Source organism: Pseudomonas sp. G2-4, assembly GCF_030064125.1.
Classification (GTDB): Bacteria; Pseudomonadota; Gammaproteobacteria; order Pseudomonadales; family Pseudomonadaceae; genus Aquipseudomonas.
Window position 1 is genome coordinate 228761 of the sequence record NZ_CP125957.1, and the last position, 56161, is coordinate 284921.

At 57.4% G+C, this 56161-nt stretch carries 53 protein-coding genes, 1 tRNA gene and 1 pseudogene (2 of these 55 cut by a window edge); 30 read left to right on the forward strand and 25 right to left on the reverse strand.

Features of this window, described 5'->3' with window-relative positions:
* On the forward strand, window positions 1-511 hold the 3' end of the coding sequence (locus QNH97_RS01010; RefSeq protein ID WP_283555202.1) for an ATP-binding protein. It extends 803 nt beyond the left edge of the window; only the last 511 of its 1314 coding nucleotides appear in the window; its start codon lies beyond the left edge, outside the window; the stop codon is at window positions 509-511.
* Between the two features lie 123 nt (window positions 512-634).
* Here the strand turns inward: QNH97_RS01010 and rimK are convergent, their stop codons facing one another.
* Together rimK and rimB are read right to left on the reverse strand one after the other, a co-directional pair.
* Window positions 635-1540: a 30S ribosomal protein S6--L-glutamate ligase gene (rimK, locus tag QNH97_RS01015; protein ID WP_003196697.1), complete on the reverse strand. Its 906-nt coding sequence runs from the start codon at window positions 1538-1540 to the stop codon at window positions 635-637.
* Window positions 1537-2019 (reverse strand): retropepsin-like aspartic endopeptidase RimB, encoded by a 483-nt coding sequence (gene rimB, locus QNH97_RS01020; RefSeq protein ID WP_502944475.1) that lies wholly within the window; start codon window positions 2017-2019, stop codon window positions 1537-1539. Before rimB ends, rimK begins: the two co-directional genes overlap by 4 nt.
* Window positions 2020-2252: 233 nt before the next feature.
* Between rimB and QNH97_RS01025 the strand changes: the two genes are divergently transcribed.
* From QNH97_RS01025 to QNH97_RS01035, 3 genes are all read left to right on the forward strand, one after another.
* Entirely contained in the window at window positions 2253-2657 is a 405-nt protein-coding gene (locus QNH97_RS01025; RefSeq protein WP_283555203.1) for an RNA-binding S4 domain-containing protein, read from the forward strand.
* Between the two features lie 236 nt (window positions 2658-2893).
* Window positions 2894-3796, forward strand: coding sequence for an Hsp33 family molecular chaperone HslO (hslO, locus tag QNH97_RS01030; RefSeq protein WP_283555204.1), 903 nt, complete (start codon window positions 2894-2896; stop codon window positions 3794-3796).
* Between the two features lie 178 nt (window positions 3797-3974).
* Window positions 3975-5519: a phosphoenolpyruvate carboxykinase gene (locus QNH97_RS01035; protein WP_283555205.1), complete on the forward strand. Its 1545-nt coding sequence runs from the start codon at window positions 3975-3977 to the stop codon at window positions 5517-5519.
* Between the two features lie 67 nt (window positions 5520-5586).
* Here the strand turns inward: QNH97_RS01035 and QNH97_RS01040 are convergent, their stop codons facing one another.
* Window positions 5587-5940, reverse strand: a complete 354-nt coding sequence (locus QNH97_RS01040) for a DUF1493 family protein (protein ID WP_283555206.1) — start codon at window positions 5938-5940, stop codon at window positions 5587-5589.
* Window positions 5941-6124: 184 nt separating this feature from the next.
* Between QNH97_RS01040 and QNH97_RS01045 the strand changes: the two genes are divergently transcribed.
* The 3 genes from QNH97_RS01045 to QNH97_RS01055 all read left to right on the forward strand — a co-directional run bounded on the left by QNH97_RS01045 (window position 6125) and on the right by QNH97_RS01055 (window position 9857).
* Window positions 6125-8053: a RecQ family ATP-dependent DNA helicase gene (locus QNH97_RS01045; RefSeq protein WP_283555207.1), complete on the forward strand. Its 1929-nt coding sequence runs from the start codon at window positions 6125-6127 to the stop codon at window positions 8051-8053.
* A 107-nt stretch (window positions 8054-8160) separates the two neighbouring features.
* Complete coding sequence (locus QNH97_RS01050) at window positions 8161-9387, forward strand: 3-hydroxyacyl-CoA dehydrogenase (protein WP_283555208.1); 1227 nt, start codon at window positions 8161-8163, stop codon at window positions 9385-9387.
* Between the two features lie 50 nt (window positions 9388-9437).
* Window positions 9438-9857: an acyl-CoA thioesterase gene (locus tag QNH97_RS01055; protein WP_283555209.1), complete on the forward strand. Its 420-nt coding sequence runs from the start codon at window positions 9438-9440 to the stop codon at window positions 9855-9857.
* Between the two features lie 85 nt (window positions 9858-9942).
* On the opposite strand, the gene QNH97_RS01060 is transcribed toward QNH97_RS01055, so the two are convergent.
* The 4 genes from QNH97_RS01060 to QNH97_RS01075 form a co-directional block, all read right to left on the reverse strand.
* Window positions 9943-10419 carry a glycine zipper domain-containing protein gene (locus tag QNH97_RS01060; protein ID WP_283555210.1) on the reverse strand — a complete coding sequence of 159 codons (477 nt, stop codon included), beginning with the start codon at window positions 10417-10419 and terminating at the stop codon, window positions 9943-9945.
* Between the two features lie 233 nt (window positions 10420-10652).
* Window positions 10653-13001, reverse strand: coding sequence for an FdhF/YdeP family oxidoreductase (locus QNH97_RS01065; protein ID WP_283555211.1), 2349 nt, complete (start codon window positions 12999-13001; stop codon window positions 10653-10655).
* Entirely contained in the window at window positions 12998-13837 is an 840-nt protein-coding gene (gene fdhD / locus QNH97_RS01070; RefSeq protein WP_283555212.1) for a formate dehydrogenase accessory sulfurtransferase FdhD, read from the reverse strand. The genes QNH97_RS01065 and fdhD overlap by 4 nt, the downstream gene beginning before the upstream one ends.
* Before the next feature lie 93 nt (window positions 13838-13930).
* Window positions 13931-14818 (reverse strand): LysR family transcriptional regulator, encoded by an 888-nt coding sequence (locus QNH97_RS01075; RefSeq protein ID WP_283555213.1) that lies wholly within the window; start codon window positions 14816-14818, stop codon window positions 13931-13933.
* 133 nt (window positions 14819-14951) lie between these two features.
* Between QNH97_RS01075 and lysM the strand changes: the two genes are divergently transcribed.
* Complete coding sequence (lysM, locus tag QNH97_RS01080) at window positions 14952-15392, forward strand: peptidoglycan-binding protein LysM (protein ID WP_283555214.1); 441 nt, start codon at window positions 14952-14954, stop codon at window positions 15390-15392.
* Window positions 15393-15505: 113 nt separating this feature from the next.
* On the opposite strand, the gene yrfG is transcribed toward lysM, so the two are convergent.
* Complete coding sequence (gene yrfG / locus QNH97_RS01085) at window positions 15506-16168, reverse strand: GMP/IMP nucleotidase (RefSeq protein WP_283555215.1); 663 nt, start codon at window positions 16166-16168, stop codon at window positions 15506-15508.
* 88 nt (window positions 16169-16256) lie between these two features.
* On the opposite strand from yrfG, the gene nudE reads away from it, so the two are divergent.
* Both nudE and cysQ read left to right on the forward strand, forming a co-directional pair.
* Window positions 16257-16823: an ADP compounds hydrolase NudE gene (gene nudE / locus QNH97_RS01090; protein ID WP_283555216.1), complete on the forward strand. Its 567-nt coding sequence runs from the start codon at window positions 16257-16259 to the stop codon at window positions 16821-16823.
* Entirely contained in the window at window positions 16820-17647 is an 828-nt protein-coding gene (cysQ, locus tag QNH97_RS01095) for a 3'(2'),5'-bisphosphate nucleotidase CysQ (RefSeq protein ID WP_283555217.1), read from the forward strand. The genes nudE and cysQ overlap by 4 nt, the downstream gene beginning before the upstream one ends.
* 126 nt (window positions 17648-17773) lie before the next feature.
* On the opposite strand, the gene QNH97_RS01100 is transcribed toward cysQ, so the two are convergent.
* The 7 genes from QNH97_RS01100 to rfbB all read right to left on the reverse strand — a co-directional run bounded on the left by QNH97_RS01100 (window position 17774) and on the right by rfbB (window position 24915).
* Entirely contained in the window at window positions 17774-18229 is a 456-nt protein-coding gene (locus QNH97_RS01100) for a YiiD C-terminal domain-containing protein (protein WP_283555218.1), read from the reverse strand.
* Between the two features lie 37 nt (window positions 18230-18266).
* The gene (locus QNH97_RS01105; protein ID WP_283555219.1) at window positions 18267-19658 is read right to left on the reverse strand and encodes a sigma-54-dependent transcriptional regulator; all 1392 of its coding nucleotides are present in this window, start codon (window positions 19656-19658) and stop codon (window positions 18267-18269) included.
* A complete protein-coding gene (locus QNH97_RS01110) occupies window positions 19655-21463 on the reverse strand; it encodes a sensor histidine kinase (RefSeq protein ID WP_283555220.1) in 1809 nt (602 codons plus the stop codon). The genes QNH97_RS01105 and QNH97_RS01110 overlap by 4 nt, the downstream gene beginning before the upstream one ends.
* Before the next feature lie 77 nt (window positions 21464-21540).
* On the reverse strand, window positions 21541-22422 hold the full coding sequence (gene rfbD / locus QNH97_RS01115) for a dTDP-4-dehydrorhamnose reductase (protein ID WP_283555221.1): 882 nt from the start codon (window positions 22420-22422) through the stop codon (window positions 21541-21543).
* Window positions 22419-22964, reverse strand: coding sequence for a dTDP-4-dehydrorhamnose 3,5-epimerase (rfbC, locus tag QNH97_RS01120; RefSeq protein ID WP_283555222.1), 546 nt, complete (start codon window positions 22962-22964; stop codon window positions 22419-22421). Before rfbC ends, rfbD begins: the two co-directional genes overlap by 4 nt.
* Window positions 22961-23836 (reverse strand): glucose-1-phosphate thymidylyltransferase RfbA, encoded by an 876-nt coding sequence (gene rfbA, locus QNH97_RS01125; RefSeq protein WP_283555223.1) that lies wholly within the window; start codon window positions 23834-23836, stop codon window positions 22961-22963. Before rfbA ends, rfbC begins: the two co-directional genes overlap by 4 nt.
* On the reverse strand, window positions 23833-24915 hold the full coding sequence (gene rfbB, locus QNH97_RS01130; protein WP_283555224.1) for a dTDP-glucose 4,6-dehydratase: 1083 nt from the start codon (window positions 24913-24915) through the stop codon (window positions 23833-23835). The genes rfbA and rfbB overlap by 4 nt, the downstream gene beginning before the upstream one ends.
* 208 nt (window positions 24916-25123) lie before the next feature.
* Between rfbB and QNH97_RS01135 the strand changes: the two genes are divergently transcribed.
* The 9 genes from QNH97_RS01135 to QNH97_RS01175 all read left to right on the forward strand — a co-directional run bounded on the left by QNH97_RS01135 (window position 25124) and on the right by QNH97_RS01175 (window position 34780).
* Window positions 25124-28036: an aminotransferase gene (locus QNH97_RS01135; protein WP_283555225.1), complete on the forward strand. Its 2913-nt coding sequence runs from the start codon at window positions 25124-25126 to the stop codon at window positions 28034-28036.
* A gap of 250 nt (window positions 28037-28286) precedes the next feature.
* The gene (gene aguB, locus QNH97_RS01140) at window positions 28287-29165 is read left to right on the forward strand and encodes an N-carbamoylputrescine amidase (RefSeq protein ID WP_283555226.1); all 879 of its coding nucleotides are present in this window, start codon (window positions 28287-28289) and stop codon (window positions 29163-29165) included.
* A 3-nt stretch (window positions 29166-29168) separates the two neighbouring features.
* Window positions 29169-30275, forward strand: coding sequence for an agmatine deiminase (gene aguA, locus QNH97_RS01145; RefSeq protein ID WP_283555227.1), 1107 nt, complete (start codon window positions 29169-29171; stop codon window positions 30273-30275).
* A 242-nt stretch (window positions 30276-30517) separates the two neighbouring features.
* Window positions 30518-30718, forward strand: coding sequence for a hypothetical protein (locus QNH97_RS01150; RefSeq protein WP_025211311.1), 201 nt, complete (start codon window positions 30518-30520; stop codon window positions 30716-30718).
* A gap of 336 nt (window positions 30719-31054) precedes the next feature.
* Window positions 31055-32341 carry an OprD family porin gene (locus QNH97_RS01155; RefSeq protein WP_283555228.1) on the forward strand — a complete coding sequence of 429 codons (1287 nt, stop codon included), beginning with the start codon at window positions 31055-31057 and terminating at the stop codon, window positions 32339-32341.
* A gap of 235 nt (window positions 32342-32576) precedes the next feature.
* Window positions 32577-33323 carry a 2OG-Fe dioxygenase family protein gene (locus QNH97_RS01160; RefSeq protein ID WP_283555229.1) on the forward strand — a complete coding sequence of 249 codons (747 nt, stop codon included), beginning with the start codon at window positions 32577-32579 and terminating at the stop codon, window positions 33321-33323.
* Between the two features lie 13 nt (window positions 33324-33336).
* Window positions 33337-33774, forward strand: coding sequence for a GNAT family N-acetyltransferase (locus QNH97_RS01165; protein WP_283555230.1), 438 nt, complete (start codon window positions 33337-33339; stop codon window positions 33772-33774).
* On the forward strand, window positions 33771-34484 hold the full coding sequence (locus tag QNH97_RS01170; protein WP_265032686.1) for an AzlC family ABC transporter permease: 714 nt from the start codon (window positions 33771-33773) through the stop codon (window positions 34482-34484). Before QNH97_RS01165 ends, QNH97_RS01170 begins: the two co-directional genes overlap by 4 nt.
* The gene (locus tag QNH97_RS01175) at window positions 34463-34780 is read left to right on the forward strand and encodes an AzlD domain-containing protein (RefSeq protein WP_025211316.1); all 318 of its coding nucleotides are present in this window, start codon (window positions 34463-34465) and stop codon (window positions 34778-34780) included. Before QNH97_RS01170 ends, QNH97_RS01175 begins: the two co-directional genes overlap by 22 nt.
* On the opposite strand, the gene QNH97_RS01180 is transcribed toward QNH97_RS01175, so the two are convergent.
* Entirely contained in the window at window positions 34697-35623 is a 927-nt protein-coding gene (locus tag QNH97_RS01180) for a LysR family transcriptional regulator (protein ID WP_283555231.1), read from the reverse strand. The genes QNH97_RS01175 and QNH97_RS01180 overlap by 84 nt on opposite strands.
* 450 nt (window positions 35624-36073) lie before the next feature.
* On the opposite strand from QNH97_RS01180, the gene QNH97_RS01185 reads away from it, so the two are divergent.
* From QNH97_RS01185 to QNH97_RS01200, 4 genes are all read left to right on the forward strand, one after another.
* Window positions 36074-36364: a type II toxin-antitoxin system RelB/DinJ family antitoxin gene (locus QNH97_RS01185; RefSeq protein ID WP_283555232.1), complete on the forward strand. Its 291-nt coding sequence runs from the start codon at window positions 36074-36076 to the stop codon at window positions 36362-36364.
* Window positions 36330-36644 carry a type II toxin-antitoxin system YafQ family toxin gene (locus QNH97_RS01190; protein WP_283555233.1) on the forward strand — a complete coding sequence of 105 codons (315 nt, stop codon included), beginning with the start codon at window positions 36330-36332 and terminating at the stop codon, window positions 36642-36644. Before QNH97_RS01185 ends, QNH97_RS01190 begins: the two co-directional genes overlap by 35 nt.
* A gap of 119 nt (window positions 36645-36763) precedes the next feature.
* Window positions 36764-37174 carry an MbcA/ParS/Xre antitoxin family protein gene (locus tag QNH97_RS01195; protein WP_283555234.1) on the forward strand — a complete coding sequence of 137 codons (411 nt, stop codon included), beginning with the start codon at window positions 36764-36766 and terminating at the stop codon, window positions 37172-37174.
* Window positions 37174-37851 (forward strand): RES family NAD+ phosphorylase, encoded by a 678-nt coding sequence (locus QNH97_RS01200; protein ID WP_283555235.1) that lies wholly within the window; start codon window positions 37174-37176, stop codon window positions 37849-37851. The genes QNH97_RS01195 and QNH97_RS01200 overlap by 1 nt, the downstream gene beginning before the upstream one ends.
* A 54-nt stretch (window positions 37852-37905) precedes the next feature.
* On the opposite strand, the gene QNH97_RS01205 is transcribed toward QNH97_RS01200, so the two are convergent.
* Complete coding sequence (locus QNH97_RS01205) at window positions 37906-39513, reverse strand: methyl-accepting chemotaxis protein (RefSeq protein ID WP_283555236.1); 1608 nt, start codon at window positions 39511-39513, stop codon at window positions 37906-37908.
* 347 nt (window positions 39514-39860) lie between these two features.
* On the opposite strand from QNH97_RS01205, the gene QNH97_RS01210 reads away from it, so the two are divergent.
* From QNH97_RS01210 to QNH97_RS01220, 3 genes are read left to right on the forward strand one after another with little or no spacing between them, the layout of a single operon-like run.
* Window positions 39861-40007, forward strand: a complete 147-nt coding sequence (locus QNH97_RS01210) for a type II toxin-antitoxin system HicA family toxin (RefSeq protein WP_283557582.1) — start codon at window positions 39861-39863, stop codon at window positions 40005-40007.
* Entirely contained in the window at window positions 40004-40336 is a 333-nt protein-coding gene (locus QNH97_RS01215; protein WP_283555237.1) for a type II toxin-antitoxin system HicB family antitoxin, read from the forward strand. The genes QNH97_RS01210 and QNH97_RS01215 overlap by 4 nt, the downstream gene beginning before the upstream one ends.
* Window positions 40337-40383: 47 nt before the next feature.
* Window positions 40384-40920: a dihydrofolate reductase family protein gene (locus tag QNH97_RS01220; RefSeq protein WP_283555238.1), complete on the forward strand. Its 537-nt coding sequence runs from the start codon at window positions 40384-40386 to the stop codon at window positions 40918-40920.
* Between the two features lie 173 nt (window positions 40921-41093).
* On the opposite strand, the pseudogene QNH97_RS01225 reads toward QNH97_RS01220, so the two are convergent.
* Window positions 41094-41204, reverse strand: a pseudogene (locus QNH97_RS01225) (DUF3077 domain-containing protein); the annotation flags it as partial.
* Window positions 41205-42003: 799 nt separating this feature from the next.
* On the reverse strand, window positions 42004-43161 hold the full coding sequence (locus tag QNH97_RS01230; RefSeq protein ID WP_283555239.1) for an ATP-binding protein: 1158 nt from the start codon (window positions 43159-43161) through the stop codon (window positions 42004-42006).
* 579 nt (window positions 43162-43740) lie between these two features.
* On the opposite strand from QNH97_RS01230, the gene QNH97_RS01235 reads away from it, so the two are divergent.
* The 4 genes from QNH97_RS01235 to QNH97_RS01250 all read left to right on the forward strand — a co-directional run bounded on the left by QNH97_RS01235 (window position 43741) and on the right by QNH97_RS01250 (window position 48011).
* On the forward strand, window positions 43741-44421 hold the full coding sequence (locus QNH97_RS01235; RefSeq protein ID WP_073637911.1) for a hypothetical protein: 681 nt from the start codon (window positions 43741-43743) through the stop codon (window positions 44419-44421).
* A gap of 115 nt (window positions 44422-44536) precedes the next feature.
* Window positions 44537-45733, forward strand: a complete 1197-nt coding sequence (locus QNH97_RS01240) for a hypothetical protein (RefSeq protein ID WP_283555240.1) — start codon at window positions 44537-44539, stop codon at window positions 45731-45733.
* Window positions 45730-46185 (forward strand): three component ABC system middle component, encoded by a 456-nt coding sequence (locus tag QNH97_RS01245; protein WP_283555241.1) that lies wholly within the window; start codon window positions 45730-45732, stop codon window positions 46183-46185. Before QNH97_RS01240 ends, QNH97_RS01245 begins: the two co-directional genes overlap by 4 nt.
* On the forward strand, window positions 46182-48011 hold the full coding sequence (locus QNH97_RS01250) for a DUF3732 domain-containing protein (protein WP_283555242.1): 1830 nt from the start codon (window positions 46182-46184) through the stop codon (window positions 48009-48011). Before QNH97_RS01245 ends, QNH97_RS01250 begins: the two co-directional genes overlap by 4 nt.
* 328 nt (window positions 48012-48339) lie before the next feature.
* On the opposite strand, the gene QNH97_RS01255 is transcribed toward QNH97_RS01250, so the two are convergent.
* The 6 genes from QNH97_RS01255 to QNH97_RS01285 all read right to left on the reverse strand — a co-directional run.
* Window positions 48340-50091 carry a retron Ec67 family RNA-directed DNA polymerase/endonuclease gene (locus QNH97_RS01255; protein WP_283555243.1) on the reverse strand — a complete coding sequence of 584 codons (1752 nt, stop codon included), beginning with the start codon at window positions 50089-50091 and terminating at the stop codon, window positions 48340-48342.
* Window positions 50092-50645: 554 nt separating this feature from the next.
* Window positions 50646-51626, reverse strand: coding sequence for an integrase domain-containing protein (locus QNH97_RS01265; RefSeq protein WP_283555244.1), 981 nt, complete (start codon window positions 51624-51626; stop codon window positions 50646-50648).
* A 905-nt stretch (window positions 51627-52531) separates the two neighbouring features.
* Complete coding sequence (locus tag QNH97_RS01270; RefSeq protein WP_283555245.1) at window positions 52532-53860, reverse strand: tyrosine-type recombinase/integrase; 1329 nt, start codon at window positions 53858-53860, stop codon at window positions 52532-52534.
* A 165-nt stretch (window positions 53861-54025) separates the two neighbouring features.
* A tRNA-Thr gene (locus QNH97_RS01275) sits at window positions 54026-54101 on the reverse strand.
* Between the two features lie 485 nt (window positions 54102-54586).
* Complete coding sequence (locus QNH97_RS01280) at window positions 54587-55819, reverse strand: methyltransferase (protein WP_283555246.1); 1233 nt, start codon at window positions 55817-55819, stop codon at window positions 54587-54589.
* Window positions 55800-56161, reverse strand: partial view of an ABC transporter permease gene (locus tag QNH97_RS01285; RefSeq protein ID WP_283555247.1) — the 3' portion only. 328 nt of this gene lie beyond the right edge of the window; the window shows 362 of its 690 coding nt (coding positions 329-690); its start codon lies beyond the right edge, outside the window — the gene reads right to left on this strand; its stop codon occupies window positions 55800-55802. The genes QNH97_RS01280 and QNH97_RS01285 overlap by 20 nt, the downstream gene beginning before the upstream one ends.

The window sequence follows — 56161 nt, forward strand, 5'->3', positions numbered from 1 at the left end:
CGACCAGTTCCTGGCGTTCATTCGCGACGGCCGTGACGAATCGGTGGAGGAGGTGGACCTCAGCGAATTGGTTCGGGAGGTGGTTGCGCCCTATAACCAGAACGACGAAAAAGTGCACCTGCGCCTGGAGCCGATCCAACCTTTCCCGTTGCGTCGGGTGTCGATGAAGCGCTTGTTGAACAACCTGATCGGCAATGCCCTGAACCACGCCGGTACTGGCGTCGAGGTGGCCGCCTATGTCTCCGGCGACACCAGCGCGCCTTATGTGGTGCTGAGCGTCATGGACCGTGGCGCCGGCATCGATCCGTCGGAGCTGGAAGCCATTTTCAACCCCTTCACCCGAGGCGACCGTGCCCGTGGCGGGAAGGGCACGGGGCTGGGCCTGGCCATCGTCAAGCGCATCGCCTCGATGCACGGTGGCAACGTCGAACTGCGCAACCGCGCGGGTGGAGGGCTGGAAGCACGGGTGCGGTTGCCGTTGGGGCTGATGTTGCCAAGGGATGCGGTGTAATCGATCTGATTGCAGGAACCTGTGGGAGCGAGCTTGCTCGCGAAAGCGGTGTATCAGTGACGAATAAGTTGACTGACACACCGTCATCGCGAGCAAGCTCGCTCCCACAGGTTTTGTGCTGGGTTAACCTTTACCCTTGGTCCGGGTCATGTTCGGCCCGCCATTCTTTTCCAGGTGTTCGATGATGATCCCTGCCACATTCTTGCTTGTGGTGGTCTCGATCCCTTCCAGGCCTGGCGAGGAGTTGACTTCCATCACCAGTGGGCCGTGATTGGAGCGCAGGATATCCACACCGGCCACGGCCAGGCCCATGACTTTTGCGGCGCGCAGGGCGGTCATGCGTTCTTCCGGGGTGATCTTGATCAGGCTGGCACTGCCGCCGCGATGGAGGTTGGAGCGAAACTCACCGGGCTTGGCCTGCCGTTTCATCGAGGCGATCACCTTGTCGCCGACCACGAAGCAGCGAATGTCCGCGCCACCGGCTTCCTTGATGTATTCCTGAACCATGATGTTCTGCTTCAGGCCCATGAACGCTTCGATCACCGACTCTGCCGCCGTCGCCGTTTCACACAACACCACGCCGATGCCCTGAGTGCCTTCCAGCACCTTGATCACCAGGGGCGCGCCATTGACCATGGCGATCAGATCGGGAATGTCGTCCGGGGAGTGGGCAAAACCGGTCACCGGCAAGCCGATCCCACGCCGCGATAGCAACTGCAGCGAGCGCAGCTTGTCCCGGGAGCGGGCAATGGCCACGGACTCGTTGAGGGGAAAGACCCCCATCATTTCGAACTGACGCAACACCGCGCAGCCATAGAACGTCACCGATGCGCCGATGCGCGGGATCACCGCGTCGAACCCTTCCAGCGGCTTGCCACGGTAGTGGATCTGCGGCTTGTGGCTGGCGATGTTCATGTAGGCGCGCAAGGTGTCGATCACCACCATTTCATGGCCACGTTCGGTGCCGGCTTCAACCAGGCGACGAGTGGAATACAGACGCGGATTACGCGACAGCACAGCGATCTTCATGCAACACCTGTGGCAGAGGTAGTGGACACCGGGTACGCCGGTTTGTCTTGAACGTATTTGATACCCGGATTGACCACCAACTGGCCGTCGATCAAGGCTTTGGAACCCAATAAGAGGCGATAGCGCATGGATTTGCGGCAGGCCAGCGTGAATTCGACCCGCCAGATCCGGTCACCCAGTGCCAGCGTGGTGCTGATCACGTAGCGGACCTGAGCGTGGCCGTTGGAGCTTTTTATCGTCTTGCGCGCCACCAGCGGGGCTTCGCAGCGGCGATGACGCAACTGCACCACCGTGCCCAGGTGCGCGGTGAAACGCACCCACTTTTCACCGTCGCGCTCGAACGGCTCGATGTCGGTGGCGTGCAGGCTGGACGTGCTGGCACCGGTGTCGATTTTTGCCCGCAGGCCCGCGACTCCCAGATCCGGGAGCGCCACCCACTCGCGCAGACCGACAACGGTCAAATGGTCAAAAGTTTTCAAATAAAAACAACCTGCGATCAGTGCATCGGATCGTTGAGTCCGCGAATCGCGGTATTCACGCAGAATAATCACAAAATGGCGACAGTTATCTACACACCTGTTTCCGCTCGTAACCAATACCGACCCATGCCCGTGAAAGCGCCCCGGCGGGCATTCTATCTGTCGGGCCGAATTCGTGTTCCCGACAAAAACGGTAGTACAGTTCTGACCATCGGCAGGAAAGAGGAATTGCAGTGGCACAAAAACAGGAAGAAGACGACAAGGTCCGTCTCGATAAATGGTTGTGGGCGGCGCGATTCTATAAGACGCGGGCCCTGGCCAAGGCCGCCATCGAAAGTGGCAAGGTCCATCATCGGGGCGAGCGCTGCAAGCCGGGCAAGGAACCCCGCATTGGCGACGAATTTGTCATCCGGACCGGGTTCGATGAGAAAACCGTGGTGGTAGAAGCGCTGTCGATCGTGCGGCGCGGAGCCCCTGAAGCGCAGGCCCTGTATCGCGAAACCGAAGCCAGCATCGCCAAGCGCGAAGCCACCGCCGCGCAACGCAAGGCGGGTGCCCTGAGTGTCAGCACCGACGGCAAGCCAAGCAAGAAGCAGCGCCGGGATCTGTTCAAGTTTCATGGCAGCAATAGCGAGTAAAAAGGCTGGCACAAACCCCGTGGCGAGGGAGCTTGCTCCCGCTGGGCTGCGCAGCGGCCCCAAAATCTTAGGGTCGCTGCGCAACCGAGCGGGAGCAAGCTCCCTCGCCACGCTGACAATTGAGATTGAGTCATCGGTCTCTTCCGGTCAGACAAACCCTCGCCTTGCTTGGAACCCACCGGCAATGCCCATAAAATGCCTACCATCAATTGTCATCACCTCAGATACCAGATCCTATGACTGATTTACCGGATAACGACTACACCCAGCGCTTCATCTTCGATGACAGCGACGCCCGTGGCGAGCTGGTGGCGTTGGAACGTAGCTATGCCGAAGTCCTCGCCAAGCACCCCTACCCAGAGCCGGTCGCGCAAATGCTCGGCGAACTGATGGCGGCGGCGGCGCTGCTGGTCGGCACCTTGAAGTTCGATGGCTTGCTGATTCTCCAGGCCCGCTCCGATGGCCCGGTGCCGTTGCTGATGATCGAGTGCTCCAGTGACCGCGAGATCCGTGGCCTGGCCCGTTATGACGCCGAGCAGATCGCGCCCGACGCGACGCTGGCCGACATGATGCCCAACGGCGTGCTGGCCCTGACCGTCGATCCGACCCAGGGCCAACGCTACCAGGGAATCGTCGATCTCGACGGCGCGACCCTGGCCGATTGCTTCACCAATTACTTCGTCATGTCCCAGCAGACCAACACCCGTTTTTGGCTCTACGCCGACGGGCGGCGCGCCCGTGGTCTGCTGTTGCAACAACTGCCCGCCGACCGCCTCCGTGATTCGGAAGAACGTGACGCCAGTTGGCAACACATCACCGCTCTGGCCGGCACCTTGAGCGCCGATGAGCTGTTGAGCCTGGACAATGAAACCGTGCTGCATCGTCTCTACCACGAAGAGGCCGTGCGCCTGTTCGATGGCCAGCCGTTGCGCTTCCAATGCAGTTGCTCCCGTGAACGTTCCGGCAATGCGCTTGTCAGTCTGGGTCTGGAAGATGCGCAGCAACTGGTGATCGAGCATGGCGGTGCCATCGAGGTCGACTGCCAGTTTTGCAATGAGCGCTACCTGTTCGACGCGGCAGACATTGCCCAATTGTTCGCTGGTGCGGGTGTCGACACACCGTCAGATACTCGTCACTAAAACGGTTCAGCGCAGGTAAATCTCCTGGCAAACGCCGGATTTACGCCGTACTGACGGGAGGGCCCTACTATTTTTGGGCTTTTCTGGCATAATCCGGCCCACTTTTTTCGGGTAGTAGTGCGCGACTTCCTACTACAAAACGTTTGGAGCACTCGGCCACGGGCCGACGGGGAACCTCATGACGCAAGCCAATAACGCCGTGTACACCGATCTAAGTGTCGATGATCTGGTTAAAGAAGCCCTGAGTCGCGGTGAAGGCGAGCTTGCCGATACTGGCGCGCTGGTTGTTCGTACTGGTCATCGTACCGGTCGCTCGCCAGTTGACCGTTTCATCGTAGAAGAGCCGACCACCCAGGGCGCCATCGCCTGGGGCCCGATCAACCGCAAGTTCCCGGCCGACAAGTTCGATGCCCTGTGGAGCCGCGTAGAGGCCTACCTGGGCGAGCGCGAGCGTTTCGTCTCCCACGTGCATGTAGGGTCCGATCCTGCGCACTACCTGCCGGTCAAGATGACCACCGAGACTGCCTGGCACAACCTGTTCGGCCGCTGCCTGTTCATCAACCCCGAGCAGTACAACGCCGGCGGCAAGGATGAGTGGCAGATCATCAACGCGCCGAATTTCGTCTGCGAGCCTGAGCGCGACGGCACCAACTCCGACGGCACCGTGATCATCAACTTCGCGGCCAAGAAAGTGCTGATCGCCGGCATGCGTTACGCCGGTGAAATGAAAAAAGCCCTGTTCTCCGTGCAGAACTTCTTGCTGCCAGCCGTTGATGTGCTGCCGATGCACTGTGCTGCCAACATGGGCGAAGAGGGCGACGTGACCCTGTTCTTCGGCCTGTCAGGCACTGGCAAGACCACCCTCTCTGCCGATGAAAGCCGTTACCTGATCGGCGACGACGAGCACGGCTGGGGCGTGGGCGTGGTCTTCAACATCGAAGGCGGTTGCTATGCCAAGTGCATCGACCTGTCCGAGAAGAACGAGCCGGTCATCTGGAAAGCCATCCAGCACGGCGCTGTACTGGAAAACGTCGTCCTGGACCCGGTCACCAAGAAAGCCGACTACGCCGACGACAGCCTGACCCAGAACAGCCGTGCCGCCTACCCGCGTGAGCTGATCGAAAAACGCGCACCGAAAAACCTCGGTGGCGAGCCCAATGCCGTGATTTTCCTGACCTGCGACCTGACCGGCGTACTGCCGCCTGTCTCGATCCTCAGCGAAGAACAAGCCGCCTACCACTTCCTGTCCGGCTACACCGCCCTGGTGGGTTCGACCGAAATGGGGTCGGGCAGCGGCATCAAGTCGACCTTCTCCACCTGCTTCGGCGCGCCGTTCTTCCCACGTCCAGCCGGCGAATACGCGGAACTGCTGATCAAGCGCATCCGTGGCTTCGGCTCCAAGGTCTACCTGGTCAATACCGGCTGGACCGGCGGCGGCTATGGCGTCGGCAAGCGCTTCAACATCCCGACCACCCGTGCGGTGATCGCGGCTATCCAGAGCGGCGCGCTGATCGGTGCTGAAACCGAACACCTGGACATCATCAACCTGGACGTGCCGCTGGCTGTTCCAGGTGTCGATACGGGGCTGTTGAACCCACGCAACACCTGGGGCGACAAGGCTGCGTACGATGAAGCTGCCAAGGCGTTGGCCGGATTGTTCACCGAGAACTTCAAGAAGTTCGACGTGAGCGACGCGATCAAGGCTGCTGGGCCGCAGCTGTAAGGCTCGGTTAGCGAATGAAAAAGCCGCCCTCTTCAGGGCGGCTTTTTTGTGGGCGCAGTCTTACCAACTAGGCCTTTTCCACTTCCTGCGTATCCCACCGTTGTGCCTTGATGGCCTTGTAGAGCATGCCAATGGTCATCGGCATCTTGTTACCACGGCCCTTGGCCCTGCGCTTTTGAAACACATCAAAGCCTTCCGGCTGGAAATAGCGGTAAGCGTCGTAGTCGATGAGGTCGATGGCGAATCGCTCCTCCAGGGCTTCCATCAGATGCCGGGCATCCGCGCCATCGCAGCCCAGATCGAGATTGATCGCCGTGTCCAGGCGAATGGTCCTGCGCTCGGGCAGGCCGATTTCTTCGTGGAGCAGTTCCATGAGTTGGCGCATGGCATGGTCGTCGGGGAAGTCTGGGGCGAGGTGCATGGTGAAATGTCCGGACTGATGGGCGGGTCTGTTGGGTGAACGTTCAGGGTTAAAGCGTTGGCCACTCAGGAGTGTGTCGTGAAGCTGTATCATCCGGTATCGTTTTTTACCCTGACCTTTTCTCGACGCGCTGCGCTGTCCCGCTAGGCTTTGGGTCTCGCAGCAGTCAAAGGAGCGACCGCTTATGCACAGCACCCTGGAACAGGTTTTCGGTTATCCACAGTTTCGCCCCGGTCAGGAAACGGCCATCAGCGCAGTACTGGCTGGTCGGTCGGCGGCGGCCATTTTTCCCACCGGCTCCGGCAAGTCCCTGTGTTATCAATTGCCAGCCCTGCTATTGCCGCACCTCACCTTGGTGGTCTCGCCCCTGCTGGCGCTGATGCAGGACCAGTTGGCGTTCTTGCAGCGTCACGGCATCGCGTCGGCCAGTATCGACTCGGCCCAAAGTCGTGACGAAGCCAGCGACGCCATGGCGCGGGCCCGCTCGGGTGAATTGAAGATTCTGATGATTTCGGTGGAGCGGCTGAAGAACGAGCGCTTCCGCAATTTCCTGCAGCAGGTGCCGATCTCGTTGCTGGTGGTGGACGAGGCTCACTGCATTTCCGAATGGGGGCATAACTTTCGCCCCGACTACCTCAAGCTTCCCGATTATCAGCGGCAGTTCAACATTCCCCAGGTGTTGCTGTTGACCGCCACCGCAACACCTAAGGTCATTGCCGACATGCAGGCGAAGTTCGCCATCGCCGCCGACGATGTGGTGACGACCGGTTTCTATCGGCCCAACCTCAATCTGCTGGTCGAACCCGTGCGCGGTGCGGAAAAGCGCGCGCGGCTGGTGCAATGGCTGGGCGAACGTCCCGGGCAACCGAGCATCGTCTATGTCACGTTGCAGCGAACCGCCGAGCAGATAGCCGAACACCTGAGCCAACACGGTATTGGGGCCGAGGCTTATCACGCCGGTTTACCCCATGAGCAACGCGAAGCCATCCAGCGGCGGTTCATGGGCGGCCAGTCCAATTGCATTGTCGCGACCATCGCTTTCGGCATGGGAATCGACAAGAGCGATATCCGCAACGTAGTGCATTTCGACCTGCCCAAATCCATCGAAAACTACAGTCAGGAGATCGGCAGGGCCGGGCGGGACGGGCAGCCGTCCGATTGCCTGGTGCTGGCCAACCGCGACAGTCTCAACGTGCTGGAAAACTTTGTGTATGGCGATACGCCCGAGCTGGAAGGCATTCGTTGCGTGCTCGATGAGCTGAAGGCCGCCGCTCCCGATGGGCAATGGGAGTTTTTGTTGGGGCCGCTGGCGGACCAGAGCAACATTCGGCAACTGCCACTCAAGACGTTGCTGGTCCAACTGGAGCTGCGTCGGCTGATCGCGCCGCGCTATGCCTATTACGCTGAATACCGCTTCAAGTTCCTGACCGAGCCTCAGGCGCTGCTGGAGCACTTCGAAGGTGAGCGAAGGGACTTCGTCTCGGCCATCATCCAGACCTCCAGTCGTGCCCGGACCTGGGCCACGGTGAATTTCGACGGGATTTACCAGCAGTATCACGCTGAACGTAATCGCGTGGTCAAGGCGCTGGATTACTTCCAGGAAAAAGGCTGGATCGAGCTCGAAAGCAAACAGATGACCGAGGTGTATAGCGTGCTGGAAACCGGTCTTGATGCGCAGGTCTTGAGTGCCGAGCTACACGCCTACTTCACCCGGCACGAGCGCGGTGAAATCACGCGGATCCATGCCATGCTCGAGTTGTTCGCCACCGACCGTTGCCTGGGTTATCGATTGGCACAGTATTTTGGCGATGACAACGCGCCGCAGCAGTGCGGTCATTGCTCGGTGTGCCACGGACAGGTCGCGCGCCTGCCGGAGCCACCTTCGTTGCCGGCACTTGTGGATAAAAGCTTCGAGACGCTGTGTGGTGATTTTATCCACAGGCATGAGCAGCACACCGGCAGTCTGCCTTCTGCTGAGCGGCTGACCCGGTTTCTGTGCGGGATCAGCGTGCCGTTGTTCACTCGGTTGAAGGCGCGGAAGATCCGTGGGTATGCCGCACTGGAGGAGTATCCGTACGCTGAAGTTCGACATTGGACACAGGCGCACCTGTGAGCTGCATCCATCCGATGAATGCCCTTCATCACACGAATAAATTTCAAAAACGTTCGAGGGCTGACTAAGGTGAACGCTGTCTTTGGATCGCCAATAAGAGAGCAAATATGAGCCAGACACCCTTCGATATTCAATGCGCCGCCGTGGTCGGTGCAGGCACCATGGGGCGAGGCATCGTGATGTGCCTGGCTAATGCCGGTGTGACGGTGCAGTGGGTCGACAACAACCCGCAGATGCTCGAACAGGCGCTGGCTGCCGTTGCCGAAACCTACGCCCATAACGTACGCCAGGGCCGTATCGACCAGCGCGAAGCCGATGCACGGATCGCGCGGGTGACGCGCGCAGATGATTACGCGGCGATCCGCAATGTGGATCTGGTGATCGAAGCGGTTTACGAGAACCTCGAACTCAAGCAGAAAATCTTTCGTGAATTGGACGGTCTGCTCAAGCCCGAGGCCATCCTGGCGAGCAATACCTCAGCGCTGGACATCGATGCAATCGCCGCCGCTACTCGCCGGCCAACCCAGGTGCTAGGCCTGCATTTCTTCAGCCCGGCGCACATCATGAAGCTGCTGGAAATCGTTCGTGGTGCGCAAACTTCCAAAGCGGTGCTGGACGCAGCCCTCGCATTGGGCAAGCGCATGGGTAAGGTCAGCGTGGTATCGGGCAATTGCCATGGGTTCATCGGCAACCGGATGCTCCACCCTTATGTGTTGGAGGCACGCAAGATGCTGCTGGAGGGGGCGTTCCCCCATCAAGTCGATGCGGCGTTGCAAGGCTTCGGCTTCGCCATGGGGCCGTTTCGCATGTACGACGTCGTCGGGATCGACCTGGAGTGGCGCGCCCGAGAGCTGGCAGGAAAAGGCCAGGATGCGCCAGAGGTGCAAGTGGATAACCGGCTGTGCGAACTGGGGCGGTTCGGCCAGAAAAGTGGCAGCGGCTACTATCACTACGAACCCGACAGTCGGCAGGCTGAACATGATGTTGAAGTCGATGCGCTGGTGCAGCGGGTCAGCGAAGCGCTGGGCTTCCAGCGTCGCGAGATTGGACCTGAGGAAATCCTCGAGCGGTGTTTGCTGGCGCTGATCAACGAAGGCGCGAAGATCCTGCAGGAAGGCATTGCCGAGTCGGCCCACGATATCGACCTGGTCTATCTCAACGGCTACGGGTTTCCTGCGGACAAAGGTGGCCCATTGGCCTGGGCCGATGGGCAGGGACTTGAGGATATCCACGCACGCCTGCTGGAGCTCGAAACGAAGCAGGGTGACCAATGGAAGCCCGCGCGTCTGATCGGGGAGCTGGCCGCGCAGGGCAAGGGATTCGCGCAGCGGTAGACCCGGTTTCGCGCCACGTACAACCAATGATCAACCGTAAAGGACGCCTGATGCCCCAACGTAACGAATACCCACACCTGCAACCCATCACCACGCGCTGGCATGACAACGATGTGTACGGTCACGTCAATAACGTCACCTACTACAGCTTTTTCGATACGGCGGTGAACACTTATCTGATCGAGGTCGGCGGTCTGGATATCCATGATGGAGAGGTGGTGGGGTTCGTGGTGAGTTCGGCTTGCGACTACTTTGCGTCGATCGCCTTTCCTGACCGGATTGAGATCGGTCTGCGGGTTGGAAAGCTGGGCAGCAGCTCGGTGCAATATGAGCTGGCGGTGTTCAAGGCGGACGAGGAGGAGGCCTGCGCGGCGGGGCGCTTTGTGCACGTATTCGTGGACCGGGCGTCGAACCGGCCTGTAGCGATTCCGGACCGGCTGCGTGGGGCTTTGGAGCGGTTGGTGGTCTGAAACGAAAAATCGCAGCCTGCGGTCAGGCTCTGGGAAGAGCTGCCGCAGGCTGCGATCTTTTATCGCTGATACTTAAGGCCAGCGATTAGTCGCGATAGCGATGTTTATGCTTGCGATGCCCATAGGCATGGCCGCGACCCGGGTGGCCGTCACGGTAGTAGCGACGGTCCCCACGGCGACCTTCATAGCGACGGTCATCGCCATCGTCTTTACCCATGTAGTTACCCAGTGCGCCACCGGCGCCGCCGCCCGCTGCAGCACCGATCAGGCTGCCGGTGCTGCCGCCCACGCTACGACCTATCACGTTACCGCCGGCTGCGCCCAGCGCACCACCGATTGCCGCTTCGCCGCGGCTGTGTTTGTCCGCGCCGACCGCACTACCGCCCGCGCCGCCCAGGGCCGCGCCGATGGTGGAACCGGTGTTGCCGCCCAAGGATTGGCCGACGACCGAACCCAAAACCCCGCCCAATGCGCCGCCAACACCTGCTTCGGCAGTGCCGCCAGCAGAAGCGACGCCACTGATCAGGCCAAGGGACAACAAGAGAATGGAGGAGAACTTCATAGAGGAGCCTCAAAGGGATGACGGCGCGATCCTGAGGCTGGCTTCGCTTGGTTACAATCGAAATCCGACGAGTAACACGACTTGTGCACAATTCGATAAGTTATTGTTTTTCGGTAGGAACTTAAGATGTTTTCGCCGGTCTTTAGCTACTTAGGACAGGCCGTTTTCTATGGAAAACGGCCTTTTTTGTGGGCGTTTGAAAACAGCGGGGCACCTTGGCCCCAGGCACTGGTTCAGGCCGATTTGGCCAGGATCAAGCCAGTCTCGCTCGCGGCTTCCAGGCGGATCGCCACGAATTTCGAGGTAGGCGTGTGGCTGCCGTCGCCGGTACTTTCCAGCGGCACCAACGGGTTCACTTCAGGGTAATAGGCGGCGGCCTGCCCGGCAGGAATGTCGAACGCCAGCAGGGTAAAGCCCTTGACCCGACGCTCACGACCATCGTCCCAGAGCGAGACGATGTCGGCCTTCTGTCCTGGCTTGAAGCCCAGGCGAATGATGTCTGCCTCGTTGACGAACAACACATCCCGCTGGCCCTTCACGCCACGATAGCGGTCATCGAGGCCATAGATGGTGGTGTTGTACTGATCGTGGGAACGCATCGACTGCATGATCAGGTCGGGCAACTGGCCGGTCGCGCGGGTGCGCTCATGCACCAGGTCGTTGGGTAGCAGATTGGGCTTGAAGTTGGCGCGGCCCGACGCAGTGGCCCAGCGACGAGCCCCCGCGCTGTTGCCCAGGTAGAAGCCGCCAGGATTCTGGAGCTTTTCATTGAAGTTCTTGAACCCGGGAATGGTGTCGGCAATCAGGTCCCGGATACGGCTGTAGTCGGCCACCAGCCAGTTCCAGTCCACCGGGCGGCTGCCCAGCGTCGCGGCAGCGATACCGGCGATGATCCAAGGCTCGGAGCGCATCTGGTTCGACAGCGGTTGCAACTGGCCGTTGGAGGCGTGGACCATGCTGAAGGAGTCTTCAACGGTCACCGCTTGCGCGCCTTCGGTTTGCAGGTCGATGTCGGTACGGCCCAGGCACGGCAGGATCAATGCTTCTTTACCGTGGGCCAAGTGGCTGCGGTTGAGCTTGGTGCTGATCTGCACCGTCAGGTCGCAATTGGCCAGGGCCTGGAAGGTTCGGTTGCTGTCCGGTGTGGCTTGGGCGAAGTTGCCGCCAAGGGCGATGAACACTTTCGCCTCGCCGTTGGCCATGGCATGGATCGCCTCGACCACGTTGTGGCCGTTTTCACGTGGCACCTTGAACTGGAAGCGCCGTTCCAGCGCGTCAAGAAACATTGCCGGCGGACGCTCGTTGATGCCCATGGTCCGGTCGCCCTGCACGTTGCTGTGGCCACGGACCGGGCACAGGCCTGCGCCCGGTCGGCCGACGTTGCCGCGTAGCAGCATCAGGTTGGCGATTTCCTGGATGGTCGCCACGGAATGGCGATGCTGGGTGATGCCCATCGCCCAGCACATGATCACATTCTTGCTTTTGGCATACATGCGCGCCGCTTGCTCGATTTCGACCAGGGGCAAGCCCGATTGCTCGACGATCTGCTCCCACGACGTGTCGTCGACCACGGCCAGGTAATCCAGCACGTTGACGCTGTGTTCGTTCAGGAAGGCATGATCGAACACTGGCGCTGCGTCGGCATTCTGCGCTTCACGCTCCCATTGCAGCAGGAATTTCGCCATGCCTCGCAGTATCGCCATGTCGCCACCCAGGGCCGGGCGGAAATACGCGGTGTTGGTCGGTTTATCCCCGTTGGTGAGCATTTCGAGCGGGTGCTGCGGATGCTGGAAACGTTCCAGGCCCCGCTCCTTGAGCGGGTTGATGCAGACCACCTGGGCGCCGCGGTTCACCGCCTCGCGCAGTGGTTCGAGCATCCGTGGATGGTTGGTGCCGGGGTTCTGGCCCCAGACGAAAATCGCGTCGGCATGTTCGAAATCGTCGAAGGTCACCGTGCCCTTGCCCACGCCGACACTCTGGGACAGCGCCACGCCGCTGGCCTCGTGGCACATGTTCGAACAGTCGGGGAAGTTGTTGGTGCCGTAGGCACGCACGAACAGTTGATACAAGTAGGCCGCTTCGTTGCTGGCCCGGCCCGAGGTGTAGAACTCGGCCTGGTTCGGGCTGGAAAGCCCTTGCAGGTGTGTGCCGATCAGCGCAAACGCAGCTTCCCAGCTGATGGGCTTGTAACGGTCGGTTTCGGCGTCGTAGCGCATCGGCTCGGTCAGGCGTCCCTGGTATTCGAGCCAGTAGTCGCTCTGCTCCAGCAACGAAGTTACGCTGTGTTTGGCGAAAAATGCGCCATCGACGCGGCGTTTGGTGGCTTCCCAGTTCACCGCCTTGGCGCCGTTCTCGCAGAACTTGACCATGCCGCTTTCCGGCGAATCACCCCAGGCACAGCCAGGGCAATCGAAACCACCGTTCTGGTTGGTCTTGAGCATCATGCGGAGGTTTTTCAGCGCGTTGTCGCTGGTCAACCAGGCCTGGGCGACGCTGATCAGTGCGCCCCAACCACCAGCCGGGCCCTTGTAGGGCTTGTAGCGCGGTACGGGTTTCTGGTCGGCTTGTTGATGCTTGCTCACGCTTGTTTCTCCATCGCAGGGCTGTAGACCCGCGGCGCACTTTTTTGCGGCAGGTGGATGAGATTGAGGTTGTGTTGGCGGGCCCATTGCACCGCAAGGCCCGTGGGCGATGACAGGCTGACCAGGGTCTGGATACCGGCGCGCAGCACTTTCTGGATCAGTTCGAGGCTGCACCGACTGGTGACGATCGCCACGCCACCAGCTACCGGGATCTGTTGCCGGATCAACGCGCCGATTAGCTTGTCGAGGGCGTTGTGCCGGCCAATGTCTTCGCGGCCCAGCAGCAACTCGCCCTGGGCGTTCATGAACAGTGCCGCGTGCACCGCGCCGCAGAACTGGCCCAGCGGCTGGAACTGGCCGATGCGTTGACGCAGGCCATCGAGCCATTGCGCCGGTGGAAGCGGTGCGCCGGGCAATGCCTTGAGGTTGGGCAAGGCCTGTTCCACCGCTTCCACGCCACATAACCCGCAGCCGCTGGTGCCTGCCAGCTGCCGGCGTTGCTGCTTGAGGTTCCAGAAGGCGCGGTTGGCGATGGTCACCTGCGCATACTGCGCAGAACCTGCGCCGCTCAGTTGCAGGTCATAGATGTCCGAGGGGTCTTCGATGATGCCACTGCCCAGGCTGAAGCCAACGACGAAGTCTTCAAGGTCGGTGGGGGTGACCAGCATGACGGCCTGGCTGATGCCGTTATAGGCAATCGCCAACGCCACTTCCTCGGCCAGCGCGGTGCTGTCCGATTGGGAGTGGTCCAGATTGCAGTAGCGATAGCTCTGGCTGGCGGCCGGCGCAGATGTTTCCATCGCAGGCGCTCGACTGACCGGAGGCTTGTCGTTCATGGGCATCACTGAAAGTAGGAATAGTGTTAAGACTAAATGCGGCAATCTGCCACGTCTAATTGCTATTACTGATCCTTCAATAGATGACGTCGATCAAGATACTGCTGGTGATTTCTGGTAAAGGGCAAAACAAGCCTCAGCCAAGGCTGATCGTGGGGCGCCGCGGCGCATGATCAGCCCCAGCGGAACCAGCGTTTGCGCGCTTTCGATGGGCTGGATGCGCAAATTTTCGTTCAGGATGCTCAGGCCGTTGTTCAGGGGCATTACCGCGCAACACAGCCCGCCGTGCACAGCCTGTAACAATTGGTGCACCGCGTCGGTTTGCAACAGCGGTCGAGGCGTGAGCCCTCGGCTATGGAAGTTGTGGTCGATGGACTGGCGAAAATGCATGCCGCTGGTGAGCATGCCCAGGGGCAGCTCAATCAGCGCTTCCCAACTCAGTGGCTGCTCACCGAAAAAGAAAAAGCGTTGGTCGTAAAGCAGGCCCATGCGCGTGTGACTGAATGGCAGGGCCTCGAAACGCTCGTTGTCCAGACGTTCGAGGTAGGAAATGCCCAGATCGATACGGTTGTTCGCCAGTTGTTCGAGAACGTGCTCGGAGCTCAAGGACGACAGTTCGAAACGCAGGTTGGGATGCTCGGTGTGCAAGCGCTGCATCATCGCCAGCGGGTCGAAGTCTGACAACGGCACTACACCCAGGCGCAGCGTACCCACCAGATTGCCGCGACAGGCCGCGGCTTCGGCCTGCAGCCCGTCATAGGCCGCCATTACCGTGCGCGCCCAGGCCAGCACCCGCTCCCCTGGCGCGGTGAAGCCTTCAAAGCGCTGGCCACGGTTGACCAGCGGTAGGTCGAGTTCTTCTTCAAGGCTGCGCAGGCGCATCGACAGGGTCGGCTGGGTAATGTGGCACCGTGCGGCGGCCTGGCCGAAGTGGCGGGTTTCGTCGAGTGCGATGAGAAACTTCAGCTGCTTGATGTCCATCTTCGCTCCAAGGCGAGGGAAGGTTCGAATTCTAGCGCTTGCGCGTGGCGGGGTCATTGGTCGGCTGGGAACCGGTTTCACCTGGCCTGGTCTAGTCTTTTGCGTCAGGACACTAACCCAAGGAGCGCGCACCATGAGTCTTTTTAGCTTTGTGAAGGAAGCAGGCGAAAAACTTATCGACCTGCTAACCCCCGGCAACGCCAATGCCAGCGAGCAGTTGAAAGAACACATCAGCAAGGTTGGCCTGGGTAATCCGAATGTTCAAGCGACCATCGAGGGCGATAAAGTCATCGTCACTGGTGAAGTAGGCAGTCAGGAAGAGAAGGAAAAAATCCTGCTGGCCGTGGGCAACATCGCAGGTGTAGGCAGTGTTGACGACCAGATTACGGTGACTGGGCCGGTGGCACAGGCGGCGCGTTTCGTGACCGTGAAAAAGGGCGACACCCTCAGCGCGATCGCCAAGACCGAGTACGGTGACGCGAACAAGTACAACAAGATCTTCGAGGCCAACAAACCGATGTTGTCGCACCCGGACAAGATCTATCCGGGGCAGGTGCTACGTATTCCCGAGTAGCCGGTTTCTGGGTGGCGAGGGAGCTTGCTCCCGCTGGGCTTCAAAGTGGCCCCTTTTTTCAGACAAGTGCTGCGCACTTGAGCGGGAGCAAGCTCCCTCGCCACATAGGGCTTTCAGAGCCCTTCGATCAGCGCCCGGTAGTCGATCAACGCCTCAAACTCTCCGGTGTCCTTCGGCCCCTTGCGGCTGTCCGGCTCGCTGACGGCCAGCAGATGCGCAACGCCGAAATCCCGGGCGCTGCGCAACACCGGCAAGGTGTCGTCGATAAACAGGCTGCGGGCCGGGTCGAAGTTAAGGTCGGCCTGCAGGGCGTCCCAGAACTGTGGGTTTTCCTTGGGGAAACCGTAGTCGTGGGAACTGATTAAACGCTCGAAATAGGGCGCCAGTTCGATGCGCTCCAGTTTCAAGGACAACGAATCGCGATGCGCGTTGGTGATCATCACCACCCGTTTGCCGGCCCGCTGGATCGCTGCGAGGAAGGTATCGGCGTCCGGGCGCAAGGCGATCAGGTGCGCAGTTTCCAGTTTCAGTTCGCGCACCGGCAGTTTCAGTTCTGTGCTCCAGAAATCCAGGCAATACCATTGCAACTGGCCGGCGTTGCTTTCGAACAGCGGTTGTAGCTCCATCTCGGCCATCGCCCGACTCACGCCGTGCAATTCGGCATAGCGTTGGGGCAGGTGTTCCATCCAGAAGTGGTTGTCGTAATGCAGATCCAGCAAGGTGCCGTCCATGTCCAGCAGCACCGTATCGATCTCATGCCAGGGCAGCATGGCCATAAAACTTCTCCAGCGGTAATCGAATATCCGACACAAACAATCAGAATAGGCCGGGTATAGTAGCCCGCTATCGCCCAGGGAGCCGTTTATGCGCCAGAAACCCACCATACTCGATCGCCGGATCGTCGCCACCAGTCGCCTGTTTTGCGTGGAAGAACTGAAACTGCGCTTTTCCAATGGCGTGGAGCGCACCTATGAGCGTTTGGCGAGCAAAGGTGCGGGCTATGGCGCGGTGATGATCGTGGCGATGCTCGACGCCGACCACGCGGTGTTGGTGGAAGAGTATTGCGGTGGTACCGATGCCTACGAACTCTCCCTGCCCAAGGGCCTGATCGAGCCGGGTGAAGACGTGCTGGCGGCGGCCGAGCGGGAGCTCAAGGAAGAGGCCGGTTTTGGCGCGCGTCAATTGGAGCACCTGACCGAACTGTCGCTGTCCCCCGGCTACATGAGCCAGAAGATCCAGGTGGTGCTGGCGACCGATCTGTATGAAGAAAAGCTGGAGGGCGACGAGCCCGAGGCGATGCGGGTGGACAAGGTCAACCTGCGCGAATTGTCTGCCCTGGCGCAAAACCCCCAGTTCACGGAGGGACGTGCGCTGGCGGCGCTGTACCTGGCCCGTGATCTGCTGGCCCAGCGCGGAGCGTTCCTGTCATGAACTTCCCCCATCCCCTGATGGCCCCTGCGGTTGAACTGGCGCTCAGGGCCGGCGAGGCGATCCTGCCGTTCTGGCGCGCCAATGTGCAGGTCAACCACAAGGCTGACGAGTCGCCGGTGACTGCTGCGGACATGGCGGCTCACGATGTGATCGTGGCCGGGCTCACGGCGCTGGCGCCGGATATCCCGATCCTCTCCGAAGAAGACGCCGATATCGCCCAAGACGTGCGTGCCGGCTGGCAACGCTGGTGGCTGGTGGACCCGCTGGACGGGACCAAGGAGTTCATTTCCGGCAGTGAGGAGTTCACCGTCAACATTGCACTGATCGAGCAGGGCCGGGTGGTGTTTGGCGTGGTGTCGATGCCCACCAACGGCCGCTTCTACGTTGGTGGCGCGGGGTTGGGTGCCTGGCGTGCCGACCAGAATGGCGAGCCTTTGCCTATCGCGGTGCGTAACGTATTGGCCCCGGGCGAAACCTTCACCGTGGTCGCCAGTCGCCGCCATACCAGCCCCGAGCAGGAACGTCTGTTGGGCGGCTTGAGCGAGAGCCTGGGGGAGTTGCAGTTGACCAGCATTGGCAGCTCGTTGAAGTTTTGCCTGGTGGCCGAAGGCGCGGCGGATTGCTATCCACGGCTGGCGCCGACGTCCCAATGGGACACCGCTGCCGCCCAAGGCGTGCTGGAAGGGGCAGGTGGCGAGGTGTTGGACTTGAGCGGCGAGCCGTTCTGTTATCCGCCGCGTGAATCGCTGTTGAATGCGTCGTTTCTGGCGTTGCCGGCGAAGGCGCCGTGGCGGGGCAAGTTGTTGGAACTTGCTCGCTCCTGAGTCGTACCTGCTTTTCTGTGGCGAGGGAGCTTGCTCCCGCTCGGTTGCGCAGCAACCGCAAAATCTTGGGGCCGCTTCGCAGCCCAGCGGGAGCAAGCTCCCTCGCCACAGGAGGGGGCGGTGTTTTTAGCGGTGCAACACGTACTGCCCCTCGAACTGTACCGCCACTTCCTCGCTGCCTGTATTCATCACCCGCGTCTGCAAGGCCAGCCGCGCCCGGCCGTAGCGCCGGTAGGTGGCCAGGAAGCGTTTCCAGACCTTTTCTTCAGGCGCATCGCAGACGACAGCCGCGTCCTGGGTAACAGGCAGCGGATAACTGATCTGCCCTTTCTGAATCACGATATGCCCGTCTTCGATGCCTTCTTCGCGCAAGGCCAGGTGCAACCAGCCCCAGCCACCGAGTACCGCGCCGCAGTACAGGCTGCCGCCGAACATGGTGCTCTTGTGATTGACGTTGGCCGCAAGCGGCAAGAACAGGCGCAGTTGCCGGGCTTGCCAATCGAGCACCTTGAGGCCCATGTCCCGCGTCAGTGGGATGTCGTGGTGCAGGATCGATTCCAGGTAACGACTGTCGCGGTTCATTGCGGGGCCTCTTGCTTGAAAGGAAGGTGACAGTAACTCAATCGGACTCATCGGCTGGGCCATGATGGCTGTCGCCGAAGTTCAGCCCATGCTTGCGCAACTTGTCGTGCAGGGTCTTGCGCGGAATGCCCAAGGCTTCGGCAAGGCTGCGTACCGAGCTGTGAGGACGGGCCAGTTCGGCGGCGATCAAGGTTTTCTCGAAGTTTTCCACCTGCTCGCTCAAGCCGCCACTGACCATTTCCACCGGTGCCCCGGGGCTGCCGTCCGGCGCGCTGTTGTCCAGGGCCAGTTCCAGGCCCAAAGCGAAGCGTTCGGCAGCGTTCTGCAACTCTCGCACGTTGCCCGGCCAGGTATGGCGCAGCAACAGCGCCCGTTGCGCCGGTTGCAGCTGGTGGGGCGGCAGGCCGTGGCGGGCGCTGGCTTCGTCGGCGAAATACTGAAACAACATCAGTGCGTCTTCACCCCGTTCGCGCAATGGCGGTATACGCAGCGGCGCGACGTTCAGGCGGTAGTACAAGTCGGCGCGAAAACGCCCTTGATCGGCGGCCTGGCGCAGGTCTTCCTTGGTGGCGGCGATGACGCGAATGTCCAGCGGGATCTGTTGATTGCCCCCCAGCCGTTCCACCATGCGCTCTTGCAGCAGACGCAGCAATTTGACCTGGACATCCAGGCTCATGCTTTCGATTTCATCGAGAAACAGCGTGCCGCCGTTGGCAAACTCGAACTTGCCGATGCGGCGTTTCTGCGCACCGGTGAAAGCGCCGGGTTCGTGACCGAACAGCTCGCTCTCCACCACCGACTCGGCCAGGGCTCCGGCATTGATCGCCACGAATGGTCCGTTACGCCGGCTCGACAGGTCATGCAGTGCACGGGCGACTACTTCCTTGCCAGCGCCGGTCTCACCGAGGATCAGCACGTCGGCCCGAGTGGCCGCCAGGGCGCCGATCTGCTCGCGCAGGCGCAGCATCGGCGTCGATTGGCCGACTAGCCGGGCGCTGAGCTCATGCCGGTCACTGAGGGCCAGGCGCAGACTGCGGTTGTCCAGCACCAGTCGACGCAAGGCCAGGGCGCGGCGCACGCTGTCGAGCAGATGATCGCTGGCAAAAGGTTTTTCCAGAAAGTCATAGGCCCCGGCGCGCATCGCCTGCACCGCCAGCGGCACATCGCCGTGGCCGGTGATCAGCAGCACGGGCAGCTCCGCATCCTGGGCGTGGAGTTCGCTCAACAACTCAAGGCCGTCCATGCCAGGCATACGAATGTCGCTGACCACTACGCCCGGCCAATCACGGGAAAGTTGCCCGGCCAGACCCTTGGCCTCGGCCAGGGGCAGGATTTTCAGACCGGCCAGGTCGAGGGTCTGGCTCAAGGCCTGACGCAAGTGGGGATCGTCATCGATCAGCACCACCTCAATCCGGTTATCGATGGTCATACACTACGGTCCTCGGACGGTTGCAGGCTCACTCCGGGGGCGCCGGCGCGCAGCTTCAGGGTGATCAGGGCGCCGCCTTCCTTGTGGTTGGCGAACGACAGTTCGCCGCCGAAGGCGCGCATCAGGGTGTCGCAGATCGCCAGCCCCAGGCCAAGGCCCTGAGTGCGGGTCTTGGTGGTGTAGAAGGGTTCGCCGGCGCGGCCGAGGGCCTCCATGCAAAACCCCGGGCCGTTATCGCGGATGCACAGGTTGACGCCGGTTTCGGTGGCCTGGGCACTGAGCCAGAGTTTGCGTGGCGGGCCTTTTTCGGTCAGGGCGTCGAGGGCGTTGGCCAGTAGGTTGCCGAGCACCTGGCGCAACCGGGTTTCTCCGGCCTCGACCCACAGCGTGGCGGCCGGTAGGTCGCGGATCAGCTCCACCTCCATGCTGCGTCGGCGTTTGGCGAGCAACGCCAGCGCATCATCCAGCGCCGGCTGCAGGGCGACGCTTTCCGGCGCATGGCGGTCGCGGCGGGCGAAGGCCCGCAGGTGGGCGATGATCGACGCCATGCGTCCGGTCAATTCGCTGATCAGTTTGAGATTGCCCCGGGCATCCTCGGTGCGTTGGTGGTCGAGCAGAATCCCGGCGTTTTCCGCATAACTTCGAATCGCTGCCAGCGGCTGGTTGAGTTCATGGCTGATGCTCGCCGACATGGTGCCCAGGGCCGAAAGTTTGCCGGCCTGCACCAGATCATCCTGGGCACGGACCAGTTCTTGCTGGGCCTGCTCGCGCTCCAGCACTTCCTGCTTGAGGCGCCGGTTCAGGCCTTCCAGATCGCTGGTCCGCTCGGCTACACGGCCTTCCAGTTCCTGACGCGCCTTGCCCTCGAAGGCGATCCGATCCAGGTAGTGGCGCCTGCGCTGCATCATCAACCCGAGCAGCAGCATCAAGACCAGCAACGCCGCGCCGCCGATAGCGACCACGGTGCGCACCGGCCGGTCGATCAGCGTGCGCGGGGCCAGAATGCTCACGCTCCAGCCCGTCTCTTCGATGGACTGTGTCTGGGTCAGCCAGGCGTTGATATCCAGGTTCAACGGCTTGGGTTCGCGGGTTGGGTAGGGTTGCACGGCGCTGATGGCCTTGCGTTCTTCGTCACTCAAGGGACGGGTTGCGCGGAATCGCCATTCTTGCCGTGACGTGAGAATGACCACGCCATTGTGATCGGTTACCAGCAGTTGTTCAGGGGTTTTGCCCCAGAGGCTCTCGGTATGGTCCAGGTCGACCTTGACCACCAGCACGCCGATGACTTTCTCGCGGTCGCGCACGGCGGCGGCAAAGAAATAGCCGCGTTTGGCCGACGTGGTGCCCAGGCCGAAGAAACGCCCCAGGCGTCCGGCCATGGCTTCGATGTAGTACGGCCGGAAGGCGAAATTGCGCCCGACAAAACTGTCGTGCTTGTCCCAGTTCGACGCGGCCAGGGTCTTGCCGGTGGCGTCCATCAGGTACATGACTTCGGCGCCGGTCTGGGCGCTGATGTTTTTCAGCAGCCGGTTGGCGTTGCCTTGGACGATGCCATCGTCCGGAGTCGACAACGCTGCGCGCAGGGCTGGCAGCTCACCAAGAATCTGCGGCAGCACTTCATAGCGGTGCAAGGTGCCCAGCAGGTTGGCGACGTAGAGATCGAGGGTCTGGCGGTTCTGTCCGGCCAGTTCGCTACGGTAATAACGTTCGGCCAAATGCTCCAGCGGCCACAACAACGGCGCCAGGCACAGTGCAAGCAACGCCAGGCTGCGCCAACGGGGTCTGCGGGGAAGGGTGGAGTTCATGAGCATCAGGCGCCTGTGGGAACAGGCGCATTATGCCTAGTGTCCTGCCTCACCAATACTATTTGTGAGGCAGGATACTAGGCTTGCCCGGCAAGACACTGCTGCAGCGCGCTTTTCCAGTCGGGCTGGCTCACACCCCATTCCTGAAGCAGGCGTGTGCAATCGAGGCGCGAATTCAGCGGGCGTGGGGCTGGAGTCGGGTACGCGCTGGACGGGATTGGCTCCAGCACGGCGCAAGGCTTGTGCTGCTCGATCAGGTGTTCGCCGATGGCCTGGGCAAAGCCGAACCAGGACGTCTCGCCCTGGGCCGTCAGGTGATAGGTGCCCCAGGCGCCGCATTGATCGGCTCGCCAACGCTCGATGAGCTTCGCGGTGCTGTCGGCGATGGTGCCAGCCCAGGTCGGTGCACCGATCTGGTCGGCCACCACGCGCAGCTGCGGTTTTTCCTGGAGCAAGCGTTGCATGGTCAGCAGGAAGTTGCGGCCTTCGGTGGAATATACCCAACTGGTGCGCAGAATCAGGTGCTGGCCTGCGGCTCGGCGGACGGCCTCTTCACCGGCCAGTTTGCTGCGTCCATAGACACTCAGTGGGTTAGGGGCGTCGTCTTCGGTGTACGGCTCAGGTTTGTGGCCGTCGAAGACGTAGTCGGTGGAGTAGTGAATCAGCGGGACGCTCAGTTCAGCCGCCGTTTGAGCCAGGATGCCCGGCGCAGTGGCATTGATGGTGAAAGCCAGCTCGGGTTCGCTCTCGGCCTGGTCGACGGCCGTATGGGCGGCGGCGTTGATGATCAGGTCGGGCCGTAGAGCCTCGATGGGCGAGCGGATAAGATCCGGGCGCGCCAGATCGAGCTGGTCGCTGCCGCGCACAATCAACTCGCCCGTGCCGGCCAGGCGCGATTGCAGTGCCCGGGAGACCTGGCCGTTCTGGCCGATGATCAGGATGCGTAAGGAAGTACTCATGGAAACAGGTCGGCCTCGCTCAGGGCCTTGCCGGCCTGGTCCTTGGGCGACAGGATGGGTGCGCCTTGCAGCTCCCAATCGATGGCCAACTGCGGGTCGTCCCAGCGAATGCAGCGCTCGGCCGAAGGTGCGTAGTAATCCGTGGTCTTGTAGAGAAAGTCCGCTGACTCGCTCAACACCACGAACCCGTGGGCAAACCCCGGCGGAACCCACATTTGCCGATGGTTTTGGGCCGACAGGCGCACGCCCACCCATTGGCCGAACGTAGCTGAGCTGCGGCGAATATCCACCGCCACGTCCAGAACCTCCCCAGCGGTGACGCGCACGAGTTTGCCCTGGGCTTGTTCGATCTGATAGTGCAGGCCGCGCAGGACGCCTTTGGCCGAGCGTGAATGGTTGTCCTGGACGAACTGCAACGCGCAGCCCGTGGCCTCGGCGAATGCCCGGGCATTGAAGCTCTCATAGAAGAAACCGCGGTCGTCACCGAAGACCTTCGGCTCGATGATCAGGACATCCGGCAAGCGGGTGGCGATGACGTTCAATGGCTTTCTCCCGCGATCTGAAACAGGTACCGGCCATAACCGGTCTTGCCGAAGTATTTGGCGCGCTCAAGGACATGCTCGCGGCTGACCCAACCCTGCTGGTAGGCAATTTCCTCCAGGCAGGCGACTTTCAGGCCTTGGCGGTGCTCGATGGTCTGCACGTATTGCGAGGCTTCCAGCAGGCTGTCGTGGGTACCGGTATCGAGCCAGGCGAAACCACGGCCAAACCGCTCGACGTGCAGGTCGCCGCGTTGCAGGTAGGCGTTGTTGACGTCGGTGATTTCCAGTTCGCCCCGAGGGGATGGCTTGATGGTCTTGGCGATCTGGATCACGTCGTTGTCGTAGAAATACAGGCCGGTCACCGCATAGCTGGATTTGGGCGTGCTGGGTTTTTCTTCGATGGAAAGGGCTCGCCCTTCAGGATCGAAGTCAATCACGCCAAACCGCTCGGGATCCTTGACCCAGTAACCAAACACCGTTGCGCCGCTCTGTCGGTTGACGGCAGTCTGCAATTGCTCGCCGAAATGCTGGCCGTGGAAAATGTTGTCGCCCAGGATCAGGCATACCGGGTCGCTGCCAATGAATTGCTCGCCGATCAGGAACGCTTGGGCCAGGCCATCGGGTGATGGCTGTTCGGCATAGCTGAACTGCACGCCGAACTGGCTGCCGTCGCCCAACAGGCTGCGGTATTGCGGCAAGTCCTGAGGGGTGGAGATCACCAGGATATCCTTGATGCCGGCGAGCATCAGGACCGAGATCGGGTAATAGATCATCGGCTTGTCGTAAATCGGCAATAGCTGTTTGGAAACGCCGAGGGTGATCGGGTGCAGGCGCGTGCCGGAACCGCCGGCCAGAACAATACCTTTCATCATGCAATCGCATCCTTGTTTTCGAGTGAGCCCAGACGCTCGCCCTGATAGCTGCCGTCCTGGACACGCCGGCACCACAGCAGGTTTTCGAGGTACCACTGCACGGTTTTGCGCAGGCCCGTCTCAAAGGTTTCCTGAGGTATCCAGCCCAGTTCCCGTTCGATTTTGCCGGCATCGATGGCGTAGCGCAGGTCGTGGCCGGGGCGATCCTTGACGAAGGTGATCAGGTCGGCATAGCCCTCGACACCTTCGGGCTTATGGGGGGCCAGTTCTTCGAGCAGCGCGCAGATGCTGCGCACCACATCGATGTTCTTTTGCTCATTGTGGCCACCGATGTTGTAGGTCTCGCCGATCACGCCCTCGGTGACGACCTTGAGCAGGGCCCTGGCATGGTCTTCGACGTACAGCCAGTCACGCACTTGTTGGCCATCGCCATACACCGGCAGCGGTTTACCGGCCAGTGCGTTGAGGATCACCAGCGGGATCAGCTTCTCGGGGAAGTGGAATGGCCCGTAGTTGTTCGAGCAATTGGTCAACAGCACAGGCAAGCCGTAAGTGCGCTGCCAGGCCCTGACCAGGTGGTCGGACGCCGCCTTGCTGGCCGAATAGGGCGAGCTTGGGGCGTAGGCGGTGGTTTCGGTAAACAGGTCGTCCACACCGTGCAGATCGCCATACACTTCGTCGGTGGAAATGTGGTGGAAGCGAAACGCGCGCCTCTGCGCTTCGGGCAGGGTCTGCCAATAGGCGCGGGTGGCTTCCAGCAGGCTATAGGTGCCGACGATGTTGGTCTGGATGAAGTCCGCCGGACCGTCAATGGAGCGGTCTACGTGGGACTCCGCCGCCAGGTGCATGATGGCCTCGGGTTTGAATCGCGCGAGTACCGCGCTGACGGTCGGTTGATCGACGATATCGGCTTGCACGAATTCGTAGCGGCTGTCGTGATCGATGCTGCTCAGCGATTCGAGATTGCCGGCGTACGTCAGCTTGTCGAGGTTCAGGACCTGGTGTTCGGTGTCCAGGATCAAGTGCCGTATGAGCGCTGAGCCGATGAAGCCAGCACCGCCAGTAATGAGAATGCGCATCCGGTTAAGCCTTTTTCCGTGGGACGACAAAGCATAGGAGCATAGCTTGTCGGCATGGCGGGAGCGGTGCAAGCGAATATCCCCTGGACGCCCCCTTCCCATGCAACGTCTGAGGACGGCTGTGCATATTTTTGAACAGGGGGGTTGCTTATCCTCCGACGCAGTGGCGAGATAGGCATCCGAACAAAACCACCTCAGGGGTCCTTGTATGCCACTCGCTACGTTGGTTCACCGTGCCAGTTTGCCAAGCCCACAGATCAGTGCCGAGCAAGCGCTGGTGCTGCTGCGCTCGAATTACGGACTCAGCGGCGACCTGCGACCCCTTGGCAGCAACCAGGACCTCAACTACCGCGTCGACAGTGAGCGCGGCCGCTTTGTGTTGAAAATTTGCCACGGCGACTACGCTGTCCTGGAAATACAGGCCCAACACGCAGCCCTCAAACAGTTGGCCGGACACGACGCGGTGAAAGTGCCGCGGGTCATTGCGGCCAGCAATGGCCAGGACCTGCTGACATTGGACGTCGACGGCCAAGCGGTTCATATGCGCCTGCTGGAGTACATCGACGGCCAGTCCCTCACGCAGCTCAAGCACCTGACGCCCGAGCTTGTCACTGGCCTGGGCCGCCTGTGCGCGGAAATGGACCTGGCCCTGGCGGCATTCGATCACCCGGGCCTGGAGCGCACCCTGCAGTGGGACGCCCGCCACGCCCCGGCCCTGGTCGATTACCTGTTGCCTGTCATCGAGGATGAACAACGGCGCCATCTGGTCGCCGAGGTCGCGCAACAGGCCGAGCGGCGCTTGCAGCCACTCAAGGCCAACCTGCCGGTACAGGCGATCCACATGGACATCACCGATGACAACGCGGTCTGGCAGCGCGATGCCCAGCGTCAGTGGCAATTGCAGGGCGTCATTGATTTCGGCGACCTGGTCCGCACCTGGCGCATCACCGATCTGTCAGTGACCTGCGCGGCCCTGCTGCACCATGCCGACGGTGATCCGTTCTTCATATTGCCGGCGATCAAGGCTTATCACGCGGTCAACCCGTTGCAGCGCGACGAATTGCTGGCGCTTTGGCCAATGATCGTTGCGCGCGCCGCAGTACTGGTGCTCAGCGGTGAACAGCAGGTTGCCATCGACCCGCAGAATCAATACAGCCGCGACAATCTGGACCATGAGTGGGAAATTTTCCGTGTCGCCCACTCGGTGCCTTTCGAGTTGATGGAAACGGCGATCCTCACCGCCGTTGGCCACAGCCTGCCAGCCATTGCCAGCGAAGGCTTCGCGCCGTTGTTGCCGACCCTGGTAGGCCGTGAATTCGCCCTGATCGACCTGGGTGTGCTGAGCCCGCATTTCGACGCCGGTAACTGGGAACAGCCGGGCATCGACCAGCGCCTGCTGAGTGAAGCCGCTGGCGTTCACGGCCTGGCCGCCAGCCGTTACGGACAATACCGATTGTCCCGTACTCGGCCGGACAGCGCCGTTGAGCCCGATACTTATCCGTTGCACGTTGAGCTGAATGTACCTCGGGGCACGCCGCTCGAATCGCCGTTCGCCGGAGTCGTGCACAAGACCGCCGACGGCATGCTGCAATTGGACAGCGCCCAGCTGAGCGTACGGCTGTGGGGCGTGATGTCGCCGCTGCATTCCGGGGCGGCGCTGGTCAAGGGACAGGTGTTGGGCGAAGTGGCGGGGCCGTTGTCGGTCCAGTTGTGCCGGGGCGCCCAGTTGAATCCACCGCTGTTCTGCACGCCCTCCAGGGCCCTGGCCTGGCAGGCACTGTGTCCTTCACCGGGGGGGCTGCTGGGGCTGGCTTGCGATGCCGAGCCGGAGATCGATCCGGAGGCGTTGCTGGCCCGTCGCGATGCGAGTTTCGCCCGTTCGCAAAAACACTATTACGTTGACCCGCCACGCATCGAGCGCGGCTGGCGCAATCACCTGATCGATATGCAGGGCCGCTCCTACCTCGACATGCTCAACAACGTCGCGGTGTTGGGTCATGGTCACCCACGTATGGCGGCGGTCGCCGCCCGGCAGTGGTCGCTGGTCAACACCAACTCGCGTTTTCACTATGCCGCAGTCACCGAGTTTTCCGAGCGTCTGCTGTCGCTGGCGCCGTCCAACATGGACCGGGTGTTCCTGGTCAACAGCGGCACCGAGGCCAATGACCTGGCGATCCGCCTGGCCTGGGCCTACAGCGGCGGGCGGGACATGCTCAGTGTCTTGGAGGCGTATCACGGCTGGTCGGTGGCGGCCGATGCGGTGTCGACGTCCATCGCCGATAACCCAAAGGCCCTGAGCAGCCGTCCGGACTGGGTGCATCCGGTGACCGCGCCAAACACCTATCGCGGCGAATTCCGTGGCCCCGACAGCGCGCCGGATTACGTGCGCAGTGTCGAACACAACCTGGCGAAAATCGCCGAAAGCAAACGCCAACTTGCCGGCTTCATCTGCGAGCCGGTGTACGGCAATGCCGGTGGGATTGCCCTGCCGCCAGGGTATTTGAAGCAGGTCTACGCGATGGTGCGCGAGCGCGGCGGGGTTTGCATCGCCGACGAGGTGCAGGTCGGTTATGGACGCATGGGCAAGTTTTTCTGGGGCTTTGAAGAGCAAGGCGTGGTGCCGGACATCATCACCATGGCCAAGGGCATGGGCAATGGTCAGCCGCTGGGGGCGGTCATCACCCGCCGGGAAATCGCCGAGGCCTTGGAAGCCGAGGGCTATTTCTTCTCGTCGGCCGGCGGCAGCCCGGTCAGTTGCCGGATCGGCATGGCTGTGCTGGATGTCATGGAGGAAGAAAAACTCTGGGAAAACGCCCAAGTGGTGGGCGGACATTTCAAGGCGCGGCTTGAGGCCTTGATCGACCAGTATCCATTGGTCGGTGCGGTGCATGGCTCCGGGTTCTACCTGGGCGTGGAGTTGATCCGCAACCGCACCACCCTGGAGCCGGCCACCGAAGAAACCATGGTCCTGTGCAATCGTCTGCGGGAGTTGGGGATCTTCATGCAACCGACCGGCGATTACCTGAACATCCTCAAGATCAAGCCGCCGATGGTCACCAGCCGCCAGAGTGTGGACTTCTTCGTCGATATGGTGGAGAAGGCGCTGGATGAGGGGCTGTAGCCCATAGCGTTCGGCCAATAACCCTGAGGGAGCGAGCAGGCTCGCTCACTCAGGGTTTCAGACTAAATCCGATATTTGTCGGTAAAAATTACCGTTCCTCTGCTCTATTTCATTCTTTCCTCTTCTAAAGTCGATTTTTATCGGCTATAAAGTTGCCACATCCGCGGTGGTTCAACCGTGCCTGCTGTTAACCGTTTGTCATCGGCCGAAGCCAGACTGGCCCTGCACATCGTTTCCCGGGAGATGATTCATGAGTCGTATCGTTACCGTCGCCGCCACTCAAATGGCCTGTTCCTGGGACCTCGAAGCCAATATCGAGACCGCTGAGAAGCTGGTCCGTGAAGCCGCAGCCAAGGGCGCGCAGATCATCCTGATCCAGGAACTGTTCGAGGCTCCGTACTTCTGCCAGAAGCCGAACCCGGACTACCTGCAACTGGCGACGCCGGTCGAAGAGAACGTCGCCATCAAGCATTTCCAGAAAGTCGCCAAGGAGCTGCAGGTTGTGTTGCCGATCAGCTTTTTTGAACTGGCCGGTCGTGCGCGTTTCAACAGTATCGCGATCATCGATGCCGACGGCCGCAACCTGGGTGTGTACCGCAAGAGCCACATCCCGGACGGTCCTGGCTATCATGAGAAGTACTATTTCAACCCGGGTGACACAGGTTTCAAGGTGTGGAATACCCGTTACGCGAAGATTGGCGTAGGCATTTGCTGGGATCAGTGGTTCCCGGAATGCGCCCGCAGCATGGCGCTGCAAGGCGCGGAGATCCTGTTCTACCCGACCGCCATCGGCAGCGAGCCCCACGACAAGACCATCTCGTCCCGGGATCACTGGCAGCGCGTGCAACAAGGCCATGCCGGGGCCAACGTGATGCCGCTGGTGGCCAGCAACCGCATCGGCAATGAAGAGCAGGACGGCTACGACATCACGTTCTACGGCTCGTCGTTCATCGCCAATCAGTTCGGCGAAAAAGTCGAGGAACTGAACGAAACCGAAGAGGGCGTACTGGTGCACAGTTTCGACCTCGACGAACTGGAACATATTCGCAGTGCCTGGGGCACTTTCCGTGATCGCCGTCCAGACCTGTACGGCTCGATCAAAACCCTCGATGGCTCACTGGAGTCCTGATTCATGACAACGTTGCACAGCACGCCCCGCGCGGATGGTTTCCACATGCCTGCCGAGTGGGCGACGCAGACCCAGGTCTGGATGATCTGGCCTGAGCGCCCGGACAACTGGCGCCTGGGCGGCAAACCGGCGCAGGCCGCCCACGTGGCAGTGGCCAAGGCCATCGCCCGCTTCGAACCGGTGACCGTGGCGGTGTCCGCGGCCCAGTACGAAAACGCCCGGGCGCGCCTCGACGTGCCGAATATCCGCTTGGTGGAGATGTCCAGCGACGACGCTTGGGTCCGCGACACAGGCCCGACGTTCGTGATCAATGACAACGGTGAAGTGCGCGGCGTCAACTGGGATTTCAACGCCTGGGGCGGTTTCGACGGTGGCCTGTATTCGCCATGGAACCGTGATTCGCAAGTGGCCAGCAAGATCCTCGAGATCGAGCGCAGCCCGCGTTACCGCACCGAAGGTTTTGTGCTTGAGGGCGGCTCGATCCATGTCGATGGCGAAGGCACTCTGCTCACTACCGAAGAATGCTTGCTCAACCGCAATCGCAATTCGCACTTGAGCCGTGAAGACATCGAAGCCGTGCTCAGCGCGCAGTTGGCGGTGGACAAGATCATCTGGCTGCCGGATGGTCTGTTCAATGACGAAACCGACGGCCATGTGGATAACTTCTGCTGCTACGTGCGTCCTGGCGAGGTGTTGTTGGCCTGGACTGACGATCCGCAGGATCCGAACTACAGCCGTTGCCACGCGGCGATGGACGTACTGCAAAACAGCACCGACGCCAAGGGGCGCTCGTTCGTAGTGCACAAGATGCCGATTCCGGGGCCGTTGTATGCCACCGAAGAAGAGTGTGCCGGTGTCGATGCGGTGGAGGGCTCCCAGGAACGTAATCCATCGGTGCGGCTGGCCGGTTCCTACGTGAATTTCCTGATCGTCAATGGCGGCATCATCGCGCCGAGTTTTGACGATCCGCTGGATGGCCCGGCCAGAGAGCTGCTGCAGCGCCTGTTCCCACAGCATGAAGTGGTCATGGTACCGGGGCGCGAACTGTTACTGGGGGGCGGGAATATTCATTGCCTTACCCAACAGCAACCTGCGCCGCGGGCAAAATGAGTGGTGATGTAACAGCCGAGTGATATCGGCCGCACCGGCTCTACACCGGCGTTTTTGGATCCATCCTGGCAAGCCCGCGGCCCGATTGGCGCGCGGGCTTTTTTGTGCCTGTTTATTGGCGCGACGGACACATTGGCATAGCTCTTGTATCAGCCAGTCAGCAGTTCTGGGGAGAGAACTGAGTTGTTTTGTCATAAACCTTGGATAAATTGGCCGCTCATCAACCAGGAGAGGGCGCTGGAATGAATATGATAAGCGAGCGCACATGCCATCCCTTGGCCGTTAATGGTGAGTCGCTTCAAGCCTTGGCCCAGTGGTTGAAGTCCAACGGGACGCGTCAGATCAGAGAGCCTGATCCGCGGCGGATAATCGTTGAGCGTTACCCCGCTGGCTTGTTCAGCGAGGCGGAGCTGGAAGCGTTATGGGATGTGATGCAAGGATAGAATTCGATGGATTGATAAAAAGCGCTGGCCGGGATGGCAGCGCTTTTTTTGTGGGCGATGGACGCGCGATCAACGTCTGCGCCTCGACAGCTTCTTGGACATTTTTTGCCTGATTTCAGGCGATTCATGAAATTGACACGCTGTTAAGGGCGCGACTAGGATTCGTCCACGCCTGTGGCGAACAGCCATGACTCTTAAATAATAAAAAGGCCCGACACGATCATTCGTGGGCGGGCCTTTTCATTATTTTCAGGAGCAAGAGTCCGAAAAAGAGCGCAAAAGCGCCATTTCGGCTGCCAGTCGCAGTGCGTATCAACCCGTACAAGGAAAATAAACATGTTGAATAAGCGCATTGGTTTGATCGCACTGGGGATTTTGAGCACGACACACGCCATGGCCAACGACCAGGCCGAGTCCAAGGGGTTCGTTGAAGACAGCAGCCTGAAGGTGCTGTTGCGCAACGCTTACATGAACCGCGACTACAAAGATGGTAACGAAGACAAAGCCGAATGGGGCCAGGCGGCCATCGGGACGTTCTCGTCCGGTTTCACCCAGGGCACCGTGGGCGTCGGCGTGGACGCTTTCGGCCTGTACGCGCTGCGTCTGGACGGCGGCAAGGGTCGCTCGGGCGCACAAGGCATCGACTTCTTCAAGCAGGGCGACAGTGGCAACGCGGCCGATGACCTGTCCAGGTTTGGCGCAGCGGTCAAGTTCCGTGTCTCTAATACGGTGCTGGCCTACGGTGACCAGATGCCGGCCCTGCCGGTGCTGAACTATGACAATTCGCGCCTGCTGCCGGAAAGCTACACCGGCACGCTGATCACGTCCAAAGAGATCAAGGGCCTGGAACTGAACGCCGGTCGTTTCACCGCTGAATCGCGCAAGAGCGCCGAAGGCCGTGACAGCGGCGGCCTGAAGTCGATCAACGTATTGGGCGGCAGCTATCAGTTCACCGAGCAGTTCAAGGCTTCGCTCTATGCCTCGGATGTCGAGGACGTCTTGAAGAAGCAGTACGTGAACGCCAACTATGTGTTCCCGCTGGCCAAGGATCAGTCCCTGACCCTGGACTTCAACGGCTATCGCACCAAGCTGGACAACGGCTACGTTCGCGAAAACAACGTCACCGGCGACGACAACAAGATCTGGAGCCTGGCTGCCACCTTCGCCACCGGTGCGCACAGCTTCACGCTCGCCCATCAGCGCAGCACCGGCGACAGCAACCTGGGTTATGCCTATGGCGGCTATCAGCGCGGACAGAACCGCGTGGGTGACGGCGGCAATACGATCTACCTGGCCAACTCCTACTGGTCCGACTTCAATGCTGAAGACGAACGCAGCTGGCAGCTGGGCTACGGCCTGGATTTCACCACCTTCGGTGTTCCGGGCCTGACCTATAACGTCGCTTACGTGCGTGGCGATAACATCACCACCTCCACCAGCGAAGGCGGCACCGAGCGCGAGATCTTCAATCAGTTCAAGTACGTGGTCCAGGGCGGCCCGGCCAAGGACTTGAGCGTAAGGTTGCGCAGCTCGATCCTGCGTGTATCGCAGAAGTCCAGCGAGTACAACGTCAGCGGCAACGAAGTGCGGGTGTTCGTGGATTATCCGATCAGCGTCTTCTGATCCTTGATCGCGCTATAAGCGCCTGATGAAAACCCCCGACCGAAAGTTCGGGGGTTTTTGGCTTTTATGGCCACGAATTCCGCTGTAATTGGCTTTTTTTCCGCGAAAAAGTCGTACTAATTGCGCTTCATCCACCGTTTCAAGCACGACTTGAAATGCCTCAAATTCTTTCTCATGGACGTAAATCCTGGACCCACTAGATTAGGCCGCTCAACGCAGTGGAGACCTATAAAAAATGATCGTTCTGAACAAGGAAGTGGGCGAAGCGCTACGACGTGACAAATACGTCAACGTCCGCGGTGGAGACTTCAACCTCTACGGTCATTTCGGCGACTTTGTCCGGCTGACCAAAAGCTGGGAAAACATGGAGCCCGACAGCTACTACGGCCAGGCCGAGTCAGGCATGCGTTTTCGCCGCTACAGCGACTTCGAATACAACCCCACGACCCGTGAGCTCAAGCAGCTTGAGCACCGGGCCTACGTTCAGTCCAAGGCCAACAACAGCTATGTTGGTGGACTGGAGCGGCACTTCGAGGACTTCTCCAACGAAGTGATCAACTCGCCGGTGATGCGCAGCCTGATCGACACGGACTTCGAGGTATACAAGAATGTCCTGCCGCAGGAACTGCACGATGAAATCTGGCAGTGCCAGATCCATCAGATCCGCATCGAGATCAAGCCGGGCAAGCAGCTGGAAATCACCCCGGAAGGTATTCATTGCGACGGCTACCCGTTCAGCGGCGTGCACTTCTGGGGCCGCCATAATGTGGCGGGTGCCGAAAGCCGTTTGTACAGCGCCCAGGAAGAACAGCTGGCGGCGACGACCTACGAGGACATCCTCGACACCACATTCTTCCTTGATCGTGACATGCGCCATTACGTGACCACGGCCCGCAATGTTCACGCCCATGAAATGGCGTTCAGGCAAATCCTGGCCATTTCCTTCTCGCGGCCCGGGACCGCTTTCGACATTGTTCGCTGAACGGATCGAACCCATGGACGACTCGGTGCAGCAGGTGCTGTTGCGCCGGGCACTGGTCAAGGATGCCGAACGACTGGAGCAGTTTTTTCGCGGATTCAACGAAGTGTCGTTCTGCGAATGGCAGGATGCCCGATTCCTGCGAGGTGTATTGTTGCAGGACACCACCACCGCCTACCTGGCCGTCGATGCCGGCGGTGAAGTGGTCGGTGCGGTCATCGGTGGCATGCTTGGCACCCGCGGCACGATCAATCACCTGGCCGTCAGCCCGGCGCATCGCACCCGAGGCCTGGGCCAGCGCCTGGTGGAGGCGGCTTCGGCCGACATGAAACGGGTGGGCGTGCTGCGCATGTTCCTGTTCGTCGACGATGCTAACCTGGCCGGCAAGCGCTTCTGGGCTGCCCAAGGGTTCTGTGAGCCCCGGGGTGAAATCACTTTCGAGAGGGATTTATGAACAAGACTTCCAGCCAGCCGCTGGCAGTCGAACCACAAGCCTCGCGTACCTTTGCTGAAGCCAGTCCGGTGGTAGCGGGTTATTTCACGGTTTCGTTTGTGTTCGGTCTGATGGCGGTCAACGCCGGGTTACCCCTGTGGTTGCCTGTGGCGATGTGCCTGTTCGTCTATGCGGGCGCTTCGCAATTCGCGGCGTTGGCGTTGATTTCCAGCGGCGCCTCGCTGACCACCATCGTGCTCACCACATTCTTGATCAATGCGCGGCACATGCTGATGTCGGTCTATATGGCCAAGGCTTTGCGAGCGCTGGGGCTCAGTCGTTTCGAGCGCTGGTGCTACGCGGCGGGCCTCACGGATGAGTCGTTTGCCTTTCACAGCGTCAAGCTCGGCAGCGGGGCGCCGGTGAGTGTGCGTTACCTGATCGGCTTCAACCTGTTTTGTCACACCTCATGGGTGCTCGGCGGCTTGTTGGGCGCCGTGTGTGCGCAATACGCAGCGCACCTGATCAAGTACCAGCTCGATTACGCCCTGACCGCCATGATGCTCTATGTGCTGGTTTCGTTGTGCAACACCCGTAACAAATTGATTGCGGCCCTGGCGGCTGTCGTCTGCATGGGCGCGCTGAGCCTGATGGGTAGCTCGCCGTTCAATGTTTTCATCGCCACGTTCGTTGGCTGCGGGGTGGGCGTATGCCTGACCAAACGTTCCTGATCCTGGTTGTCGTGCTGATGATGGCCGTGACGTTCCTGCCACGTGCCCTGCCGTTGCAGGTCAACACCGAAAACTGGCCGCCTTTCGTCGCTCGCGCCCTGGAATATCTGCCGGTGGCGATCGTGGCTGCCATCAGCCTCACCCCACTGTTGATCAAGGATCAGCAGATACAACTCGATCGACCGGAGTTTTATGCCGCGATTCCGACGCTGTTATGTGCGTATTTCAGCCGCAACCTGTTTCTCAGTGTGGCGGTGGGCACGGCGGCGTACATCGCGCTCGGTTCGTTCCTGTAGCGTCAGGTCTACCACATCATGCAGCGCCTGGCCGGACAGCTCTGGATTGTTCACCGCCAGGCGAACCTCGAGGAAATCCTCGAAGTCCGGGAAAATCGCCAAGCCGTTGCGCAGCGCCGCTTCCCTGGACACCAGCCCCAGGCCATCGAGCTGAGTGATCAACGACAACGTCAGCGTTTCACTGCAGGAATACACCATCCGCTGGCTCGACCCGTATTCACCCAGGCCCGCATCGAGAAAGCGAAGGAAGCTGTGGGAATAGGGGCATTCTTCTGCCGGACGCACCTGAAGCTTGTCGCCGAGCAAACCGAGGGAATCGTCCTCGTCGCCACAATGGGCACCGACCACCCGCACCTGTACGTCTGGCATGGTGATGCTGGAAAAACCGCTTTGCTGTGGTCCGATCAGGATCGCCAAGTCAAAGTCTTCGTTCTTGAGCTTGCTCAAGTTTTCCATCGACTCGGCGTAACTGAACTCCAGCTGGTACTGGGGGAACACAGCGATCAACCGATCGATCATCCGTCGGTTGAACTCCGCCGGCAGGGTGGTATTGAGCGCCGCTTTCAGCGTGCGCTGCCGGGGCGTCTTGAGTGCCGCGACTTTCTCCTCCAGCTGTCGCGTGGCCACCAGCACCTGATCCATAAAAGGAGTCAGTTCCGAGCCTTGGCTCGTCAACGTCAGACCCTTGTTCGACCGTCGGAACAGGCGGAAACCGAACTGTTCCTCGACCTTGTTCAGCTGCGCCGCCAATGCCTGCACCGTGAGGCATGAATGCTCGGCAGCCGCCGACAACGAGCCGGTCTGCACGATGCGCATGAGGTTGCGTAGAATTCTGCTATCCATGGGGTAATGCCCTCTGCATAAGTGGGCTCGCTATTGTTGTGCCTGGCCGACCCAGGCAGTGCACGCTGGCTATCATCATGCACCTTGCCACGGTTGTCGCGAATTTGTGCTGAAAAGCGCCGACAGGCGATGGTTGGAGCTTATGCGGGATTTGGGGATTTTGCCCAGTCGATCCTGACCGGGACCAGCAAGTGGTGCCGTATGCAGGCGACCCCTGCGAAAAATCCTGCATGAGTCTCCGAGAGGTCTCAAGGGATGTGGTGGATCGTTCTGATATCCGAATCGGGAAACTCAGGCTGAAATACTCCATGTAGCACAGCCGATGTCCAACCTGTCTTTATGTCCGTATTAGGCCGCTTATCCAGCTGACGTTGACCCATGACGGCAGTCCCACCACAATGTCTTGAGGTAGCGCCAATGTAGCTACAAATTTGACGATGAGGTTCTTTCATGGGGGCATTATTAAAAACCACCGACGTACGTTGCCGCATTGATGAAGACTTAAAAGCCCGCGCCACAGAGGTTTTGAATGCCTGTGGCTTAAGTGTTAGCGATGCGATGCGTCTTTTCCTGCGACAAGTCGTTGAGACTCAGGGACTTCCATTCGAAGTGCGAGTGCCTTCGGACAAGACTGCTCGGGCCATGATGGAGGCGAAAGATATCCGTCAACGGTTCGACTCGATAGAAGACATGCTGAGAGAGGCTGATGGCGAGACCGGGGGAAAAACAAAAACGCGCTGAACTGCCGAAGCAATGTGCGTATACATCCGAATTCAAAAAGTCCTGGGAGCGTTACAAACGAGCCGGACGACGCGATATGAATGAGGTCCGTCATGTGATGGTCATGCTGTTTTTGGGGGAACAGTTACCGGCCGAATTTATGGATCACGCCTTGACCGGTAACTGGAGTGGCTTTCGAGAGTGTCACATCGGTGGGGACTTTCTTCTGATTTATGAACACTCCCGTTCGGATTTGATTACGTTTGTAGATCTGGGCAGTCATTCCGAATTGTTCAAATGAGGATCGGGTAGGCTGAACAATATCGATTTATTAGTTCGCTTGCGAATTAAATATTAAAAAACATCCATATCTGTACTATTCTCTACGCATCACCCCTGCTACAAAGGAGCCCAAACCCCATGGCTACTTCCTCGATTACCCTCAACGCCCAGCAACAATTGGACTCCCCGGACGCGGGTCGAGTCGCGTTGAAGTTTTTCTTCAACCTCATGGAGCTCTGGGGTTGCAGCGTCGAGCAGCAGCGCATACTGCTGGGCAAGGTGGGAAATACGACTTTCTACAAATACAAACAGCTGCCGGAAAACGTCAGGTTGCCTCGCGATACCCTGGAGCGGATCTCCTACCTCATGGGCATTCACAAGGCGCTGAGCATCATCTTCAGCAACAGCCGGGACCGTGCGTACCAGTGGGTCAGCAGCCCCAACACCGCGGCACCGTTCAACGGCCAATCGGCCCTGTCCTACATGCTGGCCGGTCGGGTGGTGGACATTGCCGACGTGCGCCGCTACCTCGATGGAGTGCGCGGTTGATGACGCCCCCTTTGGCTGACCCGCAATGGAAGCGGGCCTATCGGATCGTCAACAGCAGCTTTCCGCCGATCTCGCTGTTCGAAGACGTACTCGACCCTGAGGATTTGCCCACGGCCTATGCCCTGGAAGCGCTGACCAATGATCGACTGATGGAAGAGGCCGGCGTGCTGTCCCGGGTTCGTCCCGAGGACCGTATTTCCGGGCCCGGCACTTCACCCGTGATGGCGGCGTTTACCCACATCGGCAAAAGCAGCCGTTTCAGCGATGGCACCTTTGGCGTCTATTACGCGGCCAGCAGCCAGGAAGCCGCCATCGCCGAGACCTGTTACCACCAGGCGCGATTTCTCGGGGCAACCAACGAGCCGGACCTGGAGTTGACCATGCGCACCTACGTCAACAAGGTCGTCAAACCCTTGCACGACATCCGCCATGACTACTCGCACCTCCACAATCCGGACCCCACCGCCTACGGCCCGTCACAGGTGTTCGCCCGGCAGCTGCGGGAAACCTTGTCCTGGGGGCTGCTGTACAACAGCGTCCGCCTGGCCGGCCACGAATGCGTTGCCGCGTTTCGCCCGCCAGCGGTGTCGGTGCCGGTGCAGGGTAAGCATATCCGGTATGTCTGGAGTGCCCAGAAGCGGGAGATTTCGTTTGTATTCGAGGTGAGCGAGGTTTGAAAAGGGCTGCTACGCAGCCCAGCGGGAGCAAGCTCCCTCGCCGCAGGTATCCAATCAGATCTTGAACTGCTGCACCGAAGCCTGCATCGAGCCCGCTGCGTTGTTCAGTTGATCCGCCGTTTGCGTCAGGTTGTGAATGGAGCGGGTGTTTTCCCGGGATTGCTCGGCAATTGACTCTACCCGCTTAGCCATCTCATCACTGGCCTTGGACTGCTCGGCAATGGTCTGGGAAATTTCCTCCACCACTTCAGCGGCATGCCGGGCGCCGGTGCGGATTTCGCTGATGGATACCCCGGCCTGCTGGGCCAGGTCCACGCCTTCGTCCACACGGCTGACACAAGCCTGCATGTTCGCCACCGCATCCCGTGCGCTGGACTGGATGCGCTCGATCATCGCGGTGATTTCCTGGGTCGACTGGGTGGTGCGCGCCGCCAGGTTGCGCACTTCGTCCGCCACCACCGCAAAGCCACGGCCCGCTTCGCCGGCGCGAGCGGCCTCGATGGCGGCGTTGAGGGCCAGCAAGTTGGTCTGTTCGGCGATGCTCTTGATCACCTGAATGATGGAATGAATGTCTTCGGACGAAGCGTCCAGGGCCGTGATCTTGCCGGAGGACTGGTTAACCACCTCGGCGATCCGGTTCATGCCTTCCACTACCCCGAGAATCACCTGGCCACCGCTGCTCGCCAGTTGCTCGGACTGCGCCGAAATTGCCCGTGCGCTGTCAGCGTGCTGATGGATCTGGCTGATGTTCGCCATCATCTGCTCCATGCTTGCCGCCATGCTGGTGGCGCTATGGGCCTGCTGGTCGGCGCTGGAAACAATGTGCCGCGCCGTATCGCCCAAGGTCCGGGACGTACCATGCAACTCATCGCTCTGACTGCGGATTGTTGCGATCATCTGCCGTAAATTGGCCTGCATCTGCTCGATCACGCTTTGCAATTGACCCAGTTCATCTTTGCCATGCGCACCCATCGACCGCTGCAAATCCCCTTGGGAAATCGCTTGGGTGTTGAGGATGATCTTATTCAGCGGCGTGAGCACCGCCTTGAGCAGGCTCCACGACAACAATGCCAGCGCCACGCACGTGGCCAGCAACGTGACGATCAGCCAACTTTGCGAGGTATGAATGCTGCTGTCCTGGTGCTCGCGAGACGAATGCGCCTGGTTTTCGATCAGCTCACTCACCGCTTCGTTGCGCTCCTCCAATGCCGAGAACGCTGCATCGAATTCGGAACGCAACGCGCGGCCATCCTGGGCACCGCCCAAGGCTTTGGCGATCACCTGTTTGGCTTTATCGGTGTAGGTCTCAACCTGGGGCTTCAACTCGGCAATCGCCTGGGCGATGTCCTTCGGCAGCTTCGCCTCGGCGTTCTCGGCGATGACCTTGTGCATCCGCTGCGTATGCTCATCGAACGAGTCCGTCACTTCCTTGGCCGCTTGAGCATCCCCCGGTGCCACCAGCAACGCAGCCAGCACATCGGCACGAATGGCGTCGTGCATCATGTCCGCCTCCATATGCTTGCGCATGGCCGAAATACTGGTCTCGTTCTGCACCAAGGCCTCGGTCATGGAGTGATAGCCCCACAACCCAATGCCGCCGAGCAAAAGGGCAAAGAAAAGGCTGACAAACCCCGAGCCTATAATCTTGGTGCGGATCTTCATCGCTACTGCTCCTGGAGCGGTGATTTCTGGGCAAGTGTAGTCGAGCGTCGGCGGAACCTTGGGACAGTCAATGCTCTTATCTGAGGCTATCGGCGGGGAAAACGATTAGCTGAATATTCCACAAGACCCCATGGCGAGGGAGCTTGCTCCCGCTGGGCTGAAGCAGCCCTTCTTTACCCGGATGGCTCAGGGCTTTTAGCAGTGGAGCAACCAAAGCAGTGTTTTCGAGCCATCTAGAAATGAAAGCAAATATTATTCTTGGCTGCAGAGGTTTTGTGAACGCTATCGTGGACAGATCTCAAACCCCAGATAGGCCATGCCAAGCTCTGCTCTACTCATCAGTTTGGATGGATGAAGGCAATGGGTCGCGAGTACGGTTTGAACTGAATGGTGTGGTCAGTACTTTCCACCGCCCACACCCCGATAAAGAAGCAAAGCCTTACCAGGTTCGTGATGCTCGGGCTTTCCTTGAATTAGCAGGCGTTATCCCATGAACGTGATGAATTACCAGGGCTATGCCGCCCGAATCGAGTACAGCGAAGAGGACGGTCTTTTTATAGGCCATATCGCAGGCATTAAAGATATCGTTGGATTCCACGGCGAGTCGGTTCAGGAGCTGCGAGCGGCGTTTGAAGAGGCTGTCGTCGACTATCTCGACACTTGCGCCAAGCTTGGTCGAGCGCCACAGAAGCCCTACTCCGGAAAGTTGAGCCTACGACTGGCTCCGGCTCTTCATGCCACAGTGGCTGTCAAGGCAGAGTTGGCTCACAAGAGCATCAATCAGTGGGTTTCCGATGTTCTGGATCGCGAAGTCCACGCCTGACTCTCGGTTTATGAACATGCATCGTAATGCGCCGCAAGGAGATCCCGATGACCACTGCCCACGTTTTCATCGCCACCAGTCTGGATGGCTTTATCGCCAGGCCCGATGGTGACATCGACTGGCTTTTGCAGCGCGACGATCCAACCGAGGACCATGGCTACTCAGACTTCATTGCTGACAAGAATGTGATTGTGATGGGGCGGGGAAGCTACGAGAAGGTACTGACCTTTGACACTTGGTTCTATGAACGACCCGTGGTGGTGCTGTCTGAACGGCTGGCGGGTTCGCCGGTGCCCGAAGCCCTGAAGGGCAAGGTGAGTTTCTCCAACCTCTCACCCAGGGGCGTGATGGAGGAACTGGCGAGGCAAGGTGTACGTCGAGTCTATGTCGACGGCGGACAGGTGGTGCAGTCATTCCTGCGGGATGGATTAGTCGCTGACATGGTGATTACCACTGTTCCTGTGCTGATCGGGGCGGGCAGGCCGTTGTTCGGGGCCCTTCAGCAAGACATTGAATTGAAGCTGGTATCCAGTCGCTGCTTTCCTTCGGGATTGGTTCAGTCCACCTATCGCCTGGGTGCATGATCCGCCCGGCTATCGACGGGGAATGATCAGAGGAATGTTCCACAACCCCCGTGGCGAGGGAGCTTGCTCCCGCTGGCTGCGAAGCAGCCCCCCTGTATCCATGCCCAAACCCAAAGGCTCCAGCCCAATGCCGCCCGATTTAAACGGACAGCATCGGACCACCCCCCGAAACCCTAAGCGGAATGACTCCCCGGCGCCTCTAGCACCTTCACCACATCATCAATCACTGCCTTGCTCATATCCTGCAAATAACACGACGCCCAGGCATAACGATCCGTGTCTCTGGGATGAGTCATTGGGCACCTCCATACGCCAACTGGCGGCGGGTGGCGACTAGCAGAGCAATAAAGCGAGATTGCAACAGATCCATGGCATGCATCGGCAAAACTCCCATATCAAGTGAGAGCTGCCACGTTCGTTCTCAGGCGAATGGGTGGCAGCTGTGCGCAGGCTGAGAAACCGGAGATACAGGAACCCGGCAGACCCGAAGGTCTCCCACGCACAGCCGCCATTGCACGAAATGCGGACATAAAAAAAACGCCGCAAAACGTGGTAGGGGCGCTGTAGCGCCTGCATCTTACCCGGGTTCTCAGTCCCGGTCGCTGAATTGGCAGCGACCGTTCGAGAGTAGCGGGCGAGCGGGGTAGGGACAATCGTGGCGGTGATGCTGGCGAATCTAAAATTATGTATCCAGGATTTTCGTGAGAAAAGAGGACGTATTTATTTTCTTGGTCAAACCGATGTACCTGCGCACAAGAGTGCTAGGTTTGAACACAAAATCTTCCTCAGCCGGTAATGCTTCAGTCGAACCAACGCACCTCACAGGAAACTCCGTAATGGACCTACACAACGAGTTCGAGAACGGTAAATTTTTCCACAGCACCCGTATCGACCGACGTGCCGCCGATGCCTTAGTAGGAAAAAGGGGAAAGAGGGGACGTATTTATTTTCCAAATCGAAAGTGAGGTGCCTATGTGCAGGAGTGCTACGTTTGCGGACGGACGCCGATGCGGCTAGTGAAGCGTTGCGCAAATTTGATGTGGGCTCCTACACCGGCTTCGCCAGTCCGAATCAGCCAGCCCCCTAACTCCCCTCGATCAAAGCCCGCTGTTCCAGCCAAATCTCTTGAACGAATGGATCCGTAATCGCGTAAATCCCATGCCCGCGCCGCATGATGATGTTCTCCGCTACCAGTGCAATGACCACAGGTTGAATCTCTTCAACCCGCACTTCTCGCCCCACTGATTTTGAATACTCGGCCGCTGCGTCGATGGAGAATATCCCTCGAGCATCGCCTTCTGTAGATGCAATTTTGTTGAAAATCGCCAAGGCCAGGCTGCCCAGTTGCTCGACTTTTTCCAGCTCAATGTTCGCAGCCGCCGAACGTAAAGTGCTGGCGATGACGGGTAGAAAGAGGTCGGGTTCACCGTCCTGCTGCAAGAGCTGGCGCAGGGCCTTGAGCATTTCCTCGGGTCGATTCCCCAAGGTATTGAACGCCTCGCTAGCGGTCTCCACAGACGGCAGCTTTTCCTTTTTTACAGTCATTGCGAGTCGGTTGAGCAGAAACTGTACGTAATCACCTTTCAGCACGGGGTAGGCGGCTGATGTGGCGCCGGAAAACGCCTGGTTGCGTTTGGCGGTCAGTTCGCTGACTTGCGCCCTGTGGGAGCCGGTTCCGATAAACAAGAAGTAACCCGGTGTATTCGGGCGAGGGTTGATTGCATCGCGTGCGGCCTTGAGCGCCAAGAGCATTTGATTGCCATCGTCGGAGGAGATGGCGTGTTGCACTTCGTCAATGATCAGGACCAAATCGGTCTTCGCTTGGTCGATGACTTCTGTCAGCGCTTGCGCCAGTGTCGGGCCGTCGGCGTTACCGATGCTGTCGAGTTTGAAGCCGAATTTGAACCCCGCAGCGCCTGCCTCGACATTGCTGACGCGCTTGAGTATTTCCAGGGCAGAGGAGCCCGGCGTTTGCAAATCTTTCAGGGTTTTATGTATGGCGTTGTGCACGAGCGTTGCCGGGTTGGCCAAGGTGTCGCTCCATAGGTCAACGTAAATGACCAGAGCACCCGCATTTTCCAAGGCCGGGATAAGGTCATTTCTCAAAAACGTCGTTTTGCCTGTACGGCGCAGGCCATACAGGAATAGCCCCGAGCGCAGGCCTTCTTCGAGTACGCCTGGATGGAGAAGCTGATTGGCCATGGATTCAGCCAGTTCAGGGCGTTGGAATATGCTGCTCATGCAATTATCCGTTTTTATGGATACGCAATAATTATTGCTTATCCATAATTCCGCATAAAGATGGAATTGTGAACCTTCGGTACGAATCGCGTTGATCGGATGACGACGGGGTAACGAGCTGCCAACAATATCCATACCCCAGAAACAACAAAGCCCCCGCATTTCTGCGAAGGCTTTGTTTTGTATGGTGCGGCACCAGACGAACGGTATGTTTCGGCGAGACTAGGTTTTCCGGGCGTCTGGAGTTCGCTGGAAAATTCGGCGTACCCCAACTAGTAACTATAAATAAATCAGCTAGTTATGGCTTTGAGTGGAATCGAATCCGGTCCTTTGTGTTACACAACGCTATCCGCGCACTAGTCTTCTCATATACCACGTGATGGAGTTTTGGTGGATGGTGCGGCCCCTGGCCGCTGTGCTTTTCTCGACATTTGATGGCCATGATCATAGACGACTCAGCGCCGGTTGCGCGGTCGAACAAGCTTTCATCGAGCATTCAAGCGAGGTTCAATTTTCGTTATGGTATATTCGATGGTGGCGAAGTAGTATCGCTCTAGTATACAAAGCCAAGGATTGGATATGCCCCTCGACGTTAGCCACTATGTACATAGCTACTATCAAAGAGCCGAACCATGCGAGAAAAATGAATACCCCAGACTCAAGGCCTGGGAGTTCATTTGGGAGTACATTTGGAGCGATAACGAAAAATGGGGTGACTTAGTCAGTCAAAGTCGACTGGAAACTACAGCGCTTCATTTAGGCTTTTATCTAGCGAATTGGGGTATGTTTCGAGGCTCTTCTGGATTGCTCTTAAATAGTAATCTGGATTTCATGAAGGCTTTGGCAAAACTGTTGTTTCAAGGCGACGGCCCCAAGCTATTTGAACTCTCAATGAGCGACTTCTCTCCAGACTCTCAGCACCTCGTACGAAACCAGAAATTGCTCGATACCGTAGTTGCGTCCATGGATAGCCTTTGGGATGGAGTTTCATGGACAACTACGCTGAAAAGTAAAATATTGCTCGGGGTGTGGGGGGAATACCCTGCTCTAGATCGGTATTATATGGCCGCACGAAGGGATCTTTATCCGCGTCGTTCTCACCTAAGTGGTGTCAGCGGTAAAGGCTTAACCGCTATAGCTACGCTCATAGACAAAGAAAAACTGATATTCCCTAGTCTTGAAACTGAGAAGAAAAAACTAGAATATCCAACTGGCCGATTATTCGATATGGCAATGTATGAATATGGTTCTTGCTTGTGAAGCTTAACTTTTTAGAAGCGGTAACTTAAATAATATTAACATATTTTGAGCGTCAAAGCGGCTCTTCAAGAACGATGTTTATTCAATCTAGACAGATACTGCCAAGTAGGTAGATATGGGACATATAGAAAAAACAGCGGCTGACAAAAGTGCGCTGGGATTTGAATATCAAGACTTGGTTTTGGTAGATATCCTCGTTGGATTGAAAGCTGGAGAAAGTATTGGCCTAGAGATTTTTGATGACTTGCATACCGAAAATATAACCAATGATCTAAAGCTTATCCAAGTTAAACATAGCCTTTTAGGTGGAAACATAACGGAAAGGGACACCGATCTATGGAAAACCTTATACAATTGGCTAGAGTCACTCCCGGATCTTCCAAAAAATAAACAAATAAAATTTGAGCTTTATACCAATAAAAATCTAAATAATCAGAATCTCGTAGATTTATTAAAGAACTCAAAAATTAACAAGATAAAAATAGTGGAGACTATAAAAACTATCTACGAAGATCTTGTGGAAGCGGAAAAAATAAAAGATAAAACTGCCAGCCAACATCCAATTCTTAAGTTCGCGGAAGCTCTTGCGAGTGCGGAGCCTGAAAGCCTGGACTTCATTCTGGATAGATTCGAGTTTCATACTGATCCTTCCGCCATAAACAAAAAAATAAACGATCAACTTTCTTATTTGGCGGTGCCGGACACCAAGATAGATGAGACTAGAAAATTTATTATAGGTGCCTATAAAGACTACAAATTTAAAGAAATTTGCGATTCAAAAAAAGTATTGATTTCCTACGAGACGTTTCGTACCCAAATGGGTTTTGAACGAATTCTCAGGTCTGCTCGCAGCAACGATATCGACTATGAAAGATTTTACGATAAGTATTACGCATTCCAGAACGTGGAAGAGTTGTCGTTTCTAAATAGCATATTTAGTAACCAGCTTTCAGATATTGGTGTTTCAGATGCTGACGTGATTGAACATGGAATGGAAATGCTTGCTACTGAAAGTCTTATTTCAGAGTTAAAAGACGAAGGAAATTTTACCTACCACGATGATCTTCGTTTAGAACAGCAGTGTCACTACAGTTGGAAAAGCATACATCGTGATGCTCACGAAACTCCTGTCGTGACTGAGGCCGAACATTTGCATGCCGCCAAAACATGTTACAAGGCCACAATCAATAAAGAGTTAAGATTAAAAAATATTTCACTTCCAGATGGCTTTAGTAAAGGTAAGTTTATAAAGCTCTCCAATACTCCAACTATTGGCTGGAAAAAAGATTGGGCGGAGAATTATAAGAAATGAATTCTCTTATCAATAATGAAATACTAGGAACCATTGCCTTGCAGGCCACGCTTGCTAACACCCCAGGCCGGGCTCTTGACTTGCCTAAAGTGTTTCTAATTTTGCCGCTGATGTTTAACAAGCGCACGCGCTCGTTAATAAAAAGCAAAAAGGTGAAAATCATGGGCAGCCGAGATCTAGTTTTAACATTTCCCAAAGATTTCTCCGCGGTTAATAGCCACTATCTCGATTTTGCTACCACCTCACTAAACACAGTGCTTTTGGCGTGCGAGTTAAATATTGCAGTCTTTGAAAACGGTACGTTAAGGCTTGCTAGCGAAATCTACACATCTCAAACTCCTCGAGAGTTCGGCAAGGTTGGAAGCGAAATTTTTCAAGCCGCTCCAAGATTAGCCAAGATACTTGAAGAAAGCGCTATTGACCTTTATCAAAATTTTAGGATTTCGCTATGAACAGCATCCAAATACTAAATGTTCTTCTTTGGCAAAAGAATGGCATACTTAGAAATTTGCCGTTCCTTGAAAATCGCGTCAATGTAATAACCGGTGATTCAGGCAAGGGTAAATCATCGATTTTGTACATTATCGATTATTGTTTGCTTGCTAGCGAAACAAAAGGAATATCTAAAACAAATATTGACTCCAAGGTGACTTGGTATGGCCTCAAACTTAAAATCAACGGTAAGGAGATGATGATAGCTCGGCCGTCGGAAGAGAATGAGGAAACCTCCCAAGCATTTTTCAGCGAGAGCAGCGAGATACCTAAGGTACCTAGTCTAAATATTAAAATAGACAACCTCAAAAAAATTCTAAACGACGCTTTTGGAATTGATTCGGAGCTTAAGATACCCTACGGTGGCCGACACATTCGTACAGGGTCAAAGGTCTCATTTCGTAGCTTCCTACCCCATAGCTATCAAGACCAAAATGCGATAATCGCACCCGAGTACCTATATATTCGACCAGCCGACGGACGTTATCAGGAGTCGATCGAACGAACTTTCCGTATGGCCCTTGGCGTAGAGAATGCTAAAACCTCAACAGCCAAAGCAAAATTGCTCGAATTAGAGCAACAGCGAGTATCCATAGAGCGTAAAAAAGAGTCTTACGAAAAAAATAAACTCGCATTTTCTGATGAGATAAGATCCCTAGGGCAGGAGGCTCAAGCACTAGGCATACTTGAACAAATTCCTGAAAGCACAGACACTTTACTATTGCAGCTTAAAGAAGTTGTCATCGATTCAGATATGCCGACTCTTGGTAAGAATGAAATTGAAAATATTGAAAAGCAAATCTTTTCGTTAAAAGCAAAAAACAAAAAATACGAAGCATTTGCCGATAATAAATCTAATTACTCGAACTCAGCCAAACAAGCCGAAGATGCTTTGCGTCCGGTGGAATTTTTCAATGAGCATCCGGAACTGGTTTTTCCTTCCGAGCTAGCTAATAAATTAATACACCATCTGCAAGAGGAACTTTCACGTCTGCGGGTGGCAATGAAGAGCAAACATCAAGCGCCTTTTCTCGCGGAGGTCAGCGACTTGATTTCTGCTAATGTTGATGAAATAAAGAAACTGGAAGGTACACTCGTGGCCCTTCAAAAAAACAACAGAGTAAAATCAAATCCTAAGGAATATTACAAATATATAGGACGGCTAGATGCTAAAATTCAGTTGTTCGGCTCATCGGATACCACCACGTTTAATTTCGATCCAGAAGAATATAAAACAAAAGCCGATCAGCTACGTAGTGTTATCGACGAGGACAATCTTAAAGTTGAATTGGCCGAGCAAAAACTGAACGAGTTCATCAACGAAAAATTACAGCGCTTGAAACTGAAGGGTTATGACAAATTTACGGCGCACTTCAGTGAAAGGGAGAAACTAATCCATCTGATTTCGGAGGATCTTTCCTCTATAGAAAAAATGCCTGATATTGGTAGCGCGTCGAATTATCTCTACCTGCATCTGGCATATTTTTTGTCTATACATGAAGTGGCTAAAAAACACAGAGTTACCTGGATGCCTTCATTTATGGTTCTTGACCAACCCAGTACGCCATATTTTTCCAATGAGGGAGAGCCTACTGATGACATTATCAGTTTAGATGCGGCCCTTGTTGAGATGAATAACTTTGTTAAAAATATGGACTCCGAAGGCGGTTTTCAGATAATTCTCTTAGAGCACATTAGAGAGTCACACTGGAAAAAGCTCAATCTCGATAGGTTCCACTTAGTGGATAAAGAGCTTCGCAATGGTTATGGGCTGATTCTTGACTGAAAGCTATTCACAACTCTGTAACGGGATAACCAGGGGAAGACGCCGATTAATTTAGCATCTGCATATTCATTTAAGATTGGAATTGTGGTCTGTCCCCAAATTATCCGGTCTGGATTTTTTCAGAAACCAGAAATCGTCCCAAAGCCGTTCTATGAAATCTTAAATAACCAGCCTGCTGCGGTATTAAGGCTTAAAATAGTTCAGGCCCCGCATGGGGCCTGATGCGTTGGTAGTGAATTATGTCGTGATAAGTGGGCGTGATGGGGGGGCTAGTTTGCAGTTACATACCAACAATCTAAAATTTTCTATGATACGGAATCTGTATTAATTACGGCGTTATGATTTTTGGATAATCATCTAGAGCTAGCTTGATTGAGTCTAAGATAGCCTCAAAACCCGAAAAATCGATATTTTTTTGGTTGGCTTTAATGATATTTTGCGCGAATACATGCTTGCTATACGTCGTACTTGGCGGACCGCTTCTTACGACCTCAAAGGTTTTTCCCTTGTACTGTGTTGCCAGGGTGGCGGCCGGGAAAAAGTGCTCCATCATGGAGTCTTTTCCACCTATCTTCGGTGTAAGTATTACATAAAGGTTTTGAGCTATTTTGTAAAGTGTTTTACTAGTATCTAGAACTGTCCCTTTTCCTTTTGGAATGGCGTATGTGCTGCCAGTGACATCTTTTATGGCACTAAATATAGGTTTTGATCCACTATCGTTGTCAACGATTACGATAGTAGGGTTCAAGGGAGGGTGTGCTTTATATTTACCACATTGTCGTGCGTAGTTTCTAATGAAAAGACCTATGTCTGCGCTGCCACCATTCAGGCCGAGAACTCTATGAGTCAAGTTTGAGTAGTTGATAAAACGCAGATTGAGCCTGGTCTTGCCCTCTTTGGTTAGCGATGCAAGCTCGGGAAATTTTGCATGAAGTGATTTTATGGCGCAAGTTAGGTATACGTTATCTGTCTTGCCCTCACATATAATCGTCGGGGCAGATGCACCATAGAAGTTTTTGTAGAATAAGAAGTCACCATGTATTCGTTCTATTGACCTGAGTGGGAATTCCTCTTGTTTTTTGCTGCTATTGCTTACAATTTTGGCTCTGTTGAAATTATCTACCATATAAATGTAGCTAAACATCCCTTCTAGCTTTTTCAACTGTCCTCGCGGGATGGAGATCTTTTCCTTTTTTAAGTGCTTTGGCTTTTCTTGGACATAGTAATCTCCATCCAGAAATAATTTATGCGCCATCGCTCTAACGGTACGGCGGAAATTTGCAGGGGTATTCGTAATGCTATTTACTATCAAACCTGTGACTGTTTGTTGAGCGCGATTGTATTGCATGCGCGTTTTGTTATGATTTAATCCGAATCCACTTTTGCTGATTATCTTAAGTAAGTCAGAGCCAGGGATCCAGTCGTGGGTATCATCGATTTTGTAAGCAATGGACTGAGGGAACTTTAGTTTGTTCGTTGAGAATGTAATATCATCGGCATATCTAGAGTATACGCAGCCGTTCTTCGATGCTAAAGAAACCATTCTTAAATCTAATAAGTGACCAATAAGATTTGACGCCACAGGCGACGTGGGGCTTCCCTGCGGTAACTTATCTTCATGGCACATTATCTGAGATAGAATAGTGGCGATTTTTGGCTGGAGCGAAAAACTTCTGTTTGTAATGAAAAAGCCGCGTAATCGCCCAACATGTATGGAGCCGAAAAAATCTTGGATGTCTATATTTAGTACATAAAGCTTTTTTCTATGTTTGTCAGCGTTTGTAATAATTGAGTGGTCTTTTTTGAAACCATGCGAAAGTGTTGCAAGATTAGGTACTTGAAGGGCTATTGTTTCTAGGCAGCTATCTAGGAGTACTTTCACTTTCCGTTGCAGCGCTTTTAACTCATCGCATGGTGCGGAAATGTTTCGAGGTGCTCCACTACTCTTTGGTATGGTGAATTGTGAATATTTATTAGTCTTTTTATAAATTAAATAAGCTAAAAATTTTGGTTCATAGTTTAGGATTACTGCAAGATCATGTAGGGTGGCGGCTTTTTGAAGTTTGCGTAGTTCCGACATAACCCATCCTTGAGTAAAAAAGAGGCTTACAGGCACTCATATGCGTCCGCCAGGATTATTCATTTTGGCGTCAAACTGTGAGTCGCGAAGGAGCAATCTCCCGCACGATTGTTTCAAATGCCACGAACCGTGGCAAAAAATCTGCCTGTAGGCCTCTCTGTGTAAGCTAGCATATCGCCATCGCCAGCTGTCAATACCTGTTTTTCGCAGTAATGATCACCCAACCGTCGCTACTTTGGTTAACGACTCAAGGGGCGAAGATAGCGTCTGGCACTACATTTTTAGCGAGGTTTGCGGCCACCGATTACCTAGCCTTTGGCAAATCAATCGCGCTGTTAGAAAGTAGTAATAGCGCGTTGATTCTGACTTTTGGTCCAAATGATGGGTGAGGAACCAAACGAGATGCTTCTGATGCCAACTCCATGGATTATTTCGGCGCCATCGAGTTGAAATCGCATCTTGAATGACCTTCGCTTGGCGTAGGTGGCGCTGGCGTGTGGTATGCGACCCGGTCAGGACGCCTGACAGGAACAGCTCCATATCGAATGCCGTGCTCATGCTCGACCACCAATGTAAGCCGACACCACGTCGATACGGCCGTGTCCGAGTTCATAGCTGATTTGCACTCGGGCCTCCTGATCTAGGCGTCGCTCGAGTTGGTAGCAATGGCCATCGTTGATAGGCGCGGGATGCTGGGTGATTTGCTCATAGCGTTCGCATGCAAAGGCCGCCCGTAATTCATGAAAGCCTTTGAGGTTGTGCTTATGGAGGAGGTCCCGTGCAGCGCGGACGATTTCCCGTTGGAAATCGAGATAGCTTTCGTTCGGTGCAAGCAGGTTGTGGCTGTCGTCGGGTGAGACCTGTTCGGCGAATCTCAGCGCTTCGCGAATATGCTCATCCACCTTGATCCAACGAGGAGCTGACGCACCCGAACGGCCACCTTTAGTGCCATCCTGGATGTTGATCTTCCCGTATTGTTCGGACTCGCGCTTCAGGCGCGGAAGGTCGGCCAAAATCGCCTCGCGTAAGCGCATGCCGGTGGCTCGCGCTAACTGAGCGATGGCCGCGGCGCGTGGCTGCTGGTGTTCGCAAAGCACCTCTACGATCCGCTTCACCTGTTCGCGGTCTTGGCCTTGCGGCACTGAACGACGAACACTGGTGCGCTGCATTCCCAGCGCCTTACTCGGGCTCGGCACTTTCACATACTGATCACCGCGAAGCGCGGCCATGGTCCGATTCACACTGGACAACCGGTTTTGCGCGGTTCCGATGGTGAGCTCACCTTGTTCAACTTGCTGACGAAGATGTCCGGCGTAGTCCAGCAAGGTCTGCCCATCAATCTGTCGCGCGTCGTTAAACCCGGGTCCATCCACCGACCGACACCACCGCACAAACGCCTGCCACCGATCACTGTGTGCTTTGACCGTGCCGTAATGCCCGCCGCCAAATAGGTCGCGCAGCGCCTGCGGTCCGGCATAACTCAGCTGCCGGCCATAGCCAAAATTACGCCCATCGCGTCTACCTACTAGCGCCATGATCAAACTCCTCTCGAAGCCAAAATCTTTGAAACTTTCCCCACGTCATCCCGCCAAGAATGTTGAGTGTTATCAGGGATCAAGGCCCCTGCGGCCTGTGAGGGTTGTCCACTAACGCGGGACTGACGGCTCCTTACGACCGGGAGCTTGGGCATCTCATGATCTGGCCTCCTGAACACTTCCGAAGAAGTGGGCGGGTGGAGGCTGCACTGGCTGACGAGACCAATGCCGCGAGAACCTGAGTCGGGTGAAGGCAGTGAGGCGATGACCGGGGCATGCCTGACTGTCAGTCAGGTGCAGTCCATTCCCTGGGCTGCGGCACCACCATCTGCATCGCTGTTGCTAGTGACTTCGGTGTTTGTCACGCCGATTGTCACGAGGGGAAATGCCGCAATGCCTTGTACGAGGTGGGCTGCAGCAGTGGTAGGAGCGCCCGTCTCTTTCCGGGAGAAAGAGACGGGCGCAGGTTGGCTCAATGAAATGGCCAAGCGGATAGGTTGCTGCAGGGCAGCTATGAAAGGGGGAAGTTGCCGCAGTGGGCACACTGGTAAAAGTAGGCATCCATCACATCGCTGTGACCGTGCGAGCCCCCGGACGCTAATCGCACTTTGGGAGAACCACCACGGTGTGGCGTAGCCTTAAAGGTTCTGGCTACCTGGGTTGCTGTCAAAGACAGCGCTTTGCCCGATCTTTTCTACGCCTGTGGATAATTTGGGTCAAGGCTCGAATTTTCGGGAATTCTGCGGCTGTGGATGAAATTATCCACCGGTGGAAATCTATGGTTTTCCACAGACAATTTGCGTGGGCTTTAGATTTTTTAAATGAGGTCCATCCAAGCAGGGCGGCTTTGCAGCCCCGCTTGGATGGACCCGCGTGGAAGGGCGGACAACGGTGATCTCACAGGCTTACCCACGTTTGGATGCGCCACGGCTATTTTGTAGGGCTGTGATGTTGTCGCCGACTGGGTGAGCGAATTCGTGGGGTGTCACATGCCCATGGCGGTTGGCGTCGATGTAGTTACTCCACCACGCCATGATCAGCCTGCGCTGTTCGAGGAATTCGGCCTTGTGGATATACGCGGCACGCACACGGTTGCGTTCCTTGTGGCTCATTTGTCTTTCGATGGCTGCGTCGGTCCATAACCCGGACTCCAGCAGAGCGCTACAGGCCATGGTCCTGAAGCCGTGGCCGCACACGTCCTTGCTGGTGTCATAGCCGACGTTGCGGAGCATGGTGTTCACCGTATTCTCGGACATGGGCTTCCAGTACTTGTGGTCGCCCGGTAGCACCAACTCTGAAAAGCGACTGAGGCTGCGCAGGCGCTCCAGTATTTCGATGACCTGCGGCGATAGCGGAACCATTTGAATGTCGCCGTTCATTTTGGTCCCGCGTGTGGAGTTGCGTACCCCTTCAATCGGTGCGCGCGTATCTGGGATTTCCCACATGGCGCGTTGAAGGTCGAACTCACTCCATCGAGCGAAGCGTAGTTCGCTGGAGCGGACGAATACATGCAACGTCAACAGGACGGCAAGGCGCGTCAGCTCGCGACCGTTGTAGTTGTCGATGCGTTGTAGCAGTTCGGGTAGGCGGTTGAGGGATAGGGCGGGGCGATGGACTGTGCGCGGCGCGTGAATCGAGCCTGCCAGATCCAGTGCAGGATTCATGGTGATCTGCCGAGCCCTTTTGGCCCCGCGCATGATGGTGGATAAGTAGTTCTGTACCCTTAACGCCACATCCATGGTGCCGCGTTCCTTGATGCGCTGGGTGATCTCTAACAGGTCATGGGTATCGAGTTCAGCGATGGGTCGTTGGCCGATCAGCGGGAAGACGTGGGTGCGCAGTCGGCTCATTACGGTTTTTGCGTGGCCTGCGGTCCAGCGGCGGGACATATCAGCGTGCCACTCCAGGGCAACGGTTTCGAAAAGCAGTGCCGCCCGTTGGGCTACGATCTTGGCCTTTTTCTTTTCTTCCATTGGATCGAGGTTGTCTAGCAGTAACGCCTTGGCTTCGTCTCGCTTACGCCGTGCGACGGAAAGGGTAACGATGGGGTAATTGCCGATGATGAGCGTGCCTTCCTTGCCGCTGGGCTTGGTGTACTTCAAACGCCAGGTCTTCACGCCATTGGGTTTGACGAAAAGGTACATGCCGCCGCCGTCGAACAGTTTGTAGGCGCGTTCGCGGGTTTTGGCCGTGCGGCATTGCAGGTCGCTGAGGGGGATCGCTAGACGTGGCATAGGGGTACGCGCTCCTGACCGGGAAATCGCAGTACCCCTAACATACCCTCGGGGAAGGGGGATTTTGTTGGATCCCGACAGAGGGTCCTGGAACGAAAAAAACCCGCCAAAAGGCGGGTTTTCGGGGCTTCCAGAGCATTCAGTAGAATGCAATGGAGCCTAATGTGGTGCCGGCACCAGGAGTCGAACCCGGGACCTACTGATTACAAGTCAGTTGCTCTACCAACTGAGCTATACCGGCGTGTGGGCGACGATTATAGCGATTGGGCCAGTTCTGTAAACCCCTGAATTCTGACTATTTTTGCATGGGGTTCGGCTTAGACACGGGGGCGGCAGGTGAGTCGTTTGTGTAGGGCTCGTCAGGTGCGGTTGTTTTGCAGGTGTTGCGTTGGGCTTTGGCATGTCGACGCGTTCACGGGCGGTGGTGATATCCAGGAGCAACAGCAGGTGAAGTTCGTGTCGTGCTGTACACAATTACTCCCTCAGAACCGCACCGAATTCGTTGGTTATGTCGTTTCGCTCAGGCGCTTATGCACAATTAGAAGGGCGAGGCCGCCGGCATCTTGCGTTTTTGTGACAGCTTTCTCGTTTGCTCGCAAATGCCTGTTTTCATGGTTTTTTATGCAGATGAACAAAAAATGACCACCCTTCGTTCGGTCAGGAAATCGCAGGTTTCTTGGCGCCGCGTAGATTCCATCAACAGAGTTATCCACAGGCTGTTTCGCTTCAATAACGCTCTGCAAGCACCATCAGGTTTCGTGGCGTCAGGAGTGTTTCGCAGAAAATGCCAAGGCGGACGTCGTAGCCTTTTTGAACAAGGAAAAGCGCTCGATCCAGGACCAGCCACAGCTCCAGTGGCCGTCGGAAAAGGCCTCGCACCAATTCCAGGTTGCGCACTTCGGTCAGACGTTGATAGCCCGCCGCTTCCAGCGCAGCCCAATCCGGCGAACCGACTGTGGGTAAGTCTTTCAGCGCCGCCAGATCGGTACAGTATTGGGCGAAGGATTTTTCCAGCCAAGCGCTCGGTAACGAAGGGGTGGGCAGGTACTCATCGCACTCTCTGATTTGCCGTTGCAGCAGATCAAAGCCCAGGCGCCAGGCCATGGAGTGGTCTCGTTGCCGTCGGATGCGAGCACCCGCAGTGACGGTTTCTGTGAGCGGCAGAGCGAGGTCGTCGAGCGATAGCTGTAGGGCGGAGCCTTTGGCGGCGTCGGACAGCGGTTGATAACACTCAGTGCTGATGCGGTTGTAGCAGCACGGTGCGACAGCCAATTGTGTGCAGCCAGTGGCACTTGCCAATTGCATCAGCCGCACATGCAGGTCACCGCAGGCGTGCAGGGCCACGGGTGTGTGTTCGGGGTTGATCGCCTGGGCTGCGTCCGCCGCCAATACATCTTGTTGCAGATGAGTGCCAGGTAGGTGATGGCGCTGGCTCAGTTGTTGGCCGCTGGCGACCAGGGCTGGGTCGTATTCCAGGCAGGTCAGGCTCTGCGCGTCCTGCAGCAAGCGCCGACCGAGGTGCCCTTTGCCGGCGCACCAATCCAGCCAGTGGGTGGGTTCAGTGGCGAAGTGCAGGCGGCTGGCGAAGGCTTCGATCTGTTGCCATTTGCGGCCGGGCACGTCGACGTTGAGGCGATGGACGGGTGCTTTCAGCGTGCGGGCTGGTAACTCAGCGATTGCGCTCAGTTCGCGGGAAATGGTCGCCAATTCCGGGAACGGCGCTGGCGCATCTTCAATCAGCCACGGCTGATGATGGTCGTTTTCCGCATCTTCGAGTGAACGCTGGCGTAGCCAGTGGGCCAATTCCGGGTAGGCGGTTTCCCATGGCAGTTGCAGATGGGTGAAGGGGCGCGGTTTCCACAGTGCCTGGTGCGCGGTGAGAAAAGTATCCAGCGCCGTGAAGCGGGCGAGCAACGCCTCGCCCGTCAGCACGTCGCCGTCAGCGTCCTTGGCAGGCATCGACGCGCAACCAGCGCTCCAGCTGCTTGAAGCCTTGCACCAGCAGGAACGCCATCAACAGGTAGAACATGCCGGCCGCGAAGAAGATCTCCACCGGCAGGTAAGTCCGGGCAATGATGGTTCGGGCCATGCCGGTGAGTTCCAGCAGGGTCACGGTACTCGCCAGGGCGCTGGCCTTGAGCATCAGGATCACTTCGTTGCTGTAGGCCGGCAGGCCGATGCGCGCGGCGCGGGGCAGCATGATGTAGAACAATGCCTTGGGCCGCGACATGCCCAGGGCCCGTGCGGCTTCGATCTCGCCCTTTGGGATGGCCTGGATCGCGCCGCGCAGGATCTCGGCGA

Bases quoted from the DNA above. Each gene is read 5' to 3' on its own strand.
- QNH97_RS01105 (WP_283555219.1), bottom strand. From the start codon at position 19,658: ATGACCATCGATAACCGGATTGAGGTGGTGCTGATCGATGACGATCCC.
- QNH97_RS01075 (WP_283555213.1), bottom strand. From the start codon at position 14,818: ATGGACATCAAGCAGCTGAAGTTTCTCATCGCACTCGACGAAACCCGC.
- QNH97_RS01220 (WP_283555238.1), top strand. From the start codon at position 40,384: ATGACCACTGCCCACGTTTTCATCGCCACCAGTCTGGATGGCTTTATC.
- QNH97_RS01265 (WP_283555244.1), bottom strand. From the start codon at position 51,626: ATGGCGCTAGTAGGTAGACGCGATGGGCGTAATTTTGGCTATGGCCGG.
- QNH97_RS01195 (WP_283555234.1), top strand. From the start codon at position 36,764: ATGGCTACTTCCTCGATTACCCTCAACGCCCAGCAACAATTGGACTCC.
- QNH97_RS01155 (WP_283555228.1), top strand. From the start codon at position 31,055: ATGTTGAATAAGCGCATTGGTTTGATCGCACTGGGGATTTTGAGCACG.
- QNH97_RS01185 (WP_283555232.1), top strand. From the start codon at position 36,074: ATGGGGGCATTATTAAAAACCACCGACGTACGTTGCCGCATTGATGAA.
- QNH97_RS01190 (WP_283555233.1), top strand. From the start codon at position 36,330: ATGGCGAGACCGGGGGAAAAACAAAAACGCGCTGAACTGCCGAAGCAA.
- QNH97_RS01060 (WP_283555210.1), bottom strand. From the start codon at position 10,419: ATGAAGTTCTCCTCCATTCTCTTGTTGTCCCTTGGCCTGATCAGTGGC.
- QNH97_RS01175 (WP_025211316.1), top strand. From the start codon at position 34,463: ATGCCTGACCAAACGTTCCTGATCCTGGTTGTCGTGCTGATGATGGCC.
- QNH97_RS01035 (WP_283555205.1), top strand. From the start codon at position 3,975: ATGACGCAAGCCAATAACGCCGTGTACACCGATCTAAGTGTCGATGAT.
- QNH97_RS01205 (WP_283555236.1), bottom strand. From the start codon at position 39,513: ATGAAGATCCGCACCAAGATTATAGGCTCGGGGTTTGTCAGCCTTTTC.
- QNH97_RS01135 (WP_283555225.1), top strand. From the start codon at position 25,124: ATGCCACTCGCTACGTTGGTTCACCGTGCCAGTTTGCCAAGCCCACAG.
- QNH97_RS01045 (WP_283555207.1), top strand. From the start codon at position 6,125: ATGCACAGCACCCTGGAACAGGTTTTCGGTTATCCACAGTTTCGCCCC.
- rfbB (WP_283555224.1), bottom strand. From the start codon at position 24,915: ATGCGCATTCTCATTACTGGCGGTGCTGGCTTCATCGGCTCAGCGCTC.
- QNH97_RS01150 (WP_025211311.1), top strand. From the start codon at position 30,518: ATGAATATGATAAGCGAGCGCACATGCCATCCCTTGGCCGTTAATGGT.
- QNH97_RS01050 (WP_283555208.1), top strand. From the start codon at position 8,161: ATGAGCCAGACACCCTTCGATATTCAATGCGCCGCCGTGGTCGGTGCA.
- QNH97_RS01280 (WP_283555246.1), bottom strand. From the start codon at position 55,819: ATGCCTGCCAAGGACGCTGACGGCGACGTGCTGACGGGCGAGGCGTTG.
- aguB (WP_283555226.1), top strand. From the start codon at position 28,287: ATGAGTCGTATCGTTACCGTCGCCGCCACTCAAATGGCCTGTTCCTGG.
- QNH97_RS01230 (WP_283555239.1), bottom strand. From the start codon at position 43,161: ATGAGCAGCATATTCCAACGCCCTGAACTGGCTGAATCCATGGCCAAT.
- QNH97_RS01160 (WP_283555229.1), top strand. From the start codon at position 32,577: ATGATCGTTCTGAACAAGGAAGTGGGCGAAGCGCTACGACGTGACAAA.
- QNH97_RS01235 (WP_073637911.1), top strand. From the start codon at position 43,741: ATGCCCCTCGACGTTAGCCACTATGTACATAGCTACTATCAAAGAGCC.
- lysM (WP_283555214.1), top strand. From the start codon at position 14,952: ATGAGTCTTTTTAGCTTTGTGAAGGAAGCAGGCGAAAAACTTATCGAC.
- QNH97_RS01180 (WP_283555231.1), bottom strand. From the start codon at position 35,623: ATGGATAGCAGAATTCTACGCAACCTCATGCGCATCGTGCAGACCGGC.
- QNH97_RS01245 (WP_283555241.1), top strand. From the start codon at position 45,730: ATGAATTCTCTTATCAATAATGAAATACTAGGAACCATTGCCTTGCAG.
- nudE (WP_283555216.1), top strand. From the start codon at position 16,257: ATGCGCCAGAAACCCACCATACTCGATCGCCGGATCGTCGCCACCAGT.
- QNH97_RS01255 (WP_283555243.1), bottom strand. From the start codon at position 50,091: ATGTCGGAACTACGCAAACTTCAAAAAGCCGCCACCCTACATGATCTT.
- QNH97_RS01200 (WP_283555235.1), top strand. From the start codon at position 37,174: ATGACGCCCCCTTTGGCTGACCCGCAATGGAAGCGGGCCTATCGGATC.
- QNH97_RS01270 (WP_283555245.1), bottom strand. From the start codon at position 53,860: ATGCCACGTCTAGCGATCCCCCTCAGCGACCTGCAATGCCGCACGGCC.
- QNH97_RS01170 (WP_265032686.1), top strand. From the start codon at position 33,771: ATGAACAAGACTTCCAGCCAGCCGCTGGCAGTCGAACCACAAGCCTCG.
- QNH97_RS01040 (WP_283555206.1), bottom strand. From the start codon at position 5,940: ATGCACCTCGCCCCAGACTTCCCCGACGACCATGCCATGCGCCAACTC.
- QNH97_RS01165 (WP_283555230.1), top strand. From the start codon at position 33,337: ATGGACGACTCGGTGCAGCAGGTGCTGTTGCGCCGGGCACTGGTCAAG.
- rfbA (WP_283555223.1), bottom strand. From the start codon at position 23,836: ATGATGAAAGGTATTGTTCTGGCCGGCGGTTCCGGCACGCGCCTGCAC.
- QNH97_RS01250 (WP_283555242.1), top strand. From the start codon at position 46,182: ATGAACAGCATCCAAATACTAAATGTTCTTCTTTGGCAAAAGAATGGC.
- hslO (WP_283555204.1), top strand. From the start codon at position 2,894: ATGACTGATTTACCGGATAACGACTACACCCAGCGCTTCATCTTCGAT.
- fdhD (WP_283555212.1), bottom strand. From the start codon at position 13,837: ATGAACGACAAGCCTCCGGTCAGTCGAGCGCCTGCGATGGAAACATCT.
- QNH97_RS01110 (WP_283555220.1), bottom strand. From the start codon at position 21,463: ATGAACTCCACCCTTCCCCGCAGACCCCGTTGGCGCAGCCTGGCGTTG.
- QNH97_RS01240 (WP_283555240.1), top strand. From the start codon at position 44,537: ATGGGACATATAGAAAAAACAGCGGCTGACAAAAGTGCGCTGGGATTT.
- QNH97_RS01055 (WP_283555209.1), top strand. From the start codon at position 9,438: ATGCCCCAACGTAACGAATACCCACACCTGCAACCCATCACCACGCGC.
- yrfG (WP_283555215.1), bottom strand. From the start codon at position 16,168: ATGGCCATGCTGCCCTGGCATGAGATCGATACGGTGCTGCTGGACATG.
- QNH97_RS01210 (WP_283557582.1), top strand. From the start codon at position 39,861: ATGGATGAAGGCAATGGGTCGCGAGTACGGTTTGAACTGAATGGTGTG.
- QNH97_RS01215 (WP_283555237.1), top strand. From the start codon at position 40,004: ATGAACGTGATGAATTACCAGGGCTATGCCGCCCGAATCGAGTACAGC.
- aguA (WP_283555227.1), top strand. From the start codon at position 29,169: ATGACAACGTTGCACAGCACGCCCCGCGCGGATGGTTTCCACATGCCT.
- QNH97_RS01100 (WP_283555218.1), bottom strand. From the start codon at position 18,229: ATGAACCGCGACAGTCGTTACCTGGAATCGATCCTGCACCACGACATC.
- rfbD (WP_283555221.1), bottom strand. From the start codon at position 22,422: ATGAGTACTTCCTTACGCATCCTGATCATCGGCCAGAACGGCCAGGTC.
- cysQ (WP_283555217.1), top strand. From the start codon at position 16,820: ATGAACTTCCCCCATCCCCTGATGGCCCCTGCGGTTGAACTGGCGCTC.
- rimK (WP_003196697.1), bottom strand. From the start codon at position 1,540: ATGAAGATCGCTGTGCTGTCGCGTAATCCGCGTCTGTATTCCACTCGT.